This is a genomic window from Aquitalea sp. LB_tupeE, from assembly GCF_013391415.1.
GTDB lineage: Bacteria > Pseudomonadota > Gammaproteobacteria > Burkholderiales > Chromobacteriaceae > Aquitalea.
On record NZ_JACAXB010000018.1, the window covers coordinates 115,343 to 173,013 of the forward strand.

Genomic DNA, 57,671 nt, shown 5'->3' on the forward strand with positions numbered 1-57,671 from the left:
GCATAACGTGCCGCCCATGGCGGCACGCCATTTGCGATACACCAGACGGTCGGCAATAGCATGCTGGATGGCGGCCAGGCCGCGTGGCGGCTGATTGGGTTCGTAGGCTTCGGCCCGCGCCAGGGCCCACAGATAGAAGCGGCGTTGCCAGCCCTTGAGGGTGCTGGCTTTGGCGTGCAGCTTTTCGTGCACTTTTTCCAGCACGCGGGGCACCGCGCTGAAGGTATGCGGGCGGACTTCGGCCAGACTGCCGGACAGGGCGTCGACGCTGGAAAAATACACGCCGCTGCCGGTGAGCATGTAGTACAGCACACCGGCGCGCTCGAAGATGTGCGACAGCGGCAAAAAGCTCAGCGCCCGGCACTGTCCGGCGGGCAGGCGGGTATGTGCCGCCGTGGCGGTGACGGTGCTCACCACGTTGCGGTGCGACAGCATCACGCCCTTGGCACGGCCGGTGGTGCCCGAGGTATAGATGATGGTGAACACATCATCCGGCTGTATGCTGTTACGCAGCAAGGCCAGTTGCTGCAACTTGCCCTGGCGACCGTCATCGCGCAGCACGGTCCAGCACGGCAGGCCGTCCAGCGGTTTGAGTCCATAGCAAGGGCAGGGGCGGTCTGCCAGTGCCTGTTGCAGCTTGCGTTGCAATGCACTGCTGCCGACAAACGCCAGCTTGACCGCAGCATGCTCCAGGATATAGCGTGCATCTTCCAGCGTGCAGGTAGGGTAGAGCGGTACGCTGATGGCACCAATCTGTTGCAGGGCAAAGTCGACAATCACCCACTCCGGGCAGTTGTCGGCAGCGATGGCCACGGTATCGCCACGCTGAATGCCTTGTTGCAACAAGCCCAGGCTGAGTGCGTTGACAGCCTCCATCACAGCGCAGCTGCTCATGGACTGCCACTGCCCGTCGGTTTTGGCACTCAGGCAATCGGGCCGCGGCAAGGTTTCCAGTTGGTGAAAGAGGATATCAAAAGCGCGTTCTAGCTTCATTCGTACAAATGTTTGATTCAAGGACGGCGCAAATTAGCCCTATTCCCTTTCGGTGTAAAGAAAATTGCGGTCAGTTTTTGGGAATAATCAATAAATTGCCGGTAAAGTGCCGGTTTCAGTCATGATTATGCAGCCATTAATGCCATTGGTATTGCCGGGCCAGCATACGGTAAATGCCGCTGTGCTCAGAATGTCACGGGCTCAGGACCTCTAGGAACAATAATGAAATTTGCCACCAAGACCATCCATTCCGGCTATGACAGCAGCCAGCACTGCAAGTCGGTGATGCCGCCGATTTATCAAACCTCGGCCTTTGAATTTGCCGAAGTGGGCGAGCAACTGCCGTTTGCCTATGCCCGCACCGGCACCCCTACACGTGCTGCGCTGGAAAGCTGCCTGGCCAGCCTGGAAAATGCCAGGCACGGCCTGGCGTTTGCTAGCGGCATGGCCGCCATTGATGCCGTGCTGCGCGCCACGCTCAAGCCCGGTGATGAAGTGATTGCCGTGGCCGACCTCTACGGCGGCGCGTATCGCCTGCTGACCAAGGTGATGGCACCGGCCGGTATCACGGTGACCTTTGTCGACCTGACCGACCCGGCCAATTTGCAGCAAGCCATCAGCGCCCGCACCAAGATGCTGTGGCTGGAGTCGCCCACCAACCCCCTGCTCAACCTGGTCGATATCACCGCCTTGTCCACCATCGCTCACCAGCATGGCGCAGTAGTGGCGGTAGACAGCACTTTTGCCACGCCGTATTTGCAAAACCCCATCGACCTGGGGGCCGACATCGTGGTGCATTCCGCCACCAAATATCTTGGCGGCCATTCTGACGTATTGCTGGGTCTGGTGGCCGTCAGCGACGACAAGCTGTTTGCCGACATCAAGTTCATCCAGAATTCCGCCGGTGGTGTGCCGGGGCCGCAGGATTGCTTCCTCACCCTGCGCGGCATCAAGACCCTTCACCTGCGCATGGAACGCCACTGCGACAATGCCGAACAGGTGGCTGCCTTCCTGCGCGACCATCCCAAGGTAGAAAAAGTGTTCTTCCCCGGCTTTGCCGACCACCCCGGTCATGACATCGCCCGGCAGCAGATGCGTCGTTTTGGCGGCATCGTCACCATCTGGCTGAAGGAAAACACCCGCGCCGAAGCCAGCCGTGTGGCCAGCAAGTTGCAGCTGTTTGCCTTGGCCGAATCGCTGGGCGGGGTGGAGTCGCTGGTCAACCATAGCTACACCATGTCGCACGGCGGTATGCCGCCGGAGCAGAAAGCCTCACTGGGCATTCGTGAAGGTGGCCTGCGCCTGTCCATCGGCGTGGAAGATATCGAAGACATTCTGACGGATCTGGCACAGGCATTGGCCGATTAAGCCGTCATGGGGTGAAACGGGCTGCCCAGCAAGCCGGGTCTGGCTTGTTGCGGCGGCCCTGATGCGGTAAATTACCTGAGTAAATTACTAAGGTATTGATCATGGCCGCCCCTGCAGCAGAAAAATACACCACCCAGACTATTCTTTCCCTGCAGCACTGGAGCGAAAAGCTGTTCAGCTTTCGCCTGAGTCGCCCCGAATCCTGGCGCTTTGTGCCCGGTCAGTTCGCCCGGCTGGGCTTGCCGCTGGAAAACGGCGGCATGGTGTGGCGGGCTTATTCCATGACCTCCGCCAGCTGGGACGAGCATCTGGAGTTTTTCTCCATCGTGGTGCCGGATGGGCTGTTCACCTCGCGCCTGGCGCGTTTGCAGGTGGGTGACACTGTCCTGCTGGATAACAAGGCCAATGGCTTTTTCACCGTGGACCGCCTGCCGGATGGCGAAGACCTGTGGCTGCTGGCCACCGGCACCGGTCTGGCCCCTTATCTGTCCATCTTGCAGCAGCCAGAAGTGTGGCAGCGCTTTGCCCGTATCGTGCTGGTGCATTGCGTGCGTGATGTCAGCGAACTGGCCTATCGTGATGAGATTGCCGCCTTGCGGCAGCACCCTTTGTGGCAGGAATGGGGCGAGCGTTTGCAATATCTGCCCGTGGTGACGCGCCAGCCGGAGCCTGGCATGTTGCAGCAGCGCATTCCGGCCTTGCTGGCCAGTGGCGAGTTGGCCGAAGCGGCCGGCCTGCCGCTGACACCAGAGCGCTCGCGCTTCATGATTTGTGGCAATCCGGCCATGGTGGAAGACACCCACCGTCAATTGATGAAGATGGGCTTTCGCCTGAGCCGACTCAGCGCCCCTGGTCATCTGGTGCTGGAGAACGGCTGGTAAGCCAGATGCCGGCGCATGGCCGGCCTTGACTTTAATTAATATATTAACAATATGAGGCAATGCCCGGTGCGGGATACTCCCGCGTTTGGCAAGGCCGAGTGGTGATGACATCACCGGCTATACGGCCCCTTACAAGAGGGCCATCCGGAGGAGACACCATGCACACCGTCACCCGCCGCTGTGGCCAGTCAGGCTGGCCGTCTGCCTGCAGCCTTGTCCTGTGGCCGCCGTTTGCCGGGAGCTGCCGATGACCGCCCGTTCACTGACAGATGTCAGCATTTCCACCCATGCGGTCAGCCGCAGCGAACGGGTGCACTTCTGGCGCGAACAAGTAGGGCAGCTATTGATTGATGTGGAGTGCCAACGCGAGCCAGGACAGGAGCTGGACGCCAGCCTGCGCTATCAGGATTTCGGCCTGTTCCGCATGGCTACCATAGAGGCCAATGCCCATTCCGTGGTACGCAGCGGCCACAGCATCCGCCATGATGGGCGCGACAGCATTTTTGCATGCCTGATGTTGCAGGGGCGTGGCTTCAGTCATCAGGGGGTGGACTGCGCGCTGCATGTGCCGGGTGATGTGGTGCTGTATGACACCGCCCAGCCCTATGGACATGGTTTCCCGGAGCAGATGGCGATGGCGGTGCTGGATATACCGCGCCAGCTGTTCCAGCAGCAGGTGGGTAGATGGCAAGAGCGCGGTCTGGTCAAGATAGACCATAGCGTGGGTATTGCCGGTTGGGGGCCGCAGGTCGTGCGGCAGCTGCTGACGGTTGGTGCGCTGGTACAAGCCGGTGCGCGCGAACATCAGGCCAGCCAGTTGCTGGAATGGCTGCATTCCTTGTGGAGTGTGCATAGCGGCCAGATGCAGGCCGGCAAATCCACCCTGTGCAGCCTGTGGCGTGCCAAAGCTTATATCGAGCAACATCTGGCCGAAGATGAGCTGGATGGCGAGCACATCAGCCGCGCGCTGAGGCTGTCAGCCCGCCAGCTGGCACGCATTTTTGCGCAGGAAGGCTTGTCGGTCAGCCGCTATCTGTGGGGGCGACGACTGGAGCGTTGCCGCATCGACCTGCAAGACCCGGCATTGCGCCACCTGTCGGTGAGCGAGCTGGGTTTCCGCTGGGGCTTCAATCACAGCGCCCATTTTTGCCGCAGCTATAAACAGCGGTTCGGCGAAACGCCCAGCCAGACCCGCCAGCGTGGCATGCTGTCACTGCAAGGTGACGGGTTGTGACCGGTGTGTCGGTGGCCAGCTCCTGCCGGCAGGGGACTGGCCCGACTCAATGGCTGTGGCTCAGCTGCGCAAGATGAAGTCGGCGCAGCGCTCGGCAATCATGATGACCGGCGCATTGGTATTGCCGGAAATGATGCTGGGCATGATGGAGGCATCGCAGATGCGCACGCCTTCCACGCCATTGAGCTGTAGCTGCGGGTTGACCACCGCCGCCGCATCGCCACCCATGCGGCAGGTGCCAACCGGATGGTAGACAGTCTTGGCATGGCTGCGGATGTGCGTGATCAGCACTTCATCGCTGGCGTGCTCCGCTGCCGACGGGAGCAGCTCCTCACTGATCACCCGTTGTAGCGAGGGCGCTCGCAAGATGCGCCGTGCCAGCCTGACTCCGCGCAGCAGGCCGGCCACATCGTCCTCATGGCTCAGTGCGCCGCTGACAAAGCGCAGCGGGGCGCGCGCATCGGGGCTACTCAGGCTGACTGAGCCGCGTGATTTGGGACGCAACAGGCAGGGGTTGATGGAAATGCCGTGGCCGGGCAGTGGCTCTCGATCCACATCGCCCACCAGCACCGGCAACACGTGAAACTGGATGTCCGGACGGCTGCTGCCGTCGGTGCAGGCAAAGCCGCCGCTTTCCACCACATTGGAAGTGAGCAGTCCACTGCGCAGCAGCTGCCACTGCAAGCCATTGAGCAAGGCATTGAAGCCGCGCTCCTGCCCCAGCAGGCTGATCGGTTCGCGGCAGCGGCCATACACCGATACCTCCAGGTGATCCTGATAATTCTGGCCAACTTCCGCTGCGTCATGCAGCACGGCTATGCCATGCTCACGCAGCTGTGCGGCTGGGCCAACACCGGACAGCAGCAGTATCTTGGGGGTGGACAGCGCACCGGCACACAGAATGACCTCGCTACCGGCGTGGGCCTCGTGACACTGGCCATCAGCAGTAAGCCACTGTATGCCACTGGCGCGCTTGTCCTGCCATAGCAGTTTTTCCACATAACAGCCGGTACGCACCTGCAGATTGTCGCGCTGGCGTACTGCTGCCAGATAGGTGGCCGCCGTGCTGCCGCGTTGGCCATTGAAGGTGGTGGTATGAAAAAATCCGCTGCCTTGCTGCAGCGGCCCGTTGAAATCGTCGTTATAGGGCAGGCCGCACTCTTGCGCCGCCTTGACGAAGGCCAGGCTCAGCGGATGGCGATAACGGGTATCGCTGACGCGCAGTGGTCCTTCGGTGCCATGGTAGGGGCCGGAGAGCCGCATATGGTTTTCGGCCTTTTTGAACGCTGGCAGCACCTGCTCCCATCCCCAGCCGCTGCAGCCCTGCGCGGCCCAGTCATCATAATCGTTGGCCGTCCCCCGGATATACACCATGGCATTGATGGAGCTGCCGCCCCCCAGCGTGCGGCCTTGCGGTACATGGATGCGGCGACCGGCGGCACTAGCCTGCGGCTCGCTTTGGTAAATCACGCTGCGTTCACTGCCGATGACCTTGATGAAGGTGGCCGGCATGTGGATGAAGGGGCTGTTGTCCGGTGGGCCATCCTCCAGCAATAGAACCCGTTTGCCGGCTTCGACCAGCCGGCAGGTGATGGTGCAGCCTGCGGAGCCGCCTCCCACCACGATATAGTCAAATTGTGGCATTGCCTTCTCCTTGTTCTCCTGCGCCCGTTGCGGGCGGGACTTCAGCTTATGGGCTGGAGAAAAGGCAAGTTGACTGCTGCGGCCATGCCACTTGATTGTGCGGGACAGCGTCCTGGCTATTCACGCCCAGCAAGCGGCTGAGCCGGTATGACAGGCCATGTTGCCAGTGACTTTGCGAGCATAAAAAAGCCGCAGGAGCAAACCTGCGGCTTTTTGCATGGTGCGCTGTGGCTGCTTACTTGACGCAATCCACGCAGTACACCTTGCGGCCTTCCACATCGGTGGCCACCAGGCCGTGCACGTCGGTCTCGAAGCCCGGCAGTTCGCGGTTGAAGGCCTGGGCAAAGCGCAGGTAGTCAACAATGGTCTTGTTGAAACGCTCACCCGGAATCAGCAGCGGAATGCCCGGCGGGTAAGGCGTCAGCAGCACGGCGGTGACACGGCCTTCCAACTGGTCTACCGGTACACGCTCGATCTCGCGGTGCGCCATCTTGGCAAAGGCATCAGACGGACGCATGGCCGGCTCCATCTCGGACAGATAGATCTCGGTGGTCAGGCGGGCGATGTCATGCTTGGTGTACAAGGCATGAATGCGCTGGCACAGGTCGCGCAGGCCCACGCGTTCGTACTGCGGGTAGCGCGAGACAAAGTCCGGCATGGCGCGCCACAGCGGCTGGTTCTTGTCGAAGTCGTCCTTGAACTGTTGCAGCAGTGAAATCAGCGTGTTCCAGCGGCCCTTGGTAATGCCGATGGTGAACATGATGAAGAAGCTGTACAGGCCGGTTTTTTCCACCACCACGCCGTGTTCGGTGAGGTACTTGGTGACGATGGCGGCGGGGATGCCCATTTCTTCGAAGCTGCCGTCTACGTCCAGGCCCGGGGTCAGCACGGTGGCCTTGATCGGGTCCAGCAGGTTGAAGCCTTCCTCGATGCCGGCAAAACCATGCCAGTGCGCGCCGGGTTTCAGTTCCCAGTCCACCGGGTCGCAGATGCCGTCGTCGGACAGCTCGTCCGGGCCCCATACGCTGAACCACCAGTCGTTGCCGTATTCCTCGTCCACCTTGCGCATGGCGCGGCGGAAATCCAGTGCTTCCACCAGCGACTCTTCCACCAGTGCCTGGCCACCCGGCTGCTCCATCATGGCGGCGGCCACGTCGCAGCTGGCAATAATGGAATATTGTGGGCTGGTGGAGGTGTGCATCAGATAGGCCTCGTTGAACCAGGCGGTATCCAGCTGACGGTTTTGCGGGTCCTGCACCAGAATCTGCGAAGCCTGGCTGATACCGGCCAGCAGCTTGTGGGTGGACTGGGTGGAGAAGATCAGGCTGTCCTTGCAGCGCGGACGGCCTTCGCCAATGGCGTGGAAGTCGCCATAGAAGTCGTGGAAGCTGGCGTGCGGCAGCCAGGCTTCGTCAAAGTGCAGCGTGTCCACTTCACCATCCAGAATGCCCTTGATCTCTTCCACGTTGTACAAAATGCCATCGTAGGTGGACTGGGTGATGGTGAGGATGCGCGGCTTGAGCTTGGGGTTCTTTTCCAGCGCTTCGCGGGCAAAGGGGTTGGCCAGAATCTTTTTCTTGATGCTGTCCAGCTGGAATTCCGACTTGGGAATCGGGCCGATGATGCCGTAGTGGTTGCGGGTGGGCATCAGGAATACCGGAATGGCACCGGTCATCATGATGGCGTGCAGGTTGGACTTGTGGCAGTTGCGGTCCACCAGCACGATGTCGCCAGCCGCCACGCAGCTGTGCCATACGATCTTGTTGGAAGTCGAAGTACCGTTGGTGACAAAGAACAGGTGGTCGGCATTGAAAATGCGCGCTGCATTGCGTTCCGAGGCGGCAATCGGGCCGGTGTGGTCCAGCAGCTGGCCCAGTTCGTCCACCGCATTGCACACGTCGGCGCGCAACATGTTTTCGCCAAAGAACTGGTGGAACATCTGGCCCACCGGGCTTTTCAGGAAGGCTACGCCACCGGAGTGGCCGGGGCAGTGCCAGGAGTAGGAGCCATCATGGGCGTAGTCCACCAGTGCGCGGAAAAACGGCGGGGCCAGGCTGTCCAGATAGCTCTTGGATTCGCGGATGATATGGCGCGCCACGAATTCCGGCGTGTCTTCGTGCATGTGGATGAAGCCATGCAGCTCACGCAGGATGTCGTTGGGTATATGGCGCGCGGTGCGGGTTTCGCCGTACAGGTAGACCGGAATGTCCGGGTTACGGCGGCGGATTTCTGCCACAAAGCTGTACAGCTGGCCCAGGGCGTTTTCCGATGCGTCGTCGGTCTGGAACTCTTCGTCGTCGATGGACAAGATGAAACCGGCTGCCCGGCTTTGCTGTTGGGCAAAGGAGGTGAGGTCACCATAGCTGGTGTAACCGATCACACTCATGCCTTCGGCCTCCATGGCTGCTGCCAGTTCGCGGATGCCGGAGCCGCTGGTGTTTTCCGAGCGGAAGTCCTCGTCGATGATGACGATGGGGAAGTGAAAACGCATACCTGAGTCCTTGTCGGTCAAAACTCGGACACCACAGCCGGGAATGGCCATTCAGGAAGGCAGCCCTTGCCATGGGCAAGGACACTACCGTGCACCTGTAACGCCTGTCGGCCCGCAGCTTGCTGCAGTGTCACTCGGTGCGCGTTGGGGCGCAGTCGCCGGGTTGGCGAGGCTGGCCTTGAGGCGCGTAATGTTACTAGGCGCGCACGGAAACCGGGGTGCATCCTGCTGGCTGACGTGGAGTGGCCGCAGATCCCCGGCTTCCTTAGGGAGCACGGTGAGTGTGCGTCCTTCACGTCGGCCGGCTTGGAGAACATCCCAAGAAAGCGCGCATTGTAGTCCTTTTACCGTGCTTGTGTTGCAAGGCAATATCAGTGCGTGAAAATATTCTGCAAGTTTGATCAAATATCCTGCCGGAATCCTTGTCTGGCAAGGCTTTCAGCGGAATGAAGCGGGCTTAAAGGATTGTTTTAAGACAGATTAGCCTGCAGGTGGGGCCGGCGGTTTGAGATTATTTTTACTCTCGGCCAACTGTTGTTTTTTTTCATTGCGCCGCCGATACAGACCTAGCGCCTTCAACACGATGGCGCCACCGCTCAGGGTGAGCAGGAAAACCAGCGGCCCGGCCACCAGCCAGGGAAACAGGGCGGCAACTACCGCAAAGCCCAGCAGGCTCAGGCCGATGGTGAGAAAGGCGGTGGCTTCACTACTGTCTATGCTACGGGTACCACGTACTACGGCACCCAGCGCATCACCAATACGCGCGGCCTGCCGTGCGGCTGCACTGGCCCCACTGCGCGCTGCATGCCCGGCACTGGGAAACAGGAAAGAGGCTTGCTGGCGCTGGCGCGGGTGAGTCAACACCGGCGTGCGCTTGTGACCGCTGAGCACCACTTCGGTGGATTGTTCCAGATCCTGCAAAAAGCGGGCTGCCAGTTCCCCAGCCACGCTTTCGTCCTCGATGGCGACATCGATTTCACGATTGGCCAGCCAGCTGGAAATGTTCAAATTGGTGGAGCCGATACGTGCCCAGCGACCATCGGCTACGGCGGTCTTGGCATGAATCATCGGGCCGTTCCACTCGAAAACCCGTACGCCGGATTCCAGCAGCGGCCGGTACATGGTGCGCGACACGGTGGCAATCCAGCGGATGTCACTGGAGCGCGGCACCAGCAGACGTACATCCACCCCGTCGCGCGCAGCCTGCTTCAGCGCCGACAGATAGGTGCTGGTGCCCATGAAATAGGCATCGGTCAGCCACAGGGTGCGGCGGGCAAAGCTGGCAATCAGCAAGTCCAGCCGCATCATGTGGGCGGTGGACGGGGTGGTGGCAATCAGGCGGGCGGCAATGGTGCCGCAGTTCGCAATGGGGGGGGGGAAATCCAGCCAGTGCGCGTCCAGCACCGGGCCACAGCTGGCCCAGCTATCGGCAAACGCGGCCATGGCTTCGCCGACCAGCGGCCCACGCAAGGACAAACCGGTGTCGCGCCACGGCGCGATGCCGCTTTCAGGCCTGCCTTCCCAACTGGAACTGATGCACAAACCGGAAATGAACACTTGCTGCTGGTCCACCACAATCAGCTTGCGATGATTACGCCCTAGCAGGCTGAGCCCGCCGGTCAGCGTGGGGGGATTGTAGGCCCGCACCTCGGCCCCGGCCGCCAGCAGCGGGCGGAAAAACCCGGCCAGACTGGATTTCCAGCTGCCCAGCCAGTCATACAACAGGCACACCTTGATGCCCGCCGCGGCCTTGTCGATCAGCAACTGGCGGATTTCACGGCCAAAGCGGTCATTGGCCACGATATACATTTCAATGAATACCGACTCTTGTGCAGCGGCAATAGCCTGTTTCCAGGCCGGAAAGTTATCTGTGCTGTCATACAGCAGCCTAACCTGATTGCCTGCAATCAGCGGTGCCCCGGCCGAACGCGAGAAGGCCTGGTCGGCCAGCTGGCGCACAAAATCCTGGGCGGGGGCTGTAGTGCTATCGCTACGCATGGTGAGTTATGTATGTTGTCCTACAATATTCATAAATTGGCTGTTTGGGCCATTTTGGATTTGCCAGTCGTGCACCAGAATGGGTCGTAATTTTGAATATGGGTGTCACAAAACTGGAAGAAAAATGGACTTTTTTTACGGGTTTCCCCTGATTTTTTTGGCGAAAAATTAAATCAAGTATTTGAAAAATAAAGATTATTGCGTTGCGAGATAATTGGCAATAACTGGTTGCAAGGTCAAGCAAGTTGCCCTTAGAATCAATTCATTCGATTCACAATTATAAGCAGGACAAAGCAATGGACAGACAGCGCTGGTTGCAGGGTACCCTGTACCACCCGGATTTCGAGCAGGACAGCTGCGGATTCGGCCTTATCACCCAACTGGATGACAAACCCAGCCACTGGCTGGTGGAAACCGCCATTTCCTCGCTGGCCAAACTGACACACCGTGGAGCGGTGGCGGCAGACGGCAAGTCGGGCGACGGCTGTGGTTTGCTGTTTCGCAAGCCGGACGGTTTCCTGCGTGAAGTGGCCGCTGAGGCCGACATCGCGCTGAAGGCAGTGTACGCCGCCGGTCTGGTATTCCACCACCCCGACAGTGAAATCGGTGCACGCAGCTTGCGTCGCCTCAAAGAGTTTCTGGAAGCCCAGCAACTGGAAGTCGCCGGTTTCCGCGTGGTACCCACCGACATCAGCGCCTGTGGTGAAGCCGCACTGGCCAGCCTGCCTGCCATTTCTCAGGTATTTGTAAACTGTCCTTTTGGTATGGATGAGCTGACTTTCCAGCGTCGTCTGTACATGGGCCGTCGTCAGGCAGAAAAAGCCAACAAGGTGGAGGACCCGTCCTTCTACCTGCCCACGCTGTCACCGCACACCCTGTCCTACAAAGGCCTGGTGACGCCGGAAAACCTGCCCAAGTTCTTCCTGGACCTGAACGACCCGCGTTTTGAATCCAGCCTGGCGGTATTCCACCAGCGCTTCTCCACCAATACCTGGCCGCAATGGAAGCTGGCACAGCCTTTCCGTTTCCTGGCGCACAACGGTGAAATCAACACCGTGCAGGGCAACCGTTACTGGGCACGTGCCCGCGAGCGCATCATGGCCTCGCCGCACCTCGACATGGACGCCGTGCGCCCCATCGTGCAGACCGACGGCTCCGACTCCATGAGCCTGGACAACATGCTGGAAGGCCTGCTGATGGGCGGCATTCCGCTGTTCCGTGCGCTGCGCCTGCTGGTGCCGCCGGCCTGGCAGAATGTCGACTCCACCGACAAGGACCTGCGCGCCTTCTACGAATACAACTCCATGCACATGGAGCCGTGGGACGGCCCGGCCGGCATCGTGCTGACCGATGGCCGCTACGCCGCCTGTATGCTGGACCGCAACGGACTGCGTCCGGCCCGCTGGGTACTGACCAAGGATAATATCCTCACTATCGCTTCCGAAGTGGGCGTGTGGGACTACAAGCCGGAAGACGTGCTGCGCAAGGGCCGTGTGAAGCCGGGCCAGCTGTTTGCCGCCGACCTGGCAACCGGCGAGCTGCTGATGCCTGAAGACATCGACGCCATGCTCAAGAGCGCCAAGCCGTACCGCCAGTGGATCAAGGACAGTGCCAAGTATCTGGAACTGTCGATCGAGGACGATGCCGGCATCGAGGCGGTGAGCAAGGAAGAACTGTCCCGTCTGCAAAAGCTGTACAACTTCAGCTTTGAAGAGCGTGACCAGATCCTGCGCGTGCTGGCCGAAGACGGCCAGGAAGCCGTCGGTTCCATGGGTGATGACACCCCGATGGCGGTGCTGAGCCAGAAAGTGCGCTCGCCCTTCGACTATCTGCGCCAGCAATTTGCCCAGGTGACCAACCCGCCGATCGACCCCATCCGCGAAGCGGTGGTGATGTCGCTCAACAGCGTGTTTGGCCCCGAGCGCAATATGTTTGAAGAGAGCGCCGAGCACGCCAAGCGTCTGGAAGTGCGCTCGCCGGTGCTGTCGCACGAAAAATTCATCCGCGTCACCACCCGTCCGGAACCGTATCTGAAAGCCACCACTTTCGACCTGTGCTATGACCCGAGCGAAAGCTCCTTGCAACAGGCCATCGAAAAGCTGTGCCAGTACGTGATCGAAGCCGTCAACGAAGGCACGGTGATCGTGGTGCTGTCCGACCGCATCATCACCCAGGGCCGTCTGCCGATTCACGCGCTGTTTGCCACCGGTGCGGTACACCATGCGCTGATTGAAAGCGGCCTGCGCTGCAAGACCAACATCCTGCTGGAAACCGGCACCGTGCGCGACGCGCACCAGATGGCCTGTGTCATCGGTTACGGTGCCACCGCGGTTTATCCCTACCTCGCTTACCAGAGCATCATCGACCTGGTGAACAGCGGCGTGGTCAACTGCAAGATCAACGAAGCACTGCAGCACTACCGCAAGGGCATCAACAAGGGCCTGCTGAAAGTGCTGTCCAAGATGGGTATCTCCACCATCGCTTCCTATCGCGGTGCCCAGCTGTTTGAAGCCGTCGGCATTCACAAGGACGTGGTGGACCTCTGCCTGAAGGGCACGGTGTCGCGCGTGTCCGGTGCCAGCTTCGAGGACTTCGAGGACGACCAGCAACAACTGCTGCGCTTCGCCTTCAACCCGATGCGCCCGATTTCGCAAGGCGGCCTGCTCAAATACGTGCACGGCGAGGAATACCACGCTTACAACCCGGACGTGGTGCAGCTGCTGCAAAAGGCGGTACAGAACGACGACTACCAGGCCTACCAGCAATACGCCGACACGGTGAACACCCGTCCGGTGGCCATGCTGCGTGACCTGATGAAGGTGAAACTGGCCGAGCAGCCGATCTCCATCGACGAAGTCGAACCGATTGAAGCCATTCTCAAGCGCTTTGACTCCGCCGGCATGTCGCTGGGCGCGCTGTCGCCGGAAGCCCACGAGGCACTGGCAACGGCGATGAACCGTCTGGGCGGCCGTTCCAACTCCGGTGAAGGTGGTGAAGACGCGGCCCGCTACGGCACCGAGCGTATGTCCAAGATCAAGCAGGTGGCCTCTGGCCGCTTTGGCGTCACCCCGCATTACCTGGTGAATGCCGAAGTGCTGCAGATCAAGGTAGCCCAGGGCGCCAAGCCGGGCGAGGGGGGGCAGCTGCCGGGCGACAAGGTCACCGGCCTGATTGCCCGCCTGCGTCATGCCAAGGAAGGCATCAGCCTGATTTCGCCGCCGCCGCACCACGACATCTACTCCATTGAAGACCTGGCACAGCTGATCTTCGACCTGAAGCAGGTCAACCCGACTGCGCTGGTATCGGTAAAACTGGTAGCCGAACCGGGCGTGGGCACCATTGCCGCCGGCGTGGCCAAGGCCTATGCCGACCTGATCACCATCTCCGGTTACGACGGTGGCACCGGTGCTTCGCCGCTGACTTCGGTGAAATACGCCGGCTCGCCGTGGGAACTCGGCCTGTCCGAAGCCCAACAGGTACTGCGTGCCAACGGCCTGCGTGGCCGGGTACGGGTACAGACCGACGGCGGTCTGAAAACCGGCCTCGACGTGATCAAGGCAGCCATCCTCGGTGCGGAAAGCTTCGGCTTTGGCACCGGCCCGATGGTGGCGCTGGGCTGTAAATACCTGCGTATCTGCCACCTGAACAACTGCGCCACCGGCGTGGCTACCCAGGAAATCAAGCTGCGCTCCAAGTACTTCCTTGGCCTGCCGGAAATGGTGATGAACTACTTCCTGTTCATCGCCCGCGAAACCCGCGAGTGGATGGCCAAGCTGGGCGTACGCAGCATGGAAGAGCTGATCGGCCGCATGGACCTGATGGAACTGCTGGAAGGCGAAACCACCAAGCAAGGCAAGCTGGACCTGTCGCCGCTGCTGTCGCAAGGCACGGTGCCGGACGATGTGCCGCGCTTCTGCATCAGCGACAGCAACCCGTCCTTCGACAAGGGCGAGCTGGCCGAGCAGATCCTGGCCGATGCGCTGCCTGCCATCCACAACAAGCAGATGCTGGAACTGTCCTACCCGATCGAGAACATCCACCGTTCCATCGGTGCCCGCCTGTCCGGTGAAATCGCCCGCGTACACGGCGCGGCGGGCTTGCCGTTTGGCTGCCTCAAGGTCAAGTTCAACGGCAGCGCCGGTCAGAGCTTTGGCGTGTGGAACGCGCCTGGCCTGCATCTGGAACTGGAAGGCGATGCCAACGACTACGTGGGCAAGGGCATGGCCGGTGGCCGCGTCACCATCTACCCGCCAAAAAATGCGGCGTATGAAAGCGGCGAAGCCATCATCATCGGTAACACCTGCCTGTACGGCGCCACCGGTGGCCAGCTGTTTGCCGCCGGTGTGGCTGGCGAGCGTTTCGGTGTGCGTAACTCCGGCGCGCTGGCGGTCATCGAAGGTGCGGGCGACCACTGCTGCGAATACATGACCGGCGGTACCGTCATCGTGCTGGGCGAAACCGGCTACAACTTCGGTGCCGGCATGACCGGTGGCTTCGCCTTCGTCTACGACCCGGGCGAGCGCTTTGCCTACCGCTACAACAATGAACTGGTCGACATTCACTTGATCAATGGCGAAGCAATGGGCATGTACCGTGCCTTCCTGCTGGAGAAGATTGCCAAGCATGTCGAGTTGACCGGCTCCGAAACCGGCCGCGCCATGCTGCAAAACTTCGACGACTACGTGGACTACTTCTGGCTGGTGAAGCCGAAGGCCGCTACGTTGGACAGCCTGCTCAAGGATTGACGATCAAGGGCGGGGCTTACTGCCCCGCCGCAATGGAAACAACAGGGCCTGCCGCCATCTACCAGGCCGGGCCCGCAGTCAGGAAACGATCATGGGTGACGTATTCCAGTTCATGAAGCTCTCCCGCAACCCCGGCGAAAAAGTCGAAGCCGCGGTGCGCAAGATTGAGTTCAAGGAAATCTATCAACCGCTGCACAAGGTGGACGCCGCCGACCAGGCCGGGCGCTGCCTGTCCTGTGGCAACCCCTATTGCGAATGGGAATGCCCGGTACACAACTACATTCCCAACTGGCTGAAGCTGGTGACCGAAGGCAAGCTGTTCGAAGCGGCCGAAATGTCACACAAGACCAACAGCCTGCCGGAAATCTGCGGCCGCGTCTGCCCGCAAGACCGCCTGTGCGAAGGCTCTTGCACACTGAACCAGGGCGGCTTTGGTGCCGTTACCATCGGCAGTATCGAAAAATACATCACCGACGAAGCCTATAAGGCTGGCTGGCGTCCTGACATGTCCAAGGTGATCTGGAGCGACAAGAAAGTCGCCGTCATCGGTGCCGGACCGGCAGGACTTGCCTGTGCCGACGTACTGGTACGCAACGGCGTGAAGCCGGTGGTGTATGACCGCTACGAAGAAATCGGCGGCCTGCTCACCTTCGGCATCCCGGAATTCAAGCTGGAAAAGGCAGTCGTTCAGCGCCGCCGCGAAATCATGCAAGGCATGGGCGTGGAATTCGTGCTGAATACTGAAATCGGCAAGGACATCGAAATCGAAGCCCTGCTGGAACAGTACGACGCCGTGTTCATGGGCATGGGTGCCTACAAATACATGAAGGGCGGCTTTGCCGGTGAAGACCTGCCGGGCGTGCTGGAAGCACTGCCTTATCTGGTCAACAACGTGCGCCAGTGCATGGAAACCCTGCCGGCAGGCGAGCAAGCCATCTCCATGGCTGGCAAGCGCGTGGTGGTACTGGGTGGTGGCGACACCGCCATGGACTGCAACCGCACCGCCATCCGTCAGGGGGCCAAGCGCGTCACCTGCGCCTACCGCCGTGACGAAGCAAACATGCCGGGTTCCAAGCGCGAAGTGGCCAATGCCAAGGAAGAGGGCGTGGAATTCCGCTGGAACAGCCAGCCGGTGGGCATCGAACAACTGCCCAATGGTGCGCTGGCGGTGATCCTGGCCGAAACCCGCCTGGGCGAGCCGGATGCCAAAGGCCGTCGCAATGCCGAAATCGTACCGGGCAGCGAAGAGCGCATCGAGTGCGACCACGTCATTATCGCCTTCGGCTTCCAGGTGGAAGCTGCCAGCTGGTTTGACCGAGTAGGCGTTACAAGCAGCCAGAATGGACGTACTATTGCCGCTGGAAATTCCAAGTACAAGTACCAGACCAGCCACGCCAAGATCTTCGCTGGCGGCGACCAGGTACGCGGAGCCGACCTGGTGGTCCGCGCTGTGTTCGAAGGCCGTCAGGCGGCGGAAGGTATCTTGAGCTACCTGCAGGTGTGGTAAGACCTTAAGCAAGTGACTAATTGAAAATAAGCCCGCCGGATGGCGGGCTTATTTTTATGAAAAAACCAGCGAATATCGAACGAATATCGAAAAATTAGCTATTGCGAATTTTGGTAATTAGTTGCGTGGTGCTACGATCATGTTCAAAGGCGATCGTTGTGACTATACCGCCATGCTGCTTTACAAAATCGGCGCCAGCAATCTGATCGAGCTGATAGTCTCCGCCTTTGACAAGTACATCTGGCTTGATCGTGGAGATCAATTCTGCAGGCGTGTCCTCATTAAAAATAGTAACAAAATCAACACATTCCAGCGCTGCGATCAAAGCTGCTCGGTCATTCTCGCCATTAATAGGGCGGTCACTCCCTTTGCCTAGACGACGTGCCGACGCATCGCTGTTAATACCAACAACAAGATAGGCACCAAGCTTTTTTGCTTCCTGCAAGATGTGAATATGACCACGATGCAGAATATCAAAAACGCCGTTGGTGAACACAACGGGCTTAAGACCGGCTGTCAGTGCCGCCAGCCTAGCATGATCAAGCTGGATTTTTTCAGGTTTCTGGAATTGCTGTTCGGTGAAGTGCAAGTCTACGTATTTGCACAGACTATGGATTGAGAACAGGTGCATTTCCTGGATGCGTGCCGTTTCATTCGATGGGACACGAATTTCCACATCTTGATTGCCAAGCATTTTAGCAATCTTGCCGCCATCCTTCCCTGTAAAAGCAATCACGCGCATATTACGGTGATGAGCCTCCTCAATAGCACGCATGACATTGAGGGAATTTCCGGATGTACTGAACGCTAATAGAACATCACCCATTTGCCCAAGAGCTTCAACTTGGCGAGAAAAAAGAACCTCATAGCCATAGTCATTCGCAATGGCAGTCACTACCGAACTGTCAGGGACTAAAGAAATGGCTGGTAATGCCATTCTTTCAGTTTCAAAGCGATTGACCAGCTCTGAAGCAATATGCTGCGCATCCCCTGCCGAACCACCATTACCGCAACTCAGTACCTTTTTCCCCATGATAAGCGCAGCATTGAGTACGGTTGCTGCGTGTTGCAATGGTTCGCTCAATTGATTGGAGACTTCTTCACCAAGCTGGATCCATTTTTCCAAGCCGTGTTTAATTATAGTGTCCATTACAAATTTACTTTCATCAGATGTCTAATATAATTGGCTACACCAGTTTGCACTGTATGAAATTGATGATTACAGCCAATGGCGCGCAGATTTTTCAGATCTGCTTGCGTAAAGTTTTGATATTTCCCAACTAACGACTCAGGAAAGTCAATATATTGAATAAAGCCAGATGCTACGCAACTAGCCAGGTCCAATGGAGCTTCACCAGCAACTTCACGGAATGTATTTACCACGGCAAGTGCAACATCATTAAATGGTTGCGCATAACCGCTACCCAGATTAAAAATTCCACTCTTTTCCGGGTGGTCATAAAACCACAAATTGACTGCTACAACATCATCAATATAAATGAAATCGCGCGTATGCTCGCCATTGCCGCAATCAAGGTAGGCACCAAAAAGTTTTACAGCGTTGTCATTTCTGAATTGATTGTAATTGTGGAAGGCAACTGAAGCCATACGGCCTTTATGCTGTTCATTAGGTCCGTAAACATTAAAGTAGCGGAATCCGACAATTTGAGATTTAACATTAGTGACTTGTCTTACTACTTGATCCATCAAAAGCTTTGAGTAGCCGTAGACATTTAAAGGATGCTCATTGTCCGGGTGCTCGCTAAATGTCTGGCTCTTGCCATAAGTAGCGGCGCTCGATGCATATAAAAGGCGAGTGCCATTTTTTTGGCAAGCTTCAAGCAAATCACGACTGCAACGATAGTTGACGTCCATCATGAATGCACCATCATGTTCCATGGTGTCGGAACATGCACCTTCATGAAAAATAGCTTCTACCTTTCCAAAATGACCGCCTTCAAATTTTTGATAGAATTCATGGCGATCAAGATAATCTGAAATTTTTAAATCAACAAGGTTGTGAAACTTATCTCCTTGCTGTAAATCATCCACTACAATAATGTCGCTGATCCCGCGGGAATTTAACCCACGTACAATATTACTGCCAATAAAACCTGCGCCACCGGTTACAATGACACGCTCAGACATGATTCATTAACTCCTCAATCGTGATGGGGGAAGTTCCCATCTTGCCAACCACGATGCCAGCAGCACGATTAGCCAAGTGAGCGGCCTCTTCAAACCCCATTCCGGATGCAATGCCAGCAGCCAATGTGGCAATGACCGTATCTCCGGCACCAGATACATCAAATACTTCACGCGCTTGAGTGGGGATATGGATATGTTGCGAGCCAAGGAACAAACTCATCCCTTCCTCCGACCGCGTAACAAGCAAGGCTTGTAGCTGAAGATCATCTCTCAGTTTAAAGGCACGCTGTACAAAATCAGCCATATCGCGTGGGCGGCCGGCAACGGCGGCAAACTCCTCCCGGTTTGGGGTGATAATGGTTGCACCACGGTAGGGTGAGTAATCAGTGCCTTTAGGATCAATCAATACCGGTTTTCCTGCCGAACGTGCCAGCTGAATCATTTGCTGGATATGTATCAGGCCACCTTTGCCATAATCCGAGAAAATTACCGCATGCTGATTGGCAATGCGACTTGCAAACATATCAACCAGGGGGAGCAGGACTTCATGATCAGGCTTTTCTTCGAAATCCAGACGAACCACCTGCTGATGACGGGCAACAACGCGCAGCTTTACGGTGGTTTTCAAGCTGGCATCAGCAAGAAATGCACAGGAAATCTGGTTGGCTTGAAGTTGCTCTTGCAGTGCCTGCCCATCTCTATCTTCGCCACGTGCAGAAAGCAGTGTTGTCGCTACGCCTAGATTTGCGACATTCATGGCCACATTGGCTGCGCCACCAGGAACATCATGAGCAGTCTGGATCAACACGACAGGCACTGGCGCTTCCGGCGAAATACGATGGCTATCACCAGACCAGTAGCGGTCAATCATGACATCGCCAGTGACCAGGATGGAAGAGTTGTTCAGTTGCATGGAAATTTCCAGAAGATTGAATGAGCTGAAACTATATATTATGAGGAGCTCGAAAACTAATATCAGGCACCAGGAAAGCCTGTACTAGCAGGCTGCGTTAAATTGATTTTTATTATATTGAAAAAGAAAGCAATTGTCATTGCTTGTGACATGGTATAAGCAATTTTTGCCATCACATTGATTGAGCGTCAGTAGTCTTCACGACTGGGAAAAAGCTATGGCTGGAAAGCCTCTTTGCGAGACAGCCTGATGGCTGCGATTTTGAGAAAAGCAAAGTCAACAATCATGCGTACTGTCCAGCTGATGGCAGCACCAATAATGCCAAAGTGATCAATCATCAAATACAGCATTCCCATATAGGGTAACAATTCAATGGCATTGATGGCTGCCGTGATGTGGGAATGGCCCCTGGCCTGGATTTCTACATAGGGGAGATGTGCCATGGCGCTGAAGATAAACCCGACCAACAAAATACGGAGTGCTTCTGCACCAATCAAAACATAAGCCTCACCCATCCAGATTTTCATGATAAAACCAGATAAAGCAAAAATGGGTAGTGAAATGCTCAGGCAGATGCAGAATAAAACAAAATGATAGTTTTTCCAGAAAGGACCAGGCTGTTGCACTTTATTGTCAAAACTCAAGCGGGGAAACAAGGCTTTGGCAATGGATGCCGGAATGATCAACAATCGGGTTACCGCTTCAGACGCAGAGCTATAGAAAGCAACATTCTTTGCTCCCAGAGCATTAGATAGCACAAAGCGGTCGATATACACCATGATGGGACTGATGATATTACTGATGGTCAGCCAGCCTCCAAAACTAAGCAATTCCCTGAGGGTGGCCCGGTCCAGCTTCAAGGAAATTGGTATATGGCGCTTGCAAAACAGATAACTGATCAGTGCGGCGATGATCCGTGAAAATAGAATACCCAGTATTGCATAATACAGCCCAGACCCGACGATCAGCATGAAGGCTGGCAATAAAGCCATTACCACTCCCGCCAAGGTTTTCTGGATGTTCAGTTCGGAAAATAACTCCATTCCCTCCAGATATGCAGTCCATACCTGTGTCAGCAAGAAAAAAGGAATGGCAATGCATAGCAGACGTATGGCACTGATGGTGTTGCCCAGATGTTCTGGTGAAATTCTCAGGAAATGGCAAATGGCGGGAGTGGAAAAAAACAGCGCCGCCATCGCCACCAGACTGAGCAGCATGACTGCAGCAGTCGAGGTGGCAATAATACGGATCAAGCCAGGCCGGTCCTGTCGTGTACGACTGACCAGGCGAATGGCTGCTCTGGAAATACCCACGTCAAACATGCTGGCATAGCCGATAAAGGCAAAGGCAATGGTAAAAATACCAAAGGCCTCAATCCCCAACCGCCGCGCAATAAAGCCAATACTGGGAATGGCAAGCAGGCTGGGAATGGCAAGACCGGAGAGATTCCAGAGACTATTTTTTATCAAACTCATTGCATGTTTCGTCCTGATATCATAGCTCTAAAAGAACTTGCTGGCCATTTTGGTCGCAGGGATATCAATAAATTTTGAGAAAAAATGTGAAATAAATATGATGATACAATCTGTATGCAGATGAAAAAAATGCTGTCATAAATCCGAATTTATTTAAAAATGTTAAAAATATAAAACAAGTCAAGCTGCAAAAAATAGGTATGTGCATTAAATAAAGTGGAAAACCTAAACGCCCAAGCTCTTTAAGAGGCTTGCAAGATAATATTTTTCCGCAGGTATCATTGGTAATAATGCCAATGACTAAAAGTATCGCCCCAAGAGAGTTGAAAAATCTTTTTGGATCATCATTCAAATTAAATTTTAGTAAATCAAATTTCGGTAAATTATATTTATGAAGTAAATGAAATAATTCTGAATTATTATAAGAACCAAAATATAAAGCAAAAAATATAATTAATGGGCTGATTTTTTATTATAAATAATAAATTTTATGTATTGATGGCAAGCTACCAAGCCAAAAGCATAGATACATTAATGCATGGGCAGGTGTGAAGCTGAAAAGCACGTTGTAGTAAAAGCTATTGTTGTTAAGATGCTATTCTTTACTCCAAATAATGCTAATGTTGCAAAAAGTAGAAATGAACCAATTAGCTCTATTTGCATTGTCCACAAAGGCCCGTAGTACGTATTGCCGCCTAATATAATGAAGCCCAATAAACCTGAAAAGAAAATATGCTTAAAAGAAGGGGATGCATCTTTATATTGATTTAGAAGCCAGTCTGAATTTGTTATTAACGCAACGTCTTTATTTAACATTCCACCTAATTTAAAAATGATACCACCAAGCAGCACTGAGAAGAATATTGGAACAATAAGTCTAAAACATCTTCTTGATGCTCGCTTTCAAATTAAGGACATATCGTTTTGTTAGTCATTTGTGATTCCATTAGTAAGTACAACCCCGCTGAGTACAAAAAAATACAAACTGCGAAGTGACCATTGTAAAGTATGCTAACCCAAGGAAGGGTTAGCATACTTTCAAAATTGAAAGTTTAGGTAAAAGATTTTTGTGCTGCTGGGTAAAGGGAACTCATGGCAAATGGAAAAAATATGAACATCATATGCGAAAAGATGACATTCAAGCAGCTTAAGCCACGAAGCCCTTCAAGAGCCAAAATTTTATTTTGGTCAGTTTTCATATTGTTTATGCTTGACTTCAGGGTAATTACTTAGCATTTAGAAGTTTTTGATTAATTGTAATTTAACTGGTTATGCATAGTGTATGCTCTGCATGATGTTCTATTTTTCAAAAAAATCATAAATTAAAGCATTGTCAACTGTAGAGTTTATTACAGAAAAGACTGTTTCTATTGATATTCCATTCATGCATATATGATCATAATTGCAATCCTTAATTTTAGAAATCCCACAGTGTAGACATGGAGTTTTGTTCCTAATTGTTATAACATTATCCCCGATGGGTTTAAATCGGTAGTACAACCCAAGTCCTGAAAATATGCAAATTGTTTTACATCCAGTAGATGCTGCAATGTGAGTGCTGCCAGTATCATGTCCAATAAAACAATCTATCTGACTAATAGCTGAAATAAATTGTGGGATGCTTAATTTCCCAGTGAGATTAACTATTTTGTCTGATTTGATAGAGGAATTAATAAAATTACTCTTGGGTAAATCTGATTTACTCCCAAATAAGTATATCTCAACGTTATTTGTTTTAAGTATTTTTTCTATTAAATAGAGGAAGTTCTGTTCAGGCCAACATCTTGCTTCATTGCCAGCTCCAAAATTAAAGCCAATTTTTATTGTTGAATTATTTTCAATTTGAACATTATTTTTTCTTGCAATATTTAAGAGGGTTTGTTTTGTTGATTCGTGATTTGAGTTTTTTTCGAAATTATCAATAATTAATCTTGCCAGTAATGTCAATGCACTTTGATTGTGAATTTCCAGTTCACTTGGAATGTCCGGGCAAGTGATATCCAATTCAACTTCTGCTTCATTAGCATAAAATCCACATTTTAAGTTGGCATCAATATGTTTTAATGTGTATCGTGAGCTGTGATCGACTTTCATGTCGATAGCTAAGTCAAATTGACCAATTTTTTTTAATATATTGGCTGATTCATTTTTCTCTTGCAGAGTAGGGCCGAACCTACTTTTATCAAATGGGGCAATAATTACATCTTCAAAAAGGCCGGAAGATACTGCAAAGTCTTTGTTTATTTCATTGCAGATTAATGAAAATTTTGCGCTGCTGAAGTATGATCTAAGAAGCACAATTGAAGGAATCGCAAGTATAAGATCACCTATGTGATCAGTTTTTATAATCAAAATTTTATTTATATTATTTTTTTCAAATTTTTCAGAATCATTTTTAATTGCATTTATTTGAAGGTGGTTGAATATTGCATTTTTTGTTTTATTTTTTGGGAAAAAAAATCGATATGTGTTTTTTAAGGTAGTGTGAATGAAGTATAATAATGTATTAGGGTGGGCTGTGTCGAAGCCAATGAATGAATATATTTTTTTAAGGTAAAAAATCATTTTATAACGGCCTTGTTAAATTTTTGCCTGTGGAGTTATTGATAATTTTAAATGTTAATTATGTGTGCTAATTATTTTTCCATGCTCTAAGTGAATTTTTTTATTGCAAACTCGATTTGTCAATTCATGATCATGGGAGGCAAAAATCAGGATGCCGGCATTGTCCACAAATTCATGCAGGCGCTTTTCTGCCTTGTGTTTGAAGTTTTCATCCCCTACGCTGATCCATTCATCCATCAGCAGGATTTCTGGTTGAATGCAGGTGGAGATGGCAAAAGCCAGGCGCAGGACCATGCCGCTGGAGTAGGTACGTACTGGCATATTGAGAAAATCACCCAGTTCACTGAACTCGGCAATCTCATCAATCTTTTCTTCAATCTGGTTGGGTTTTAGCCCCAAAAACAGGCCGCGCAGACGCATGTTTTCAAAACCGGTTGCTTCCGGGTCCATCCCCAGTTGGGAGTCCAGCAGGCTGGTCACCTTGCCCTGAATATCGACATGGCCGATATCCGGTTTGTATACGCCGGCCATGACACGCAGCAGCGTGGTTTTGCCCGAACCGTTGTGGCCGATCAGGGCGACCCGGTCACCCTTGCGGATGTCCAGGTTGATACCCTTCAGCGACTCCACCATTGTGATCTTGCTGTCATGGTTGATATTGCCGCCGGTGGCGGCAGACAGCAGGGTCTGGCGAAACGAACGCTGCTTGGCATCGTATATGGGAAAGCGGACCGTAACGTCTTTGAAAATGATGTGCATGGCTATTCTTTTAAATCCAGTAGGCAATTCTGTGCTTGTAACGGCTGAACAGGGCAAGCGCACAAGCACTGCCTATCACCAGTGTTGCCGTGGCAAAACCCCAGATCCAGGTGGGTGGTAGCTGTCCCAGCAAGGGTTGACGGGTGATATCCAGAAAGCCGGTAAACGGATTCAGATAGATCAGATGCTGGCGTTGGGGGGATAGTTGATCCACATTCCACAGAATAGGGGTTACAAAAAACAATAGTGAAATAAGGTTGCTGACGATGGGTTGCATATCGCGAAAGCGGGTGCAGAATATTCCTGCCAGCACGCCTATCCAGAACAGGTTGGCAGCAACCAGCACAATACCTGGAATGAATAGCAGGGCATGCCAGTTTACCGCGATGGGCAGTACAAACAATTCAATGATAAAAATCACCAGATTGTGCGCCATGATGATGGTGTGGCGCCACATGATGCGGAAAATGAACAGACTCATCGGCAGCTTCATTTGCCGGATATAGTGGGCCGAGCCAGCAAAACTGTCGCTGAAATCATTCATCATGCCGGACATGTAGCCCCACAGGATAACCCCCAGAGTGAGGCGCGGAATGAAAGTGTTCAAGTCATTCTTGAACAACATGCCATACAGTGGCCCCATGGCGGCAATGGTAATGGCCATGCTGATGGTAATCCAGAATGGGCCGATTTTGGATCTGCGATAGCGCAGTCGGATATCTTGCCACCCCATGGCCAACCATAAGTGCCGGGAGTGGTATGCATCCTTGATGTCTTCAATTGCATTGCTGAACATAGTATAGATACGCCTGTTATTGCTCTGTTTTCGTAATGGATGTAATGGGTTTTGGGTTTAATTCTTGTAATACGGCATTGACCACGCTGTCGGCAGTGATGCTGGCCGTACAGGGGGGAATGTCATAGCCGGCAGGACAGGCATCCATCCAGGTGTCGGTTGACCACCAGCAATTACCGCATTCTTTAGGGCCGATATTGATATTATCGGTGTAGCCAAACCAGTCCAGATTGGTTGGGCCAAACATCACAACGCTTTTCACGCCCAGTGAGATGCCAACATGTACCAGACCGGATTCGGAGTCCAGATGTAGTCGAGATCCGGCCAGTATGGACATGGATTCCTTGAAAGAAAGCTTGCCTTTCAGGTTGATATCCACGCCCTTGATATCGGCTCCGGTTTCTCCTCCTAATTGCACAATGACCAGGTCTGGCCTTTTTGCCTTGATCTGACTCACAATGCTTTCCAAGGTTGTCAACGGCATGGATTTGGTCGGACGGTGTGCAACCAGCTTGAATTTTGTGTCCCATCCATCATGAATGGTGATATACGTTTTATGCTGCAGGCCCTGCTCAGTGATCACTTCTGGAGTCAGATCCAGTTGAAGCCGGTGACCATCATATGGAATGCCGAGCATCTCATGCAAATATTGATACCGGCGATGCCCTTCTTCTGTCGCGATATCAGAAAACTCTCCATCCAGTGAAGGATGGGTAATAATGTATTTCTCGATATCTTTGTTTGCTTTGGCTGTATGGCTGATGATTTGTCGCAGCTTTTGGCCATGGCTGAGGCTATTTTCTTCAAAGTTGCTGATATGGCAAAAGCTGACGTATTGATTTACATTCAACGAAAATGTGTAAAATTTTTGTGTGGCCTGAAAGGCTTCCACATTTAATACGTTTCTGAATCCGGGTATGTGGCAAAAAAAAGCACGAATTGAATTGGGTGAGTGGAAGTACACATCAAAAATGGAATGGTTTCCCAATTGTTTTTGCAAGTCGCGCACCATGCGGGCAATCATGATGGAGTCACCCAGTCCGCCAGATATTCTCAAACTATAACTGATTTGATTGCTTTCTTTTTCCATGGCCGTGGTCAAGGGGGTGCGGATACCTAGTTTTCTCTTGATCTTGATTGAGCCAGGAATGATGACTTTGGTCTTGGTAACTCTTATCCCAATGGCTACAGCGCGATCAATACAGTAGGCCAGTACGTGTGGAATGGATTTTGTTTTCAATAACTGGGTCACACGCCGCTTACCACGCCGTAAAAGCGGTGTATTGTTTTCAGAAGGCGTGATGGTCTTCGAACGCTTTTCTTTGATTTTTTCAATTTTGCTATGCATGGTTAATCCGATATTTACTTTATTTTTTGGGCTAGTATTTTTTTGTTGCTTTGTTTTCTGATCTTGTCAAAAAACCAACCCCATTTGCTGAAATATAATTGTGCTGATTTTAAATGAATCAATAATAATTTTTTATTTTTATAGGATTCCTTGGCGTGGGCGTGAATGACCACTGCTTCTGGGATATATAATAGTCGTCCTTCTTGAGCCATTCTTCTGGTTAGATCGATATCTTCCATGTACATGAAAAAGCGTTCGTCAAATCCATTTATTTTTTTGAAAATAGCAGTGCGGAATGCAAAAAAACAACCACTTGCATTGGATAGTTCAAGACGTTGGTCTGGGTTCATCCACTGCAATTCATAGTTGTAATCCAGAACAGCTCCCAGTGGTGGAAGGAAGCGCCGGGCAAACAGATTGGCTGGCGTGGGCAACAGCTTGGTCAGGCGTTGCAGCCTGCCGTCTGGATACAGTACCTTGGGGCTGCAGCCGACAACAGACGGGTCCTGCAGCATGGGGGTGATCAACTGGTCCAGTAAGTCGGGTTCAAAGCTGATATCCGGGTTTAATAATACATGAAAATCACTCTGAACCTGCTTGATTGCGTAGTTGTGTCCTTTGCCAAAACCCAGGTTTGCTCCCATGAAGTGGTATTCATGCCCTTTGCATTCTTGCTCAAGTGCATTGGTTGGAGAGTTGTCTACGATGATTAATCTGATTTTCCATTGACTGTTTTCTACCGAGTGCAGCAGGCTTGCAATCTGGTCTTGGGGGGTGTTGAACAATACCAAGGAGGCGCTGATGCTGGCTTGTCTTGTTATGCCTGTTTTATGCAAAGGTATCTGCCTGACTGAAAAGCACGGCTTGTTGGTCCTTTGCGGACAAAATGGGTTTTTCTTGCAGCGGCCATGGAATGTCCAGTGTAGGGTCGGACCAACGGATGCTGCGCTCCGACTGTGCATTCCAATAGTTATCTGTTTTGTATTGAATTTCGGCCACTTCACTCAATGTGAGGAAGCCGTGAGCAAAACCGGGTGGTATCCATAGCTGCTGTTTGTTGCAGGCACTTAATATGGCCATTACACTTTGGCCAAATGTCCGTGATGAACGGCGTAAATCAATGGCAATATCAAAAACCTCTCCTACGCAGCAACGCACCAGCTTACCTTGTGCAAATGGGGGAAGTTGGTAGTGCAAACCACGCAGTACACCTTTGCAAGAGCGGCTGTGGTTGTCCTGGACAAATTCAACCTTGCGGCCGATGGCTTCTTCAAAGCGCTTCTGGTTGAAGCTTTCGAAGAAGAACCCACGTTCGTCGCCAAAGACGGCAGGTTCAATGATTTTGACGTCCGCAATGGCGGTATCGATGATTTTCATGAATGGCTTGCTTTCTTACTTCAGCAGCTGCAGCAGGTATTGCCCGTAGGCATTCTTCTTCAGCGGTTGCGCCAGTTTTTCCAATTGTGCTGCGTCTATCCAGTGCTGCACGTAGGAAATTTCTTCCAGGCAGGCCACTTTCAGGCCCTGACGGTTTTCCACGGTGGCAATGAACTGGCTGGCTTCCAGCATGGATTCGTGGGTGCCGGTATCCAGCCAGGCATAGCCACGGCCCATGGTCTGTACATCCAGTTGGCCTTGCTGCAGATAGTGGTTGTTGACGTCGGTGATTTCCAGTTCGCCGCGCGGTGAGGGGCGGATGGACTTGGCAATATCGACGACCTGATTGTCGTAGAAGTACAGGCCAGTGACGGCATAGTTGGACTTCGGAGTGACAGGTTTTTCTTCGATGGACAAGGCCTTGCCCTGGGTGTCGAATTCCACCACGCCGTAACGTTCCGGGTCCTGCACGTGGTAGGCAAACACACTGGCGCCTTGCTGTTTGGCGCTGGCCGCTTTCAGCAGTTTAGGGAAATCATGGCCGTGGAAGATGTTGTCACCCAGCACCAGTGCCGAAGGCGCGCCTGCCAGGAAGTCTTCGCCAATGATGAAGGCCTGTGCCAGGCCATCTGGACTGGGTTGTACCGCGTATTGCAGGCGGATGCCCCACTGGCTGCCATCGCCCAGCAACTGTTCGAAGCGTGGGGTGTCTTGCGGGGTGGAGATGATCAGGATGTCGCGAATTCCTGTCAGCATCAGGGTGCTGAGCGGGTAGTAGATCATCGGCTTGTCGTAGATGGGCAGCAATTGTTTGCTGACTGCCAGTGTGGCGGGGTACAGGCGGGTACCACTACCCCCCGCCAGAATGATGCCTTTACGTTTCATCTGCTTGCGTCCTGCATCAGGAATTGAATATCTGCTGGAACACCTGTTCCACGCCGCTCTGCCATGTTGGCATGATCAGGCCGAACGCGCCCTGGATTTTACTGCAATTTAGCCTGGAGTTGCCGGGGCGTTTCGCGGGGGTCGGATAGGCGCTGCCGGGAATGGCGTGCAGGTTTTCCGGTTTCAGTTGCAATGCAACACCGTAACGTTCTGCCAGTGCTAGAAGGTATGCGGTATAACCATGCCAGCTGGTGCTGCCACTGCTGGTGAGGTGGTAGGTGCCAAGCAGCGTTTTGTCCTGACTGGTTTGCCACTGTTTGATGATGTGGGCGGTCACATCGGCAATCAGCGCTGCCGGGGTGGGGGCACCAATCTGGTCTGCCACCACATTCAGGCTGTCGCGCTCGCGCGCCAGGCGCATGATGGTTTTTAGGAAGTTGCCGCCGTGTGCACCCAGCACCCAGCTGGTGCGCAGGATGATGTGGTCTGCACCACTGGCGCGAATGGCCTGTTCACCCTGGTATTTGCTCATGCCATACACTGACTGCGGGTTGACGGCATCGTCTTCGAGATAGGCGTCGGCTTTATCTCCATCGAATACATAGTCGGTGGAGTAGTGCAGCAGCAGTGCATTTTTTGCTGCAGCCCAGTCGGCCATTGCAGCGGGTGCGGCAGCATTCACGGCGTTGGCAAGCACGGCGTCAGTCTCGGCCTTGTCCACTGCAGTGTAGGCCGCCGGGTTGACGATGATGTCTGGTTGGGTTCGATCCAGCGCGGCGGCAATGTCAGCCGGGCGGGACAGGTCCAGTTGCTGGCGATTCAGGCAGATGCACTCGCCCAGCATGGCCAGTGAGCGTTTAAGCTCGAAGCCCAGCTGGCCGTTTATGCCGGTAATCAGGATGCGGCTCATGCCTTATTCCCGTAATGTTGTTCCAGCCATTGGCGGTAGTTGCCGCTGGTGACGTTGCTGACCCAGTCCTGATTATCCAGATACCACGCTACGGTCTTGCGGATGCCGCTTTCAAAGGTTTCTGCCGGTTTCCAGCCCAGCTCGCGTTCCAGCTTGCGTGCATCGATTGCATAGCGACGGTCATGGCCGGGGCGGTCCTGCACGTTGGTGATCTGCTCGGCATAGCCTGTGCCATCTGCTTTGGGGCGCAAGCTGTCCAGGATACTGCAGATGGTGCGTACTACATCCAGATTGGCTTTTTCGTTCCAGCCGCCAACATTATAGGTTTCACCGAGGCGACCATGTGCCAACACGGTGCGGATGGCGCTGCAATGGTCTTTCACATACAGCCAGTCGCGAATTTGCTGGCCGTCTCCATAAATGGGCAAGGGCTTGCCCGCCAGTGCATTCAGGATGACCAGCGGAATCAGCTTTTCCGGGAAGTGATAGGGTCCGTAGTTGTTGCTGCAGTTAGTCGTCAGGACCGGCAGGCCGTAAGTATGGTGCCAGGCGCGAACCAGGTGGTCTGATGCGGCCTTGCTGGCCGAGTAGGGGCTGTTGGGTTCGTAGCGGTTGCTTTCGCTGAACGGTGCGTCACTGGCGGACAGGGTGCCGTACACTTCATCAGTGGAAACGTGCAGGAAGCGGAAGGCAGCCTTGGCTTCGTCTTTCAGTCCACTCCAGTAGACCCGCACCGCTTCCAGCAGATTGAAGGTGCCTACCACATTGGTCTGGATGAACTCGCCTGGGCCGTGGATGGAGCGGTCAACATGGCTTTCGGCCGCGAAGTTGATGACGGCGCGTACCTGGTGCTTATGCAGAAGTTGACTGACCAGCTCGCGATCACCGATATCGCCCTGAACAAACAGGTGGCGTGGGTCGTTTTCCAGGCTGGCCAGGGTTTGCAGATTGCCGGCGTAGGTCAGCTTGTCCAGGTTGATCACACCTTCGTCATTGCCATTCAGCCAGTCCAGAACAAAGTTGGCTCCAATGAAGCCAGCACCGCCAGTCACCAATATCATTTAACAATTCCAATAAGTAAATGGTTTTTGCTTGGCGCGGGGCCATGGTAAAGTAGCCCACCGTGGGCAAGTACATTGTGCTCGCCTGCAAGGCCGACATTATAAGACAAAATTGCCCGGCTTCTCGTTGTACAGTCTTGCGACTGCAACGGGCAGACCCGATTATTCCGTTTTCACGCCCATTCAGGCCTTGATGCCCCATGTTGCAGATTCTCTTGCTTGCACTGATTGCTTCTTTTACGACCGGGCTGTTGCTGATTCGGTATGCGCACTTGCATGCACGTTTTTCGACCGATGGCGACGTCACCGGCGTGCAGAAATTCCACGCCACGCCGGTACCGCGTATTGGCGGTCTGCCCATCATGCTGGGCCTGATTGCTGGCTGTGCGCTGTCTGGCTATCTCAATACATCCGAGTGGGTATTACTGTTGTTGCTATCGGCTTTTCCAGCATTTACAGCTGGTTTTATCGAAGACCTCACCAAGAAAATCGGCCCCTTGCCACGTCTGCTGGCCACCTTTGTGGCTGCCGCGCTGGGCTATTTTCTGCTGGGTGCTGGGCTGGCCCGGCTGTCCATCCCCGGGGTAGATCACCTGCTAGCCACGTATTGGTGGCTATCCTTACTGCTGACCATGGTGGCAGTTGGGGGCGTGGCTCATGCTGTCAATATCATTGACGGTTATAACGGTTTGTCCGGCATGGTGGCGGTGTTCATTTTCCTGTCCATCATTTATGTCTGTTTCAAAGTGCATGACATCGTGTTGATGAGTGTGTGCTTTGCCATGGTTGGCGCTGTGCTGGGGTTCCTGTTCTGGAATTTCCCGCGCGGGCTGATATTTGCTGGCGATGGTGGGGCTTATCTGATTGGCTTCATGATTGCCGAGATGTCGGTTTTGCTGGTGGCGCGCAACCCCGCAGTGTCGCCGTGGTTTCCTTTGCTGTGCGTGATTTACCCTGTTTTTGAAACCATTTTTTCCATTTACCGGCGCAAATTCCTGCAGGGCCGGGCGGTGGGCTATCCGGATGCGCTGCATCTGCACCAGATGATTTACAAGCGCATGGTGCTGTGGATGGTGGGCTCCAAGGATGCGCGCCACCTGACTCAGCGCAACAGCATGACTTCGCCTTATCTGTGGTTGCTGACCTCGTTTTCGGTGGTGCCGGCCATGTTGTTCTGGAACCATACCTGGGTGTTGATGCTGTTCTGCCTGTTGTTTGTGCTGTGCTATCTGCGTCTGTATCGCATGATCGTACGCTTCAAAGTACCCAGCTGGCTGGTGCTGCGTCGCGACGATTCCTGAGCCCTACCTGTCCGGGTGAGCAGCAAAGTTTTTGCAGCTCCCCCACTTGAAACCTCCTTGTGCCGTCCCTATTATTAGCACTCGTCAGGGGCGAGTGCTAATTCCCGCCCCGTACTGCCATCCAGGCAGATCATTTTTGCTTTCAACAGCCAATTGTATTTAGGAGAGATCAATGGCAATTCGTCCGCTGCACGATCGTGTTGTTATCAAGCGCCTTGAGGCTGAAGAAAAAACCGCATCCGGTATCGTTCTGCCGGGCGCAGCAGCTGAAAAGCCCGACATGGGCGAGGTGCTGGCTGTGGGTAACGGCAAGGTTCTGGACAATGGCGAACGTCGTCCGCTGGAGCTGAAGGTTGGTGACAAGGTCATCTTCGGCAAATATTCCGGCCAGTCCGTCAAGGTTGATGGTGAAGAAGTCCTCGTAATGCGCGAGGAAGATGTAATGGGCATCGTCGAGTAATTCCGATCCATACACGCTTCTACGACCCTTTTATAGAATTTTGGAGATTTGAGCATGGCTGCAAAAGACGTAAAGTTTGGTGATTCCGCACGCGCCAAGATGGTGGTTGGTGTCAACATCCTGGCTGACGCCGTCAAGGTTACCCTGGGCCCTAAAGGCCGTAATGTTGTGCTGGATCGCTCCTTTGGCGCACCGACCATCACCAAGGATGGTGTTTCCGTTGCCAAGGAAATCGAACTGAAAGACAAGTTCGAAAACATGGGCGCGCAAATGGTGAAGGAAGTGGCTTCCAAGACTTCCGACGTGGCTGGTGACGGTACCACCACGGCAACCGTTCTGGCTCAAGCCATCGTACAGGAAGGCATGAAGTTCGTTGCCGCCGGCATGAACCCGATGGACCTGAAGCGCGGCATCGACAAGGCTGTGGTTTCCCTGGTAGGTGAAATCGCCAAGATCGCCAAGCCATGTGCTACCACCAAGGAAATCGCCCAGGTTGGCTCCATCTCTGCCAACTCCGATTCCGATATCGGTGAAATCATCGCGACCGCCATGGAAAAAGTGGGCAAGGAAGGCGTGATCACCGTTGAAGACGGCAAGAGCCTGAACAACGAACTGGACGTGGTAGAAGGCATGCAGTTTGACCGCGGCTACCTGTCCCCGTACTTCATCAACAACCAGGAAAAGCAGATTGCCGCTCTGGACAATCCCTTCGTCCTGCTGTTCGACAAGAAGGTTTCCAACATCCGCGACCTGCTGCCGGTACTGGAGCAAGTGGCCAAGTCCGGTCGTCCGCTGCTGATCATCGCCGAAGATGTTGAAGGCGAAGCCCTGGCCACCCTGGTGGTCAACACCATCCGCGGCATCCTGAAGGTGGTTGCTGTCAAGGCTCCGGGTTTTGGCGACCGTCGCAAGGCCATGCTGCAGGATATCGCCATCCTGACCGGCGGTACCGTGATTGCCGAAGAACTGGGCCTGACCCTGGAAAAAGCCACCCTGGACATGCTGGGCCAAGCCAAGCGTATCGAAGTGGGCAAGGAAAACACCATCATCATCGACGGCGCTGGTCAGGCTGATGCCATCCAGGCTCGCGTTGGTGAAATCCGTCGCCAGATCGAAGAAGCCTCTTCCGATTACGACCGCGAAAAACTGCAAGAACGCGTGGCCAAGCTGGCCGGCGGTGTTGCCGTGATCAAGGTTGGCGCTGCCACCGAAGTGGAAATGAAAGAGAAGAAGGCTCGCGTTGAAGACGCGCTGCATGCTACCCGCGCCGCTGTGGAAGAAGGTGTTGTGGCTGGCGGTGGCGTAGCCCTGCTGCGTGCCCGTTCTACCCTGGACAGCCTGAAAACCGATAACGTTGACCAAGATGCCGGCGTGAAGATCGTCCTGAAGGCCATCGAAGCTCCGCTGCGTCAGATCGTCAAGAACGCTGGTGACGAGCCGTCCGTTGTGGTGAACAAGGTGCTGGAAGGCAAGGGTAACTTCGGTTACAACGCTGCTAGCGGCGAATACGGCGACATGCTGGAAATGGGCGTGCTGGATCCGGCCAAGGTAACCCGTTCCGCCCTGCAACACGCTGCTTCCGTTGCCGGCCTGATGCTGACCACCGACTGCATGATCGCAGAACTGCCGGAAGACAAGCCGGCTGCTGGCGGCATGCCGGACATGGGCGGCATGGGTGGTATGGGCGGCATGATGTAAGCTGCTTCAGCCTCTCGCTGAACCTGAAAACCCCGCACTTGTGCGGGGTTTTTGTTTTTTGGTCGCCAGCCGGTTGCAGCGCTGATCTCTGGCACAATAAGCGCATTGAGAACCAGACAAGGATGTCCCATGCAATTAACGCAATTGTTGAGCAGCATCGATCAATGGCTGGAACCGTGGCACTACAAGGACTATGCGCCCAATGGTCTGCAGGTGGAGGGCCGCGCGGAGGTAGGACGTATCGTCTGTGGTGTGACGGCTTCGCAGGCGCTGATAGATGTCGCGATTGAGCGCCAGGCGGATGCCATCCTGGTGCACCATGGTTACTTCTGGAAGGGCGAGGATGCGCGACTGGTGGGCATGAAACGTCAGCGTGTGGCCAAATTGCTGCAACATGACATCAGTCTGCTGGCCTATCACCTGCCCTTGGATGCCCATTCCGAGCTTGGCAACAATGCCCGTCTGGCCGCAGAGCTGGGACTGGAGGTGGCCGGCCAGAGTGGTGAGCAGGGATTACTGTGGCATGGCCGTTGGCCACAAGCCGCTAGCGCGCGCGCCTTTGCCAAGCATGTCAGCACCATACTGGGGCGTGAAGCCTTGCTATTGGGCGATGAAAATCAAAGGGTAAGCAAGGTTGCCTGGTGTACCGGTGGGGCGCAGGGATTCTTCGAAGAGGCCATCGGGCTGGGTGTGCAGGCCTTTGTAACGGGCGAAGTGTCCGAGCAGTGTTTTCATCTGGCCAACGAATACGGTGTGGCATTTATCGCCGCCGGACATCATGCAACCGAGCGTTACGGGGTGCAGGCCCTGGGTGAGAAAATTTCTCATTTACACGGCATAAATGTGGAATTTGTCGATCTTTTCAATCCGGTTTAGACAAATCCGACCGACATAGGTCAATTTATTTGCATAGGCGCTTCATGTCCCTACTGCTAATCAGGTAAAATCGTCTGGTTTGAAGTTTAAGCTCGGTTTCCACGTTTGAGGATGACTGTAATGAGTGAACAACAAGTCGATACGGGGCGCCGTCGGTTTCTGACGGTAGCAACCAGCGCTGTTGGGGGTGTGGCGGTTGCCGGGGTGGCAACGCCGTTTCTGATGAGTTTCTTCCCGTCTGAACGGGCAAAAGCTGCTGGCGCACCGGTTGAGGTGGATATCAGCAAGCTGGAGCCGGGCCAGAAGATCAACGTTGAATGGCGCGGCAAGCCGGTATGGCTGTTGTCCCGCACCAAGCAGCAAATTGCCGATCTGCCGAAGAACGACCCCAAGCTGGTGGACCCCAAGTCCGAAGTAGAGCAACAACCCAAGTACTGCCAGAACGAAGCCCGTTCCATCAAGCCGGAACTGCTGGTTGCCGTGGGCATCTGTACCCATCTGGGCTGTTCGCCGACTTTCCGTCCTGATCTGGCTCCTGCCGATCTGGGTCCGGAATGGCTGGGTGGTTTCTACTGCCCGTGCCACGGTTCCAAGTTCGACCTGGCTGCCCGCGTGTTCAAGGGTGTGCCGGCGCCGAAGAACCTGGAAATTCCGCCGCATAAGTATCTGTCCGATACCCGCCTGCTGATTGGCGACGACAAATAAGCTGAGGGGGAAAAATGAGCAAAGGACAAAAGCTGCTGAACTGGATTGACGACCGCTTCCCGCTGTCGTCGATGCTGAAAGAGCACGTTACCGAGTATTACGCACCGAAGAACTTCAACTTTTGGTACTTCTTCGGCTCGCTGGCCATGCTGGTTCTGGTTATCCAGATCGTGACCGGCATCTTCCTTACCATGAACTACAAGCCGGATGGCAACCTGAACGCAGCCGGTATCCCGGTCGCGTTTGCCTCGGTGGAATACATCATGCGTGATGTGGCAGGTGGCTGGATCATCCGCTACATGCACTCCACCGGTGCTTCCATGTTCTTCGTGGTGGTTTACCTGCACATGTTCCGTGGCCTGATCTACGGCTCGTACAAGCAGCCGCGCGAACTGGTATGGGTGTTTGGTTGCCTGATCTTCCTGTGCCTGATGGCGGAAGCCTTCATGGGTTATCTGTTGCCCTGGGGCCAGATGTCCTTCTGGGGTGCGCAGGTGATCGTGAACCTGTTCGGTTCCATCCCGGTCATCGGCCCGGACCTGTCGGTGTGGATTCGTGGTGACTTCGTGGTATCCGATGCCACGCTGAACCGCTTCTTCGCCCTGCACGTGATTGCCGTGCCGCTGGTCTTGCTGGCCCTGGTGGTGGCTCACCTGATCGCACTGCACGAAGTGGGCTCCAACAACCCGGATGGCGTGGAAATCAAGAAACTGAAGGACGAAAAGGGGATTCCGCTGGATGGCATTCCTTTCCATCCTTACTACACCGTGAAGGATATCTTCGGTGTGGCCGTGTTCCTGATCGTGTTCTCCATCATCGTGTTCTTCCTGCCGGAAATGGGTGGCTACTTCCTGGAGCACCCGAACTTCGACCAGGCTGACCCGCTGAAGACCCCGCCGCACATCGCGCCGGTATGGTACTTCACCCCGTTCTACGCCATCTTGCGTGCCATTCCGTCCTTCCTGGGTACTCAGGTATGGGGTGTGATCGGCATGGGTGCTGCCGTGGTGGTGATTGCCTTCCTGCCGTGGCTGGATCGTTCCCCGATCAAGTCCATCCGTTATCGCGGTCCCAAGTTCAAGTTCATGCTGGTGCTGTTCATCATCGCCTTCATCGGCCTGGGCATCCTGGGCGCCATGCCGCCGACAGCTGGTCGAACCCTGATCTCGCAGATCCTCTCGTTCGTCTACTTCGCCTTCTTCCTGGGCATGCCGTTCTACACCAAGAACGACGTTGGCGCCGTACCGGTACCGACCCGCGTGACGGACACCAATGGCAAGCGTCAGCTGCAGTTCCTGGTGCTGGTGGCAGTGACCGTGATTGCGGCCTATCTGTTCGCCACCAACGTGTAAGCAAGGGGAAAGGACATATGAAAAGCAAAATCCGCCACCTGATCGCTGCCATGGCGCTGGTGTTGCCGGTAAGCGGCACGGTTCTGGCCAATGAAGGGCCGAAGCTGGAAAAGGCACCGATTGACATTCAGGACACCGAAAGCCTGCAACGTGGTGCCCAGCTGTTCAGCAACTACTGCCTGTCCTGCCACTCGGCCAGCGCCATGCGCTACAACCGTCTGGAAGACATCGGTTTGTCTGAAGAACAGATCAAGGCCAACCTGCTGCCGGAAGGTGCCAAGATCGGCGATCAGATGAATGTCTCCATGGACAAGAAAGACGCCAAAGTGTGGCTGGGCGCAGCCCCGCCGGACCTGTCGCTGATTGCACGTTCCCGTGGTGCAGACTACCTGTACGCCTACCTGCGTGGTTTCTACCGCGACCCGACCCGCCCGACCGGCTGGAACAACCTGGTGTTTGACAAGGTTGGCATGCCACACGTGCTGTGGGAAATGCAGGGCGAGCAGGTGCTGAAAACCGAGAAGAACGCCGAAGGCCACGAAGAGCACAAGCTCGAACTGGTCAAGGCCGGTTCGCTGACCAAGCTGGAAAACGGCAAGGCCAATACTGCCGAGTTCGACAAGCGCATGGCTGACCTCACCAACTACCTGGTTTACATTGGTGAGCCGGCTCAGGTGAAGCGTCATCAGATCGGTTATATCGTCCTGCTGTTCCTGGGCGTGCTGTTGCTGCCGCTGACCTACTTCCTGAAGAAGGAATACTGGAAAGACGTGCACTAAGTACGGGTGTAGCTCAAAGAAAAAGGCGGATATTTCCGCCTTTTTTCTTTTGTAATCATGGTGTTGTGATCTAGTTGTGGAAATTGCCCTAGCGAAAATGGTAAAATCCCTTCTTTGATCGAAATCGACAGCTCCTGTCAAGGATATCCGCAAGCCATGATGACTCTTTATTCTGGAATTACCTGCCCCTTCAGCCAACGTTGCCGTATTGTGTTGTATGAAAAGGGTATGGATTTCGAGATCATCGATGTAGACATTCACAACAAGCCGGAAGACCTGGCTGTGATGAATCCCTACAACGAAGTGCCGGTACTGGTGGAGCGTGACCTGATCCTGCACGAATCCAACATCATCAATGAATACATTGATGAGCGCTTCCCGCACCCGCAACTGATGCCGGCCGACCCGGTGATGCGTGCGCGTGCCCGCCTGTTCCTGCATCGTTTCGAAAACGAGCTGTTCTGCCACGTAAAAGTGCTGGAAGCCGGCGCAACCGGCAAGGAAGCCACCAAGGCGCGTGAAGCCATTCGTGATGGCCTGACCACGATTGCCCCGGTATTTGCCAAGCAAAAGTTCATGCTGGGTGAAGACTTTTCCATGATCGATGTTGCCATTGCTCCGCTGATGTGGCGCCTGGAGCATTACAATATTGACCTGGGCAAGCACGCTGCTCCCATCCTGAAATACGCCGAACGCATTTTCCAGCGTCAGTCTTTCATTGATTCGCTGACCCCGTCCGAAAAGGCCATGCGCAAGTAAGGATGACCATGAGCGCCAGTACCAAGCCATATATGCTCCGGGCACTGTATGAATGGTGTACGGATAATGGTCACACCCCCTTTGTGGTGGTGTGGGTGGATGAGCATACCGATGTTCCGCGTGAGTACGTCAAGAACAACGAGATCGTGCTCAATATTGCGGCCAGTGCAACCAATAATCTGCGCATTGATAACGAGTGGTTGTCTTTTTCAGCCCGCTTTGCCGGTGTGTCGCGTGATATCTGGGTGCCGGTTGGTAATGTAATGTCGATTTTCGCGCGGGAAACCGGCGAAGGAATGGGCTTCGAGGTTGAACTGGGCCAGACGCCAGGCAAACCTGCATTGCAGCCGGTCACTGCGCCTGTCGAGCCGGTGGCTGATGCTGAAGCAGATAGCCCTGCACCGGAAACCCCGCCGCGTGCGGGGGGGCGTCCCAGTCTGCGTATCGTGAAGTAAGGCGCGTGATGTCAGACAAGGCCGGGATATATTCCCGGCCTTTTTCATTCACTGCCTGCGTTGTGCGTCGGGGTGAGCGGACTGCCTTCTGCCGGACTGGCGTCTTCCGGGGCTAGCGGAGTAGGGTCATGCAGTAAAACCTGGTTCTTGCCCTTGGCCTTGGCCTGATACAAGGCCATGTCGGCCAGCTGGTATAGACGGGCAAAATTGTTGCCATCTTGCGGAAAGCAGGCAATCCCGCAGGAGAAGCTGGTTTGAAAGTGCTGTTCCTCCGCCTGGAAGTGCAGCTCGGAGAAGCGCTGGCGCAGTAATTCCATACGCATCCAGCCATTGCGCTGGTCTGCTGAAGGCAGCACGACAATGAACTCCTCGCCCCCCAGGCGGCAGACAATATCCGCCTGGCGACAATGGGCGCGTAGCAGGTCGGCCAGCGCGCACAGCACGGTATCGCCAATGATGTGACCAAAGCGGTCATTGATGCTTTTGAAGTTATCCAGATCAATCAGCGCAAAAGTCAGTGAGCGCTGTTCCCGGCCCGCCCGGCTGATTTCACGGCCCAGGGTTTCTTCCAGATAACGACGGTTGTACAGACCGGTCAGGGGGTCGTGCAAGGCCTGCTCGCGCAGCGTGTCTTGCAAGGTCTCGATTTCGTCGATACGGGTTTTCAGTTGCAGATAGGCCTGATGCAAGGCTTCTTCCGCCAGACGCTGGCGGGAAATATCACGCAGCACCAGCATGCGCCCACCCAGGGTCACGCCGCTTTCACGAATGGGATAGGCGCGGACTTCCAGAATGGAGCGCGACCCTGGCCCGTTCAGCTCTACCTGGTGGGCGCCATCCTGATCGGCCACCGCAGCCAGCGCGGCAATTTGCAATTGTTGTCCGCACAGTACGCCCGCCGGTTTACCAAACAGATTAGCTGCAGCCGGATTGATATCGAGGATGATTTTTTCATTATCGATCACCACAATGCCATCACCCATGGCATTGAAGGCGTTGCCCCGCGCGATGGGCACCACGTACAGCATGCGCAAGTAAAGCAAGTCGAAGGCAAAAATGGCACCTGTGGCAGCAAAGCACAGTGGTGTCGGGTCCAGTCCTTGCCAGCTGATATTGCCTGACAGATACAACAAATTGCCTATCCACGGAACAATTGCACCCAACAGCAGGATGAGGGACTGACCGCGGTAATGAGGCGAGTAAAAGTGCAAGGTTCGCAGCAAGAGCAGCGAGCCAAGCAGCATCATCAAATAGGAATAGCCGGCGACCAGTAACCAGAACAGGGGGCCGTGGTTGAAAATCAGCAGATTGTGTCCGGAGGGCGAGGGCTGAAAGCTGCGCCAGATCAGGCCATGTTTTTCATTGGTGAGCGCAAGCGCCAGACTGAACAGAGGAATCAGCAATAACTGGAGGATAGTGCGCGGGCGCAGTGCGCGTTCCAGCTGGTTGTAATCGGCTGCCAGCAGGAAAAACAGCACCGGCACACTCAGGGTGCCCAGGTATTCCACCTTGGACCAGAAAATCTTGTCGCGCAGCAAGGTGGAGGACAGCTCCATGGTGGCTGCGCCGGCCCAGACCGTGACAGCCAGCATCAGCCAGGCCAGATAGCGTGCCCCGCTTACCTTGCGCCTTTCCCAAGCCAGTATGCCGATGGTGGCGGCACTGAGGGCGGCTAACCCGGAAATGGCTGAAATGGAGGTAAAAACAAGAGACATGAGACCCGCTATGCAAAGTGACTATATTTACCGCAACGTTTTAGTTTAACCCCTGTTGTGCAAGTTTCATTCACATTTTTGTGTCTCTAGGTATAATTACGGCATTCCCGAGGAGCGCTGCGAGGTCAATCCCCAGGCTCGGGCTTCTTGCAAACGGCGCTCACCTGACTAACTCCGTGCCGATGCCGGAATAGCGGGTGAGCCGCGTTCCGGCCGGCGTGTGAAAGGACTTTGCACGATGGCTGAATTCTCCGATTTTCACGTAGCTGACATCAATCTTGCAGCCTGGGGCCGCAAGGAACTGGCAATCGCCGAAACCGAAATGCCCGGCCTGATGGCGCTGCGTGAAGAATACGCGCACCAGAAGCCGCTGCGCGGTGCCCGCATTGCCGGTTCGCTGCACATGACCATCCAGACTGGCGTGCTGATCGAAACCCTGGTGGAACTGGGTGCCGATGTACGCTGGGCTTCCTGCAATATCTTCTCCACCCAAGACCACGCCGCTGCTGCCATTGCTGCCGCGAATATCCCGGTGTTTGCCTTCAAGGGTGAAAGCCTGGATGAATACTGGGAGTTCTCCCACAAAATCTTCGAATGGCCGGAGGGTCAGGAAGCCAACATGATTCTGGATGATGGTGGCGATGCCACCTTGCTGCTGATGCTGGGCAGCAAGGCCGAGCAAGACCGCAGCGTCATCAGCCATCCGTCCAACGAAGAAGAAACCGCGCTGTTTGCCGCCATTGCCCGTTACCTGGAAGTCGACCCGCACTGGTATTCCAAGCGCCTGCCGCATATCAAGGGCGTAACTGAAGAAACCACCACCGGCGTGCATCGTCTGTACCAGATGCAAAAAGAAGGCCGTCTGCCGTTCCCGGCCTTCAACGTCAACGACTCGGTGACCAAGTCCAAGTTCGACAACCTGTACGGTTGCCGCGAATCGCTGGTGGATGGCATCAAGCGCGCCACCGACGTGATGATTGCCGGCAAGGTAGCCGTGGTATTGGGCTATGGTGATGTGGGCAAGGGCTGCGCCCAAAGCCTGCGTGGCCTGGGTGCCACCGTATGGGTGACCGAGGTAGATCCGATCTGCGCGCTGCAAGCCGCGATGGAAGGCTACCGCGTGGTGCGCATGGATGACGTGGCCGATCAGGGTGACATTTTCGTTACCACCACCGGCAATGTATCGGTGATTACCCACGAGCACATGGTCAAAATGCGCAATAACGCCATCGTGTGCAATATCGGCCACTTTGACAGCGAGATCGAAGTCGCCAGCCTGCGCCAGTACCAGTGGGACAACATCAAGCCGCAGGTTGACCACATCATCTTCCCGGATGGCAAGCGCATCATCCTGCTGGCCGAAGGCCGTCTGGTGAACCTGGGTTGCGCCACCGGCCACCCCAGCTTCGTGATGTCCAACTCCTTCACCAACCAGGTGCTGGCGCAGATGGAAATCTTCCAGCACGGTGAAAAGTACGGCAAGGAAGTGTATGTGCTGCCCAAGCATCTGGACGAGAAGGTGGCCCGCCTGCACCTGAAGCGTATCGGAGCCAACCTGACCGAGCTGAGTGATGAACAGGCCGCCTACATCAGCGTACCCAAGCAGGGCCCTTATAAGCCGGCGCACTATCGTTATTGATAGCGGGCTGTAAGGCAAACGGACAGGGCAGGGTATGATGCACCTGTCCGTTTTTCTATCCACCGGCCACTACCGGTTCGACACGCTGCAGTATAAAAACAAAGCCTGCCGCCCCGAGCAGGGACAGAGACGATCATGAACGAACAGAAAAAAACCTTCAGCTTCGAGTTTTTCCCGCCCAAGACCCCCGAAGGCGTGGCCAAGCTGCGTACTACCCGCCAGCAACTGGCCCAGTTCAAGCCGCAGTTTTTCTCGGTGACTTTTGGTGCCGGTGGCACCACCCGCGATGGCACCCTGTCCACCGTGCTGGAAATTCGCAGCGAAGGCCATGCTGCGGCACCGCACTTGTCGTGCATTGGTTCGACGCGGGAAAACATCAGCGCCATCCTTAACGAATACCGTAATCACGGCATCCGTCACATCGTGGCGCTGCGTGGTGACATGCCATCCGGCATGGTGGCGGCTGGTGAATTCCGCTATGCCAACGAGCTGGTTGAATTCATCCGCAGCGAGCATGGCGAGCACTTTCATATCGAGGTGGCGGCTTATCCGGAATTCCATCCACAGGCCAAGTCGGCCGAAGACGACCTGAACAATTTCGTGCGCAAGGTAAAAGCTGGTGCCAATTCGGCGATGACCCAGTACTTCTTCAATGCGGATGCCTACTTCCGTTTTGTCGACGAAGCGCAGGCGCGCGGTGTGGATATTCCCATCGTCCCTGGCATCATGCCGATTGCCAACTTCGGTCAGCTGTGCCGCTTCTCCGATATGTGCGGGGCCGAAGTGCCGCGCTGGCTGCGTCAGCGCATGCAATCCTATTACGATGATGCGGCGTCCATTCGCGCACTCGGCCTGGATGTGGTGACCGAACTGTGCGACCGCCTGCTGGCTAATGGCGCGCCGGGCCTGCACTTCTACACCTTGAACCAGGCTGGCCTGGTGTCCACGGTGTGGCAGCGGCTGGGCCTGTAATGGCCGCATTGTCACATCATCGGAAAAAGCCCGGTTTATAACCGGGCTTTTTTTGTCCACTGCAGCTCAGGCCAATATATGGGGTGGCGTCTGGGCTTGTACCACCTGATTGCGCCCCAGATTCTTGGCGCGGTACAGCGCCAGGTCGGCATCCCGCATCAGTTGCTGGCTGGCGTGGTGGTTGTCCTGCAAGGTGGCAACACCAATGCTGATGGTGACCCGGTCGCCCACTGCGCTGTTGCGATGGGCAATGGCCAGTTGCCAGATGGCCTGACGCATGACCTCGGCCAATGCCAGGCTGTCGGCAGCCTGATAGCCCGGTAGCAAGACCCCGAACTCTTCGCCGCCCACCCGTGCGGCCAGTGCTGCCGTGCCTGTCAGCTGTGACTGGATGCTCTGCGCAACCTGGCGCAGGCACTGATCGCCCGCCAGATGCCCGTAGCTGTCGTTGAATTGCTTGAAATAATCAATGTCGATTTGCATCACGCTCAGGCTCTGGTGCTGGCTGCGTGCCTGGGTAAAGCATTCCAGCAGCTGCTCATCAAAATAGCGCCGGTTGGCAATGCCGGTCAGGCCATCGCTGAAGGCCATACGTGCCAGGTCGGCGTTGGCATTACGCAATTGTTGCTGGGTGCTGCTGAGGGTTAGCAATTGCTGGCGGCGGATGATGGTATTGGCCAGGGTTTCACCCAGCAGACGGGCTTGCTGCTGCTCCTTGCCCTGCCACTGGCGTGGGCGGCTTACCATGTCGCAGCCGAACAAACCGATCGGCCTGCCCATATGGTCGATGCGCAGCATGAACAGGCTTTGCACCTGATGGCTTTCCAGTTCATGGCGTTCCAGCGTGGCGCTGGCGGGCAGGCCAGACAAGGCATCCAGTGACAACACGCCGAACTGCTGCAACTGCTGCCAGGCAAAGCTGCGCTGTTGCAGGCTTTCTCCCAGCAAGGTGTGCGTGGTGGGGGCAATGCCGGATGCGCACCATTCATGCACGGTGTCGACCAGCCAGTCCTCGGAGAAGCTCACCAGATAACAGCGCTCCACCTGCATGAATTGACCGATTTCTCCCAGGGCCATGTCGGTGGCCTGATCAATGTCATGCAGCGGAATATTGATGAAGCGGGTGGAAATACTGGCAATCAGCTGCTGAAAGCGCAGCAGCTGATCCAGCTCCCGGGTGCGTTCGGCCACCAGGCGTGCCAGTTCGTCGCGGTGGCTGGCCAGCTCGTGTTCAATCCCGCTGCGTTCGGCCAGATGGCGGTTGATATTGTCGCTCATGCTGCGAAAGGCACGGGCCAACTCGCTCAACTCATTATCCACCACCTGGTCGGGAGTGCCGGGCAGCAAGGGCGGCAGGGGCTGGCCTGGCTGATAATTGCGTACCGTCTGCGCCATGTCCTGCAGTGGTTTCACCAACTGACGGTTAAACAGCCACCACAACAACAGGGCAAGGCCGAAGAAACCCAGCAGAAACTGCAAGGTGGCACTGAGCACTTCATGCCACATGGCCTGATAGACCGGTTGGCGCGAAACCAGCAGCTGCAAGGTGCCAATGCTGTCCTTGCCATGCGGTGAGGCCAGTAGCAGGTGATATTCCTCACGGTTGTACTTGTCTTGCAAGGCCGGGTTGTCATAACGCAGTGCCTGACCCAGCTCGGTACGCACTTCCACACTTTGCACCCCTGGAATCTGGCCAATCAACCGAAGCTGCAACTGTATGGCGGGAATGTCCACATCCCAGGCGCTTTGTCCCAGCAAGGGCAAGTAAAGACGGGAAACCGTATCGGGAATGGCATTCATTTCGCGCTGCCCGTCGCGCCATACCTCCACGGCCTTGAGCGTGATGACGGCCACTCCAAACAGCAGGGTATACAGCAGCAACTGCCATATCAGCTGGCGGGTGAGTCGACGGGTGGGCATGAAAAACTCCTAATTCAGCAATGTGCTGAAGCCAAAGGCATAGCGCTGCAGTGCCGGATTGGCGAATTTGCTGAACTGCCTGAAACGGATGCCCTTGTAGTCATTATCGGCGAATAACTGTAAAAAGCGTTGCGCTTGTTGACGGGAAACCGTGCTGAAAATGGTGGGGTGCAGCTGTAGTCCTTCGCTGGCAAAGTCATGGCCGTGATGGTAATCGTACAGCAGCACCAGGCTCCATGCACCAGTCATGAAATGGCCGGCTGCCAGGGCGGCAAGCTTGTCGTCACGCCGTTCCTGCATGGCGCGCTGCGAGTTGTTGATGGCGCTGAGCAATACCGTCTGGCCGGCCAGCTTGCCACTCTGGCGGATGGCCTCTTCCATGCCGAAGGCCATTTCATCATTGGCCGCCCATACCAGATTGATCTGCGGATAACGCTGCAACAGCCATATGCCTTGCTGCATGGCACGTTTGCGTTCCCACTCGCCATAAACCAGTTGGGTCAAGGTGGCATTGGGGGCAGTGGCCAGCATCTGGCGTGCACCTTCCACCCGCTGGGTGGACGCTGGTGTGGATCGATCACCTGCCACCATCAGCACATGCAGTGGCGTTCCGGGCGGAAAGCGATGGGAGGCTTCGTCCAGCAAAGCTTTCATGGTCTGGCTGCCGGCCATGGCATGGTCGGGTGTCAGCGAGCCCAGCCAGTATTTGAGCCGCTGCCGAGGCAGGCCGCTGGTTTGCAGCTGGGTGGGAGTCAAGGGGTTGAAGCTGAGGAAGCAGGGTATACCTGCCTGGTCGGCCAGCGACAGCATGGCTGGTCCGGCCAGTTTCTCATTCACCAGCAGCAGGTAGTCCGGCTTGTGTCGACGCTGGGTGACGGTCTGTACCAGCTTCACCATTTGTACAGGGTCGCGTTCGGCGGACAGCACTTCCAGCTGGATATCCAGCTGGTCGGCAGCCGCCTGCATGGCACGGACCGCGCTGAGCCAGAAGGCTTCGTTCTGGTGCCCCGGTGAAATGAATGTGACCGAAAATGCCACTGCCTGGTTGTGCAACATTATTGCAACAACCAGGACAAGAGGCCGGATCGCGTGGATCACCTGCATGCCGGGGCCTTTATTCAATCCTCCTGCATTTATTATCGGACTTGGCAAGGACTTCTGCAGCGCAAGTAGCTCAAATACTTCTGAGCTGGCTGAGCGGCAGGGAGGTCGTTCGCTTGATCTCTTTCAGGACGAAGCTGGATTTCACATCTTCAACGCCTTGCTGCTGCAACAGCTCATCCATGACAAAGCGTGAGAAATGTTCCAGATCTTCAAAATAAACTTGCAAGAGGTAGTCCATTTCTCCGGTCATTGCAAAGCAATTGATAACTTCCGGCCAGCGTTGCACGGCATCAATAAAACTTTGCACATGGGTATTGCCGCGTTTCTCCAGCACCACCCGCACATAAGCCTGCAAACCGAGGCCGATTTTGGCCGGGTCCAGCAGTGCGACGTACTGACGAATCACGCCGGATTCTTCCAGTTGTTTCAGGCGTCTCAGACAAGGGGATGGCGAGAGCGCGACTCTTTCCGCAAGTTCCACATTGGTCAACCTGCCATTGAGCTGAAGCTCGGACAGGATGCGCAAGTCTGTCTTATCTAGCGTAAGACTTGGCATATAAACTCCTCTGATTTGAAATTTTTAAAATTATATTTCTAGTTATTATGTATCTGGGGGATGTTAGCAAGAAAATTGCCCGGCCTTTTCCCTAGAATAAAAAGCCTAGCCCGGACATTTTACACGGTGGCAACAGATCACTGGATAATGTCGGCAACGATGGAGGAGAAGCCCGGTGAGACACACAAAATCGTGCCGCCGGGGCAAACATGGCGATACCCCTGATCCGCAGTTGGCTGCGCATCCGGTGTGCGCCTGCGCGCAGGGTGATGACTCGCCATTAGCCCGTATCCCATAGGTGGTGGCTGTCAACGCTGCCGCTGCCATTCCCCTTCCTTGCTTTTGCCGCTTGTCATCGTGTTGCTTGTCCGGCCTTGCTTGCCACCACCACACAGGTCTGACTGTCCGGTTTACTGCCATGTGCAGCAGCCGGATATGTGCAAAGGAAAGAGGAGAGAAAATGAAAATGGAAACACCGCTGCATAACCCGCTGGCCACCGACGGCTTTGAGTTTGTCGAATACACCGCACCCACCGCCGAAGGCATTGCCGATTTGCGTCAGCTGTTCCTGTCGCTGGGTTTTATCGAGGTGGCCCGTCACCGCAGCAAGAATGTCAGCCTGTACCGTCAGGGTGACATCAACTTCATCCTCAATGGCGAACCCACCCAGCCGGCCAACGAATTCGGCAAGGTGCACGGCCCGTCGGCCTGTGCCATGGCCTGGCGGGTGAAGGATGCGGCCAAGGCCTATGAATATGCGCTGGCCCATGGTGCCAAGCCCTACGTGCGCCCCATCGGCATGATGGAGCTGAACATCCCGGCGGTAGAGGGTATCGGCGGCTCTGCCCTGTACTTTGTCGACCGCTACGGCCCTGCGCACAATATCTACGATGTGGATTTCCTGCCGCTGGACGGTGTGGAGCAGTATCCGGCTGGTGTCGGCCTGTATGAGATCGACCACCTGACCCACAATGTTTTCCGCGGCAATATGGCGAAGTGGGCCGGTTTTTACGAAGGTATCGGCAATTTCCGTGAAATCCGCTATTTCGACATCGAAGGCAAGCTCACCGGCCTCGTATCCAAGGCCATGACCAGCCCTTGCGGCAAGATCCGTATTCCCATCAATGAGTCCTCCGACGACAAGAGCCAGATCGAGGAATTCCTGCGCGAGTACCATGGCGAGGGCATCCAGCACATTGCGCTGACCACCCGCGACATCTATCAGACGGTGGAAACGCTGAAGGCAGCCGGTACCCGCTTCCTGGATACCCCGGACACCTATTACGACAAGGTGGATAGCCGTGTGGCCGGTCATGGCGAAGACCTGGCCCGCCTGCGCAAGAACAGCATCCTGATTGATGGTGCGCCGGTGGAAGGCGCGGGCATCCTGTTGCAGATCTTCACCGAAACCGTCATCGGCCCGATTTTCTTTGAAATCATCCAGCGTAAGGGCAATGAGGGGTTTGGCGAGGGCAACTTCCGTGCCTTGTTTGAATCCATCGAAGAAGACCAGATTCGCCGTGGCGTGCTGAAGGCGGATTAAGGCAAAGCAGAACAAACGGGCAGATGGTGGCGCCGTCTGCCTCTGTGCACCGCACTCCCCGCATGGCGGCCAAGTCATGCGGGCAAGGAATGGCCCATGCGTAAATGGATAAATTTCCCGCACCGGGAAGGGACAATTTCCCGTCAGGCCCACGCCGATTTGCCGGCGGAGGGCATTTATGAACGTGAAGTCGGGCGCAGCGGTTTTTTTGGCCCGGCCACCCATCTGCATCACAAGCATCCACCCACCGGCTGGTCGGCCTGGGAAGGGCCGCTCAAACCGCGCGCCTTCGACCTGAACGAACTGCCCAAGGATGTGGCAGCCCCCTGGTCCGCGCCGCTGGTGTTGCACAACAGCCAGTGTCAGTTGCGTATCTGGACCTGCACCCAGGCCATGACCCAGCTGTTCCGCAATGGTGACGGCGATGACATGCTGTTCATCCATGCCGGTAGTGGCGAACTGTTTTGCGACTACGGCCACCTGAGCTATCGCGATGGCGATTACATCCTGATTCCGCGTTCCACCAACTGGCGTATCGAACCGGCCGAAACTACCACCATGCTGCTGATCGAGGCCAGTAACGGGGCATACCAGTTGCCAGACAAGGGCATAGTCGGCCCGCATGCCATTTTTGACGAAGCCATGCTGGATGTGCCGGCCATCGACGATGCCTTCAAGGCGCAGCAGACCGAGGACGAGTGGCAAGTGGTGATCAAGCGCCTGAATGCGCTGTCCACCGTGACTTACCCTTTCAACCCGCTGGATGCCATCGGCTGGCACGGCAATATCGCCGTGGCCCGGATCAACTGGCGTGATATCCGGCCGCTGATGAGCCATCGCTATCATCTGCCGCCATCGGCGCACAGCACTTTTGTGGCGGATGGTTTTGTGGTCTGCACCTTTGTGCCACGCCCCATCGAATCCGATCCGGGGGCATTGAAAGTGCCGTTCTATCACAACAACGACGACTACGACGAAGTCATCTTCTATCACGCGGGCGACTTTTTCAGCCGCGACAATATCAAGCCCGGCATGCTGACCTTCCACCCGGCCGGCTTTACTCATGGCCCACATCCCAAAGCCTTTGCCAAGGCGATGAGCGAGCCCAAGAAATTCACAGACGAAGTGGCGGTGATGATAGATACCCGCAGCGCACTGGAGCAGGGCCCCGGCCTGGCTGCCGTGGAGTGGACGGGCTATGTCGACAGCTGGAAGCCCAAGGCCTGAACCCGCCAAGCGGGCGGGCTGTCAGGTCAGTGCCGCCCTACAAGGAACACACACCGATGAAACTTGCCACCTACCGCAATCACACCCGCGATGGTCAGCTGATGGTTGTCAGCCGTGACCTCAGCCAAGCCCTTGCCGTACCGCATATCGCCTCCAGCCTGCAGGCTGCACTGGATGACTGGAACCGTTGCGAGCCTGCCTTGCAGGAGGTTTATGCCGCCCTGAACCAAGGGACGGTCAACGGTGCCGTCCGCTTTGACCAATCCGCCTGCCACAGCCCGCTGCCACGTGCCTATCAGTGGGCTGATGGCAGTGCATACCTGAACCATGTAGAACTGGTACGCAAGGCGCGTGGTGCCGAAGTGCCAGCCAGTTTCTACCAGGACCCGCTGATGTACCAAGGCGGCTCGGACACCTTCCTGCCGCCACATGCCGACATTCCGCTGGCAGATGTCAGCTGGGGACTGGATTTTGAAGGCGAAGTGGCGGTGATTACCGATGACGTGCCGCTGGGCAGCCAGGTTGCTGATTGTGCCGGGCATATCCGTCTGTTGATGCTGGTGAACGATGTCACCCTGCGTAACCTGATTCCGGCCGAGCTGGCCAAGGGCTTTGGTTTCTTCCAGAGCAAGCCGGCCACGGCCTTCTCGCCGGTGGCGGTCACCCCGGACGAACTGGGCAGCGCCTGGCAGGACAGCAAGGTACATCTGCCTTTACGGGTGGAATACAACGGCACGCTGTATGGTCAGCCGCAGTGTGGCGTGGAAATGCAGTTCAACTTTGCCAAGCTGGTGGCGCATGTGGCCAAAACCCGCGCGCTGGCGGCAGGTTCCATTGTCGGTTCCGGTACCATTTCCAATCACGACCGCGCTACCGGCTCCTGCTGCCTGGCCGAGCAGCGCATGATCGAGATCATCGAGCAAGGCGCACCCGTCACGCCCTTCATGCAGCCGGGCGACCGCATCCGCATCGAGATGCTGGATGCAGCCGGTCAATCCATCTTCGGCTGCATCGACCAGCAGGTAGCAGCCCATGACTGAGCGTGTCCTGTACGGCTATTACCGCTCCAGTGCCGCCTACCGGGTGCGCATTGCGCTCAATCTCAAAGGCCTGGACTACCGGCAACAGCCGGTCAACCTGCTCAAGGGCGAACAGCGTGATCCGGCCTATCTGGCGCTCAACCCGCAAGGGCTGGTACCGGCACTACTGGATAATGACCAGTTACTGACCCAGTCGCTGGCCATCTGCGAGTATCTGGACGAAGCCTACCCGGATACGCCAGCGCTGCTGCCATCTGACCTGATCGAACGTGCTCGCGTACGTGCGCTGGCGCTCAGTATCTGCGCCGACATTCATCCGCTGCACAATGCCCGTGTGCTGAAATATCTGGAAGGGGAGCTGGCGCAGCCCGAGGCGGCCAGGCTGCAATGGATACGCCACTGGATTGCCACTGGATTTGAGGCGCTGGAACAGCAATTGGCGGCCAAGCCGCAGCCCTTTGCCTGCGGTGATGCCCCCGGCCTGCTGGATGTCTGCCTGGTGCCACAGGTATTTGCCGCGCGGCGCTTCGGGCTGGCTCTGACGCCGTATCCGCACATCGAGCGCATTGATGCCGCCCTGGCCAGCCTGCCGGCCTTTGCTGCGGCACATCCTGCGCGGCAGGCGGATGCGCCAGCTGACTGAGCCTGAATAAGGGAGTAATTGCCAATATGGGGCCTGCCGACTAAATCAGCCGTCTTTTTCAGTCTTTTTGAAAAATGTCTTGACGCAGCATGCTCGCTCTGATTTAATGCGTGGCTCTGATGACGCGAAAGCGTAGCAGCGATGGCCAGTTAGCTCAGTTGGTAGAGCAGCGGATTGAAAATCCGCGTGTCCGTGGTTCGATTCCGCGACTGGCCACCACTCACTGCCTTGTTCAGACGGCCAGTTAGCTCAGTTGGTAGAGCAGCGGATTGAAAATCCGCGTGTCCGTGGTTCGATTCCGCGACTGGCCACCAGAATTCACGCAAAAGCCAAGCTAAACGCTTGGCTTTTTGCATTTCTGCGCGCCCTGCAGTGTAGTCCAGCAGCTACATGGCCGGGGGTGTAAAATCGCTTGCTCCCCCACTTAAGCGGAGTCCTGCCGTGTATCGTTTCATCGCCTCCGATCTGGACGGCACCTTGCTGGATGAACACCACTGCGTCAATGCGCTGACTGCGCAAACCCTGCAACAACTGGAAGCACGCGGCCTGCGTTTTGCGCTGGCCACCGGCCGTCATTACCTGGATGTAAAAGGCATCCGGGATGCGCTGGGTATTGCTGCCTATCTGATCAGCTCCAATGGCGCACGGGTGCATGACCCGGACAACCGCCTGATTCACAGCAGCAATCTGGACCCTGCCATCGTGCGCCAGATTGCCCAGCCGGAGTTTGCCGCCGGGACGGTGCTGAATTTCTATCTGGACGATGCCTGGCTGATCGACCAACCCTACCAATACCTGCTGGATCTGCATGCCGACTCCGGCCTGCATTATCAGATTGCGTCCTTGCATCAGCACGCTGGGGTAGGGGTGGCCAAGGTCCTCTACATTGCCGACCATGCCCATTTGCTGACAGTGGAAGCCAAATTGCATCAGGCGCTGGGGAATGGCGCTTATATCACCTTCTCGGCGGACAACTGCCTGGAAGTAATGGCACCCGGCGTGTCCAAAGGCCATGCGCTGCAATTGGTGCTGGACGAACTGGGTATCAGCCCGGCTGACTGCCTGGCGTTTGGCGATGGTCAGAACGATATCGAACTGCTGCAAACCGTGGGCCACCCGCGGGTGATGGCCAATGCCCACCCACGGCTTGCATCGCAGCTGCCACAGGCGCAAACCGTGGCCAGCAATGTACAGTCTGGCGTGGCGTTGCATCTGCGCCAGTTATTCGCCTTGTAAGCGTTCTCCTCTGCGCTACCAGCGCACCATGAAAAAGGGCTGCCATCGGCAGCCCTGTCGTTTCTGGTGAGCCTGATCAGCCCTGTAAGGCTTGCGCCAGCGCGCCAGCCTTGTCGCCAACAATCAGATGCCAGGTGCCAGGCTGGGTTTGCACGCAGGCCATGACGCCGGCTTCGCGGGCCGCTGCTTCATTCAGGCTGGCCGCCTGTTTCAGCTGCACGCGCAGGCGGGTGTGGGCAATGGCTTCAACCTGCTGCACATTGCCACGGCCACCCAGTGCGGCCAGGATGGCTGCGGCTGTAGCGGCCAGTTGAGGGTCGACCGGGCTGCTGCTGACTGCTGCCGGAGCATGGGCTGTTGTAGTGGCTGCACTGGCTGCTGCTGCCGCAGGCAGTTCTGCATCGTCACCGGCGGTTTTCAGGTAGATCTCCATATCGGTTTTCAGGTTTTCCGATTGCGGCCCGAAAATGGCCTGAATACCGCTACCCACCTGTACCACGCCCGATGCACCCATAGCCTTGAGTTTGGCCTGGTCTACCTGTGCCGGGTTCTTCACTGCAATGCGCAGACGGGTGATGCAGGCATCCAGATTGGTGATGTTGCTGCGGCCACCAAAGGCGAGCACCAGGGCGCGAGCACGCTGGTCTTCGCTTACTGCACCTTCGCTGCTGCTGTCTTCGTCTTCACGACCAGGGGTTTTCAGGTTGAATTTCAGGATGACGAAGCGGAACACGCTGTAGTAGATGACGGCGTAGATCGGCCCCAGGATGAACACATACCAGGCATGGTGCGATTTGTTGCCGATCAGGTTGAACATCAAAAAGTCGATGCCACCTTGCGAGAAGGTGAAGCCCATGTGCATGTCCAGCGAGTTGGCCACGAACTGGGCCGATGCTGCCAGGCAGGCATGGATGAAATACAGCACCGGAGCCACGAACAGGAAGGCGAATTCGATGGGTTCGGTAATACCGGTCAGGAAGGAGGTCAGCGCGGCGGAAATCATGATGCCGCCTACTTTCACCCGGTTTTCCGGTTTGGCAGTGTGCCAGATGGCGATGGCAGCAGCCGGCAGGCCGAACATCTTGAACAGGAAGGCACCAGACAGCACGCCTGCGGTCGGGTCGCCGGCGAAGAAGCGGTTGATGTCGCCGTGGATGTGCTTGCCGCTGGCATCGACAAAATCGCCCATTTCAAAGAAGAAGGGCACGTTCCAGATGTGGTGCAGGCCAAACGGAATCAGCAGACGCTCGACAAAGCCATAGACGGTGGCGGCAGTGCGCGGGTCGCTGACGGCAGCCCATTGCGAGAAGCTCTTGATGGCACCGCCGATCGGGGGCCATACGAAGGACAGCACTGCACCCAGCACGATGGCGGCCACCGCGGTCACGATGGGCACAAAGCGTTTGCCGGCAAAAAAGCCCAGATACTGCGGCAGATTGATGCGGTAGTACTTGTTGAACATATAGGCTGCCAGACCACCGGCCAGAATGCCGCCGAATACGCCGGTCTGGATGGAGGGCATGCCCATGATGGTGTCAGGCTTCACACCCATCAGCCCGGCCATCACGCCTAGCGTGGTGGTCATCACCAGGAAGCCGATGGTGGCGGCAATGGCGGCCACACCGTCATTCTCGGTAAAGCCCAGCGCCACGCCCACGGCAAAGATCAGCGGCAGATTGCCGAAGATCACGTCGCCGGCGTTTTTCATCAGCGACAGGATGGCCAGCAGCACGGTGCTCTGGGTGTGGAAGTCGGTAGCGCCAATGCCCAGCAACAGGCCTGCTACCGGCAATACGGCTACCGGCAGCATCAGCGATTTGCCGATTTTCTGCAGAAAAGCGAAGGATTGATCAAACATGATAGTGATTCCTGCGTAATGCTCCTGCCCGGGTCAGCAGGCAAGGAGCCAGCACCGTCCGGGCATGCCGGACGGCAGGTTGGTCGCGCTTAGCGCGCCTGTTGTGCCAGATGGGCGCGTACTTCGGCCACTGTGCCCAGTGCCCGCACCTGTTGGGCTAGCGAGCGGCATTCGTCCATGCTCCAGCGCGCCAGGGTGGCCTTGACGCTCGCCACAGCCGGTGTGCTGACCGACAGCTCGGTCACGCCCAAGCCTACCAGCACCGGGGCCGCACGCTCGTCAGACGCCAGGCCGCCACATACGCCCACCCACTTGCCGTGGGCGCGGGCGCCGTCGCAAGTCATGGCAATCATGGCCAGTACACCCGGATGCAGTGCATCCGCTTGCTTGGCCAGTTGCGGATGGCCACGGTCCATCGCCAGTACATACTGGGTGAGGTCGTTGGTGCCAATGGAGAAGAAATCCACTTCCGGCGCAAAACGTGCAGCCAGGATGGCGGCAGACGGGACTTCCACCATGATGCCCACCTTGACGTCGGCATGGCCGCTGCTGGCCTGCTCTTCGGCCAGAATGGCCTTGGCCGCGCGCAGCTCGTCCAGGGACGCCACCATGGGGAACATGATGTGCAGGCGGGTGAGTGGAGCGGCTTGCAGAATGGCACGCAACTGGGTGCGCAGCAGGTCGGGGCGGTCCAGGCTGACGCGGATGCCGCGCAGGCCGAGGAAGGGGTTGTCTTCCTTGGGCAGCGGCAGGTAGGACAGCGGCTTGTCGCCACCCACGTCCAGCGTGCGTACCACCAGCGGGCGATCGCTGCCCAGCTCGCGGGCTACCGCGCAGTACTCAGCTGCTTGTTCAGCTTCGGACGGGGCAGTGTCGCGGTTATCGAACAGGAATTCCGAGCGCAGCAGGCCCACGCCTTCGGCACCGGCTTTTACCGCTTCGCGCGCATCGGCGGCATTGCGGATATTGGCCACCACTTCAATACGGCTGCCATCGCTGGTTTGGCCCGGCTGCTGCGACATGGCTTGCTCGGCAGCGCGACGCTCAGCCAGACGGGCGATGGCGGCTTCAGCCTCGGCCTTCTCGGTGGTGGAGGGGGCAATGTTCAGGGTGCCGGCAGTGCCGTCCAGAATCACCTCGCGGCCATCTTGCAGCGCCAGCGCAGCTTGCGAGATACCACAAATGGCCGGAATACCCAGCGAGCGGGCCAGAATGGCCACATGGCTGGTGGCACCGCCAGTGCGGGTGCAGAAACCCAGCACCTTGCCCGGGTCCAGCGCAGCGGTGTCGGACGGTGCCAGGTCTTCGGCAATCAGGATGGAACCGGCGGGTACGTCCAGCTCGGCTTGCTTGACGCCAGCCAGCAAGGCCAGCACGCGGCGACCCACGTCGCGGATGTCGTTGGCGCGTTCACGCAGCAAGGCATTGTCCTGCGCTTCCAGGCGGGCAGAGTAGGCACTGAAGGCGGCACGCCAGGCCCAGGCGGCGGATTTGCCATCGGCGAGGCCCGCATAGGTCAGGGCCAGCAGGTCCGGGTCTTGCAGCAGCTCCTGATGCATGGACAGGATGGCGCGCTTGGCCTGGTCTTGCAGCTGGGTCTTGATGGTTTCAATCTGCTCTGCGGCTTCTTCCGTGGCGCGGGTGAAGTTTTGCTGCTCTACCACGCCAGCGGCACCGGCTTCCACCACGTCAAACTCTTGCAGGCGGTGATGGAAAATGCGGCCAATGGCGATGCCGGGTGAAGCACCCACGCCCGCCAGCACGCCAGCGCTGTCCTGTTGTACCGGCTGCGTTGCAGCAGGCGCGGGAGCGGCCGGGGCTTCATCCAGGCTTTCGCCGCAGCGGTCCAGCAGCAGTTGGGACAGTTCGACAATGGCTGCGGCGGCATCCGGCCCGGTGGCCAGTACCTGTACCTGATCACCATTCACCGTGGCCAGGCCCATGATACCGACTACGGATTTGGCATTGGCCACCTTGTCGCCCAGTTGCAGCTGGATATCCGCTGCAAAGCGTTTGGCGGCGCTGGCAAACACCGCAGCCGGACGGGCATGCAGGCCGGCCGGGTTGGTCAGCGTGATGGTTTCCGATGTCAGGGTTTCGCCTTCAGCCTGGCTGGCGGCTTCTGCGCTGCCTTGCAGGTCCAGCGTCATGATGATGCTCTTGCCTGCTTCTACCAGACCGCTGGCGCAGGTGAGCTTTTCTACTACTTCACCATTGGTGATGATGATCTGGGTGAGCAGGCTGGGGGCGGTGCAGGCGACCAGGTCCAGGTCGAAGTCGATCAAGGCTTGGCCTGCCTTGACCTGCTGGCCTTGCTCCACCAGCGGCACAAAGCCTTCACCCTTGAGCATGACGGTGTCGATGCCGATATGGACCAGCACTTCCACGCCATTGTCCGAGGTGATGGTCAGTGCATGATGCGCAGTGTGAATATTGCTGACAGTACCGCTGACCGGAGCCAGCAGCGAGCAGGAGGTTGGATCCAGGGAAATGCCGTCACCCACCATTTTGCCGGCGAAAACCGGGTCGGGGACGGTATCCAGAGCGACCAGCCACCCGGAAAGGGGGGCGAGAATGTCCAGTCGTGGCGCGGGAGAGCCCATGTGAAACTCCTCAGGAGTTGATTGCAACAGTTATTTTATTACGAGCGATTGTTGGGGCAGGATTAAGCCGCAACTCGGCGCGTAAGGCAAGTGCCTAATCAGCCTGTTAAACGCAAGAATATTGTTATTGCA

The 57,671-nt window shown here is 55.9% G+C and carries 44 protein-coding genes, 2 tRNA genes, 1 pseudogene and 1 riboswitch (1 of these 48 cut by a window edge); of the genes and pseudogenes, 23 read left to right on the forward strand and 24 right to left on the reverse strand.

Annotation, left to right across the window (positions count from 1 at the left end):
* Positions 1-894 carry the 5' portion of a long-chain fatty acid--CoA ligase gene (locus tag HWX34_RS09990; protein WP_370459717.1) on the reverse strand. It extends 762 nt beyond the left edge of the window, so 894 of the gene's 1,656 nt are visible here — the first part of the coding sequence; its start codon is at positions 892-894; the stop codon falls past the left edge of the window.
* 321 nt (positions 895-1,215) lie between these two features.
* On the opposite strand from HWX34_RS09990, the gene HWX34_RS09995 reads away from it, so the two are divergent.
* From HWX34_RS09995 to HWX34_RS10005, 3 genes are all read left to right on the forward strand, one after another.
* A complete protein-coding gene (locus HWX34_RS09995) occupies positions 1,216-2,361 on the forward strand; it encodes a PLP-dependent aspartate aminotransferase family protein (protein ID WP_178972107.1) in 1,146 nt (381 codons plus the stop codon).
* 101 nt (positions 2,362-2,462) lie between these two features.
* The gene (locus HWX34_RS10000; protein ID WP_178972108.1) at positions 2,463-3,242 is read left to right on the forward strand and encodes a ferredoxin--NADP reductase; all 780 of its coding nucleotides are present in this window, start codon (positions 2,463-2,465) and stop codon (positions 3,240-3,242) included.
* 247 nt (positions 3,243-3,489) lie between these two features.
* Positions 3,490-4,476 carry a helix-turn-helix domain-containing protein gene (locus HWX34_RS10005; RefSeq protein ID WP_178972109.1) on the forward strand — a complete coding sequence of 329 codons (987 nt, stop codon included), beginning with the start codon at positions 3,490-3,492 and terminating at the stop codon, positions 4,474-4,476.
* Between the two features lie 60 nt (positions 4,477-4,536).
* Here HWX34_RS10005 and HWX34_RS10010 read toward each other — a convergent pair whose 3' ends face one another.
* From HWX34_RS10010 to HWX34_RS10020, 3 genes are all read right to left on the reverse strand, one after another.
* A complete protein-coding gene (locus tag HWX34_RS10010; RefSeq protein WP_178972110.1) occupies positions 4,537-6,120 on the reverse strand; it encodes a GMC family oxidoreductase in 1,584 nt (527 codons plus the stop codon).
* Between the two features lie 235 nt (positions 6,121-6,355).
* Positions 6,356-8,611 (reverse strand): arginine/lysine/ornithine decarboxylase, encoded by a 2,256-nt coding sequence (locus HWX34_RS10015; RefSeq protein ID WP_178972111.1) that lies wholly within the window; start codon positions 8,609-8,611, stop codon positions 6,356-6,358.
* A 480-nt stretch (positions 8,612-9,091) separates the two neighbouring features.
* Positions 9,092-10,609, reverse strand: coding sequence for a phosphatidylserine/phosphatidylglycerophosphate/cardiolipin synthase family protein (locus tag HWX34_RS10020; RefSeq protein ID WP_178972112.1), 1,518 nt, complete (start codon positions 10,607-10,609; stop codon positions 9,092-9,094).
* Positions 10,610-10,905: 296 nt separating this feature from the next.
* Here HWX34_RS10020 and gltB point away from each other — a divergent pair, with 296 nt between their 5' ends.
* The gene (gltB, locus tag HWX34_RS10025) at positions 10,906-15,354 is read left to right on the forward strand and encodes a glutamate synthase large subunit (protein ID WP_178972113.1); all 4,449 of its coding nucleotides are present in this window, start codon (positions 10,906-10,908) and stop codon (positions 15,352-15,354) included.
* A gap of 91 nt (positions 15,355-15,445) precedes the next feature.
* Positions 15,446-16,861, forward strand: coding sequence for an FAD-dependent oxidoreductase (locus HWX34_RS10030; protein WP_178972114.1), 1,416 nt, complete (start codon positions 15,446-15,448; stop codon positions 16,859-16,861).
* 94 nt (positions 16,862-16,955) lie between these two features.
* On the opposite strand, the gene rfaE2 is transcribed toward HWX34_RS10030, so the two are convergent.
* The 14 genes and pseudogenes from rfaE2 to rfbB form a co-directional block, all read right to left on the reverse strand.
* Positions 16,956-17,450 carry a D-glycero-beta-D-manno-heptose 1-phosphate adenylyltransferase gene (rfaE2, locus tag HWX34_RS21570; protein ID WP_370459720.1) on the reverse strand — a complete coding sequence of 165 codons (495 nt, stop codon included), beginning with the start codon at positions 17,448-17,450 and terminating at the stop codon, positions 16,956-16,958.
* Positions 17,451-18,011: pseudogene (locus HWX34_RS21575) on the reverse strand (SIS domain-containing protein); the annotation flags it as partial. It lies immediately after the preceding gene.
* Entirely contained in the window at positions 18,011-19,009 is a 999-nt protein-coding gene (gene rfaD / locus HWX34_RS10040) for an ADP-glyceromanno-heptose 6-epimerase (RefSeq protein WP_178972116.1), read from the reverse strand. The gene rfaD and the pseudogene HWX34_RS21575, both read right to left, overlap by 1 nt.
* Positions 19,002-19,922 (reverse strand): D-glycero-beta-D-manno-heptose-7-phosphate kinase, encoded by a 921-nt coding sequence (gene rfaE1, locus HWX34_RS10045; protein ID WP_178972117.1) that lies wholly within the window; start codon positions 19,920-19,922, stop codon positions 19,002-19,004. Before rfaE1 ends, rfaD begins: the two co-directional genes overlap by 8 nt.
* Positions 19,923-20,137: 215 nt before the next feature.
* A complete protein-coding gene (locus tag HWX34_RS10050) occupies positions 20,138-21,397 on the reverse strand; it encodes a flippase (protein ID WP_178972118.1) in 1,260 nt (419 codons plus the stop codon).
* Between the two features lie 1,299 nt (positions 21,398-22,696).
* On the reverse strand, positions 22,697-23,962 hold the full coding sequence (locus HWX34_RS10055; protein WP_178972119.1) for a glycosyltransferase family 9 protein: 1,266 nt from the start codon (positions 23,960-23,962) through the stop codon (positions 22,697-22,699).
* A 54-nt stretch (positions 23,963-24,016) separates the two neighbouring features.
* Positions 24,017-24,790: an ABC transporter ATP-binding protein gene (locus HWX34_RS10060; protein ID WP_218645131.1), complete on the reverse strand. Its 774-nt coding sequence runs from the start codon at positions 24,788-24,790 to the stop codon at positions 24,017-24,019.
* Entirely contained in the window at positions 24,732-25,517 is a 786-nt protein-coding gene (locus HWX34_RS10065; protein ID WP_370459718.1) for an ABC transporter permease, read from the reverse strand. The genes HWX34_RS10060 and HWX34_RS10065 overlap by 59 nt, the downstream gene beginning before the upstream one ends.
* Positions 25,518-25,533: 16 nt before the next feature.
* Entirely contained in the window at positions 25,534-26,865 is a 1,332-nt protein-coding gene (locus HWX34_RS10070) for a glycosyltransferase family 9 protein (protein WP_178972121.1), read from the reverse strand.
* A 14-nt stretch (positions 26,866-26,879) separates the two neighbouring features.
* A complete protein-coding gene (locus tag HWX34_RS10075; RefSeq protein ID WP_255496664.1) occupies positions 26,880-27,701 on the reverse strand; it encodes a glycosyltransferase family 2 protein in 822 nt (273 codons plus the stop codon).
* The gene (gene rfbC, locus HWX34_RS10080) at positions 27,694-28,242 is read right to left on the reverse strand and encodes a dTDP-4-dehydrorhamnose 3,5-epimerase (RefSeq protein ID WP_178972122.1); all 549 of its coding nucleotides are present in this window, start codon (positions 28,240-28,242) and stop codon (positions 27,694-27,696) included. The genes HWX34_RS10075 and rfbC overlap by 8 nt, the downstream gene beginning before the upstream one ends.
* A gap of 15 nt (positions 28,243-28,257) precedes the next feature.
* A complete protein-coding gene (rfbA, locus tag HWX34_RS10085; RefSeq protein ID WP_178972123.1) occupies positions 28,258-29,127 on the reverse strand; it encodes a glucose-1-phosphate thymidylyltransferase RfbA in 870 nt (289 codons plus the stop codon).
* Between the two features lie 16 nt (positions 29,128-29,143).
* The gene (rfbD, locus tag HWX34_RS10090) at positions 29,144-30,037 is read right to left on the reverse strand and encodes a dTDP-4-dehydrorhamnose reductase (RefSeq protein ID WP_178972124.1); all 894 of its coding nucleotides are present in this window, start codon (positions 30,035-30,037) and stop codon (positions 29,144-29,146) included.
* Positions 30,034-31,098 carry a dTDP-glucose 4,6-dehydratase gene (gene rfbB / locus HWX34_RS10095; protein ID WP_178972125.1) on the reverse strand — a complete coding sequence of 355 codons (1,065 nt, stop codon included), beginning with the start codon at positions 31,096-31,098 and terminating at the stop codon, positions 30,034-30,036. The genes rfbD and rfbB overlap by 4 nt, the downstream gene beginning before the upstream one ends.
* 200 nt (positions 31,099-31,298) lie before the next feature.
* On the opposite strand from rfbB, the gene HWX34_RS10100 reads away from it, so the two are divergent.
* The 9 genes from HWX34_RS10100 (at position 31,299) to HWX34_RS10140 (ending at position 39,483) form a co-directional block, all read left to right on the forward strand.
* Complete coding sequence (locus HWX34_RS10100) at positions 31,299-32,399, forward strand: glycosyltransferase (RefSeq protein WP_178972126.1); 1,101 nt, start codon at positions 31,299-31,301, stop codon at positions 32,397-32,399.
* 172 nt (positions 32,400-32,571) lie between these two features.
* Complete coding sequence (groES, locus tag HWX34_RS10105; protein ID WP_045846653.1) at positions 32,572-32,859, forward strand: co-chaperone GroES; 288 nt, start codon at positions 32,572-32,574, stop codon at positions 32,857-32,859.
* A gap of 54 nt (positions 32,860-32,913) precedes the next feature.
* Positions 32,914-34,557, forward strand: coding sequence for a chaperonin GroEL (gene groL, locus HWX34_RS10110; RefSeq protein WP_178972127.1), 1,644 nt, complete (start codon positions 32,914-32,916; stop codon positions 34,555-34,557).
* A 129-nt stretch (positions 34,558-34,686) separates the two neighbouring features.
* Positions 34,687-35,433, forward strand: a complete 747-nt coding sequence (locus HWX34_RS10115; protein ID WP_178972128.1) for a Nif3-like dinuclear metal center hexameric protein — start codon at positions 34,687-34,689, stop codon at positions 35,431-35,433.
* A 120-nt stretch (positions 35,434-35,553) separates the two neighbouring features.
* The gene (petA, locus tag HWX34_RS10120) at positions 35,554-36,138 is read left to right on the forward strand and encodes a ubiquinol-cytochrome c reductase iron-sulfur subunit (RefSeq protein WP_178972129.1); all 585 of its coding nucleotides are present in this window, start codon (positions 35,554-35,556) and stop codon (positions 36,136-36,138) included.
* A 14-nt stretch (positions 36,139-36,152) separates the two neighbouring features.
* A complete protein-coding gene (locus HWX34_RS10125) occupies positions 36,153-37,490 on the forward strand; it encodes a cytochrome bc complex cytochrome b subunit (RefSeq protein ID WP_178972130.1) in 1,338 nt (445 codons plus the stop codon).
* Positions 37,491-37,507: 17 nt separating this feature from the next.
* Positions 37,508-38,269 (forward strand): cytochrome c1, encoded by a 762-nt coding sequence (locus HWX34_RS10130; RefSeq protein WP_178972131.1) that lies wholly within the window; start codon positions 37,508-37,510, stop codon positions 38,267-38,269.
* Positions 38,270-38,425: 156 nt separating this feature from the next.
* Complete coding sequence (locus HWX34_RS10135; RefSeq protein ID WP_178972132.1) at positions 38,426-39,028, forward strand: glutathione S-transferase N-terminal domain-containing protein; 603 nt, start codon at positions 38,426-38,428, stop codon at positions 39,026-39,028.
* An 8-nt stretch (positions 39,029-39,036) separates the two neighbouring features.
* Positions 39,037-39,483 carry a ClpXP protease specificity-enhancing factor gene (locus tag HWX34_RS10140; RefSeq protein WP_178972133.1) on the forward strand — a complete coding sequence of 149 codons (447 nt, stop codon included), beginning with the start codon at positions 39,037-39,039 and terminating at the stop codon, positions 39,481-39,483.
* A gap of 44 nt (positions 39,484-39,527) precedes the next feature.
* On the opposite strand, the gene HWX34_RS10145 is transcribed toward HWX34_RS10140, so the two are convergent.
* The gene (locus HWX34_RS10145; RefSeq protein ID WP_178972134.1) at positions 39,528-41,198 is read right to left on the reverse strand and encodes a histidine kinase N-terminal 7TM domain-containing protein; all 1,671 of its coding nucleotides are present in this window, start codon (positions 41,196-41,198) and stop codon (positions 39,528-39,530) included.
* A gap of 103 nt (positions 41,199-41,301) precedes the next feature.
* A riboswitch (S-adenosyl-L-homocysteine riboswitch) is annotated at positions 41,302-41,367 on the forward strand.
* A gap of 69 nt (positions 41,368-41,436) precedes the next feature.
* Here HWX34_RS10145 and ahcY point away from each other — a divergent pair.
* Both ahcY and metF read left to right on the forward strand, forming a co-directional pair.
* Positions 41,437-42,837, forward strand: coding sequence for an adenosylhomocysteinase (ahcY, locus tag HWX34_RS10150; protein WP_045846645.1), 1,401 nt, complete (start codon positions 41,437-41,439; stop codon positions 42,835-42,837).
* A gap of 135 nt (positions 42,838-42,972) precedes the next feature.
* Positions 42,973-43,809, forward strand: coding sequence for a methylenetetrahydrofolate reductase [NAD(P)H] (gene metF / locus HWX34_RS10155; protein WP_045846644.1), 837 nt, complete (start codon positions 42,973-42,975; stop codon positions 43,807-43,809).
* 66 nt (positions 43,810-43,875) lie between these two features.
* Here metF and HWX34_RS10160 read toward each other — a convergent pair whose 3' ends face one another.
* The 3 genes from HWX34_RS10160 to HWX34_RS10170 all read right to left on the reverse strand — a co-directional run bounded on the left by HWX34_RS10160 (position 43,876) and on the right by HWX34_RS10170 (position 47,389).
* A complete protein-coding gene (locus HWX34_RS10160) occupies positions 43,876-45,729 on the reverse strand; it encodes a diguanylate cyclase domain-containing protein (RefSeq protein WP_178972135.1) in 1,854 nt (617 codons plus the stop codon).
* 9 nt (positions 45,730-45,738) lie between these two features.
* Positions 45,739-46,785: an ABC transporter substrate-binding protein gene (locus HWX34_RS10165; RefSeq protein ID WP_178972136.1), complete on the reverse strand. Its 1,047-nt coding sequence runs from the start codon at positions 46,783-46,785 to the stop codon at positions 45,739-45,741.
* A 118-nt stretch (positions 46,786-46,903) separates the two neighbouring features.
* Positions 46,904-47,389, reverse strand: a complete 486-nt coding sequence (locus tag HWX34_RS10170; RefSeq protein ID WP_045846641.1) for an Lrp/AsnC family transcriptional regulator — start codon at positions 47,387-47,389, stop codon at positions 46,904-46,906.
* A gap of 460 nt (positions 47,390-47,849) precedes the next feature.
* On the opposite strand from HWX34_RS10170, the gene hppD reads away from it, so the two are divergent.
* From hppD to HWX34_RS10205, 7 genes are all read left to right on the forward strand, one after another.
* Positions 47,850-48,932 (forward strand): 4-hydroxyphenylpyruvate dioxygenase, encoded by a 1,083-nt coding sequence (hppD, locus tag HWX34_RS10175; RefSeq protein ID WP_178972137.1) that lies wholly within the window; start codon positions 47,850-47,852, stop codon positions 48,930-48,932.
* Positions 48,933-49,028: 96 nt separating this feature from the next.
* Positions 49,029-50,159: a homogentisate 1,2-dioxygenase gene (locus HWX34_RS10180; RefSeq protein ID WP_178972138.1), complete on the forward strand. Its 1,131-nt coding sequence runs from the start codon at positions 49,029-49,031 to the stop codon at positions 50,157-50,159.
* 56 nt (positions 50,160-50,215) lie between these two features.
* Positions 50,216-51,199: a fumarylacetoacetate hydrolase family protein gene (locus tag HWX34_RS10185; protein WP_178972139.1), complete on the forward strand. Its 984-nt coding sequence runs from the start codon at positions 50,216-50,218 to the stop codon at positions 51,197-51,199.
* Positions 51,192-51,842 carry a maleylacetoacetate isomerase gene (gene maiA / locus HWX34_RS10190; protein WP_178972140.1) on the forward strand — a complete coding sequence of 217 codons (651 nt, stop codon included), beginning with the start codon at positions 51,192-51,194 and terminating at the stop codon, positions 51,840-51,842. Before HWX34_RS10185 ends, maiA begins: the two co-directional genes overlap by 8 nt.
* 143 nt (positions 51,843-51,985) lie before the next feature.
* Positions 51,986-52,061, forward strand: a tRNA-Phe gene (locus HWX34_RS10195).
* Between the two features lie 19 nt (positions 52,062-52,080).
* Positions 52,081-52,156, forward strand: a tRNA-Phe gene (locus tag HWX34_RS10200).
* A 127-nt stretch (positions 52,157-52,283) separates the two neighbouring features.
* A complete protein-coding gene (locus HWX34_RS10205; RefSeq protein WP_178972141.1) occupies positions 52,284-53,078 on the forward strand; it encodes a Cof-type HAD-IIB family hydrolase in 795 nt (264 codons plus the stop codon).
* A 76-nt stretch (positions 53,079-53,154) separates the two neighbouring features.
* Here HWX34_RS10205 and ptsG read toward each other — a convergent pair whose 3' ends face one another.
* Both ptsG and ptsP read right to left on the reverse strand, forming a co-directional pair.
* A complete protein-coding gene (gene ptsG / locus HWX34_RS10210; RefSeq protein ID WP_178972142.1) occupies positions 53,155-54,936 on the reverse strand; it encodes a PTS glucose transporter subunit IIBC in 1,782 nt (593 codons plus the stop codon).
* Between the two features lie 89 nt (positions 54,937-55,025).
* Entirely contained in the window at positions 55,026-57,539 is a 2,514-nt protein-coding gene (gene ptsP, locus HWX34_RS10215) for a phosphoenolpyruvate--protein phosphotransferase (RefSeq protein ID WP_178972143.1), read from the reverse strand.
* Between the last annotated feature and the right edge of the window lie 132 nt (positions 57,540-57,671).

Coding starts and splice junctions, on each gene's coding strand:
- HWX34_RS09995 (WP_178972107.1), top strand. CDS start 1,216: ATGAAATTTGCCACCAAGACCATCCATTCCGGCTATGACAGCAGCCAG.
- HWX34_RS10000 (WP_178972108.1), top strand. CDS start 2,463: ATGGCCGCCCCTGCAGCAGAAAAATACACCACCCAGACTATTCTTTCC.
- HWX34_RS10005 (WP_178972109.1), top strand. CDS start 3,490: ATGACCGCCCGTTCACTGACAGATGTCAGCATTTCCACCCATGCGGTC.
- HWX34_RS10010 (WP_178972110.1), bottom strand. CDS start 6,120: ATGCCACAATTTGACTATATCGTGGTGGGAGGCGGCTCCGCAGGCTGC.
- HWX34_RS10015 (WP_178972111.1), bottom strand. CDS start 8,611: ATGCGTTTTCACTTCCCCATCGTCATCATCGACGAGGACTTCCGCTCG.
- HWX34_RS10020 (WP_178972112.1), bottom strand. CDS start 10,609: ATGCGTAGCGATAGCACTACAGCCCCCGCCCAGGATTTTGTGCGCCAG.
- gltB (WP_178972113.1), top strand. CDS start 10,906: ATGGACAGACAGCGCTGGTTGCAGGGTACCCTGTACCACCCGGATTTC.
- HWX34_RS10030 (WP_178972114.1), top strand. CDS start 15,446: ATGGGTGACGTATTCCAGTTCATGAAGCTCTCCCGCAACCCCGGCGAA.
- rfaD (WP_178972116.1), bottom strand. CDS start 19,009: ATGTCTGAGCGTGTCATTGTAACCGGTGGCGCAGGTTTTATTGGCAGT.
- rfaE1 (WP_178972117.1), bottom strand. CDS start 19,922: ATGCAACTGAACAACTCTTCCATCCTGGTCACTGGCGATGTCATGATT.
- HWX34_RS10050 (WP_178972118.1), bottom strand. CDS start 21,397: ATGAGTTTGATAAAAAATAGTCTCTGGAATCTCTCCGGTCTTGCCATT.
- HWX34_RS10055 (WP_178972119.1), bottom strand. CDS start 23,962: ATGATTTTTTACCTTAAAAAAATATATTCATTCATTGGCTTCGACACA.
- HWX34_RS10065 (WP_370459718.1), bottom strand. CDS start 25,517: ATGTTCAGCAATGCAATTGAAGACATCAAGGATGCATACCACTCCCGG.
- HWX34_RS10070 (WP_178972121.1), bottom strand. CDS start 26,865: ATGCATAGCAAAATTGAAAAAATCAAAGAAAAGCGTTCGAAGACCATC.
- rfbC (WP_178972122.1), bottom strand. CDS start 28,242: ATGAAAATCATCGATACCGCCATTGCGGACGTCAAAATCATTGAACCT.
- rfbA (WP_178972123.1), bottom strand. CDS start 29,127: ATGAAACGTAAAGGCATCATTCTGGCGGGGGGTAGTGGTACCCGCCTG.
- rfbD (WP_178972124.1), bottom strand. CDS start 30,037: ATGAGCCGCATCCTGATTACCGGCATAAACGGCCAGCTGGGCTTCGAG.
- rfbB (WP_178972125.1), bottom strand. CDS start 31,098: ATGATATTGGTGACTGGCGGTGCTGGCTTCATTGGAGCCAACTTTGTT.
- HWX34_RS10100 (WP_178972126.1), top strand. CDS start 31,299: ATGTTGCAGATTCTCTTGCTTGCACTGATTGCTTCTTTTACGACCGGG.
- groES (WP_045846653.1), top strand. CDS start 32,572: ATGGCAATTCGTCCGCTGCACGATCGTGTTGTTATCAAGCGCCTTGAG.
- groL (WP_178972127.1), top strand. CDS start 32,914: ATGGCTGCAAAAGACGTAAAGTTTGGTGATTCCGCACGCGCCAAGATG.
- HWX34_RS10115 (WP_178972128.1), top strand. CDS start 34,687: ATGCAATTAACGCAATTGTTGAGCAGCATCGATCAATGGCTGGAACCG.
- petA (WP_178972129.1), top strand. CDS start 35,554: ATGAGTGAACAACAAGTCGATACGGGGCGCCGTCGGTTTCTGACGGTA.
- HWX34_RS10125 (WP_178972130.1), top strand. CDS start 36,153: ATGAGCAAAGGACAAAAGCTGCTGAACTGGATTGACGACCGCTTCCCG.
- HWX34_RS10130 (WP_178972131.1), top strand. CDS start 37,508: ATGAAAAGCAAAATCCGCCACCTGATCGCTGCCATGGCGCTGGTGTTG.
- HWX34_RS10135 (WP_178972132.1), top strand. CDS start 38,426: ATGATGACTCTTTATTCTGGAATTACCTGCCCCTTCAGCCAACGTTGC.
- HWX34_RS10140 (WP_178972133.1), top strand. CDS start 39,037: ATGAGCGCCAGTACCAAGCCATATATGCTCCGGGCACTGTATGAATGG.
- HWX34_RS10145 (WP_178972134.1), bottom strand. CDS start 41,198: ATGTCTCTTGTTTTTACCTCCATTTCAGCCATTTCCGGGTTAGCCGCC.
- ahcY (WP_045846645.1), top strand. CDS start 41,437: ATGGCTGAATTCTCCGATTTTCACGTAGCTGACATCAATCTTGCAGCC.
- metF (WP_045846644.1), top strand. CDS start 42,973: ATGAACGAACAGAAAAAAACCTTCAGCTTCGAGTTTTTCCCGCCCAAG.
- HWX34_RS10160 (WP_178972135.1), bottom strand. CDS start 45,729: ATGCCCACCCGTCGACTCACCCGCCAGCTGATATGGCAGTTGCTGCTG.
- HWX34_RS10165 (WP_178972136.1), bottom strand. CDS start 46,785: ATGTTGCACAACCAGGCAGTGGCATTTTCGGTCACATTCATTTCACCG.
- HWX34_RS10170 (WP_045846641.1), bottom strand. CDS start 47,389: ATGCCAAGTCTTACGCTAGATAAGACAGACTTGCGCATCCTGTCCGAG.
- hppD (WP_178972137.1), top strand. CDS start 47,850: ATGAAAATGGAAACACCGCTGCATAACCCGCTGGCCACCGACGGCTTT.
- HWX34_RS10180 (WP_178972138.1), top strand. CDS start 49,029: ATGCGTAAATGGATAAATTTCCCGCACCGGGAAGGGACAATTTCCCGT.
- HWX34_RS10185 (WP_178972139.1), top strand. CDS start 50,216: ATGAAACTTGCCACCTACCGCAATCACACCCGCGATGGTCAGCTGATG.
- maiA (WP_178972140.1), top strand. CDS start 51,192: ATGACTGAGCGTGTCCTGTACGGCTATTACCGCTCCAGTGCCGCCTAC.
- ptsG (WP_178972142.1), bottom strand. CDS start 54,936: ATGTTTGATCAATCCTTCGCTTTTCTGCAGAAAATCGGCAAATCGCTG.
- ptsP (WP_178972143.1), bottom strand. CDS start 57,539: ATGGGCTCTCCCGCGCCACGACTGGACATTCTCGCCCCCCTTTCCGGG.